Source organism: Clostridium sp. ZS2-4, from assembly GCF_026719745.1.
Lineage (GTDB): Bacteria > Bacillota > Clostridia > Clostridiales > Clostridiaceae > Clostridium_H.
Genome location: NZ_JAPPRQ010000015.1, coordinates 1 through 57,671 on the forward strand (window position 1 = coordinate 1; position 57,671 = coordinate 57,671).

Genomic DNA, 57,671 nt, shown 5'->3' on the forward strand with positions numbered 1-57,671 from the left:
TATGCCTATAGCTGGTATAACCATCTTAGACCTCATTCCTTCAATAAAGGATTAACTCCTTTTGAAGCTCGGTACAGCTCATAAAAATATTAGGCAAAAGTGTTACAATTTTACTTGACCAGAACAATTCCTAAATTAGATATAACTTATAATGGAAACAATATAGAAGTAGGTCAGGGACATTATAGATGGAAGTCTAGAGGTAAATTAAAAGAGTTTACAATTGATAGTTATGCAAGTGTAATAAGTAAATTGCTACCGGGAACGATAGTAGCACCTAATGGTCAGTTAAAATTAAATTTTGACTATGAGCCTGAAAGTATTACTTTAGGTGGTGGAGTTAAAACTTCTGAGCATGGAAAAGTGATAAAAGATAATATTATAAATATATCACAACATGGTACTGGATTATATTTTTTGGATTGTAAGTGGCAAGAAGGAACTGTAACTTATATTATTTTTGTTAATGTGCAGAAGTAAATAATTCAGTTTAATGTGGAAAAGTTGTTTTATAAAATGAAAGAATTTGCCTAATTTATGAGCTACAATTTTAATAAATAAGAGAGAGTAAAGAAAAATAGCAAACTTTATTTTTCAGATTGCTATTTTTCTAAATTAATTTATATAACTTAAATCAAATCATCTATGCCGTTAACTGTAGCCTGTTCATCTTCATCAATAGGAATAACTATGCATTTTTGACCATCAATCATTTGAGCTTTGATTTTATGTATTTTTTCAGGTTTTACTTGAAGTATAACATCATAGTTAGGATTATCATTCTCTGAATTAGTAGATGGAGCTTCCTCAAAATTATCTTCTATATTATCTTCTATATTATCTTCTAAAGGTATATTATCTTCATCATCAAGCTTTTTAGAATCTTCAGCTTCTTTATCCTCATCTACCTCTTTTGTTACTTGTTCAAGTTTATGTTGTAGAATTTCTACTTGTTTTTCAAGCCTTTCTTCCTTTTTTCTTTGATCACTAGCCTTAAGTATTTTCGAGTCAATTAGACTTTCTGCTAAAGGAAGATCCTCACCAAAGCTTTCTACATAAGATTCTTCGATTTTAGTAGTGACTTCTTCAGGAACTCCACTTTCTATTAAAAGTTCTTGTATATTTTTTTTTGTTAAAGTTATAGGTTCACTATCTGTATCATCATACATTTCATTGTACTCATCTATCATGGTATTTAGGTTTTCCTGTATTTCCATAAATACTTTATCGGCTTTTCTCTCATCAGTGCTAACAGAATCTTTGATTATTGCTTGGAAAGTTTCTTTTTGTATAGCAGCGGTTTGTCTTGAAGAACAGCCTAGAGCTTCTTCCATTAATTCAGGATGTGGGCTCTTTTTATTTTTAGTATAGTACATAACAGAATTAACATCTGAACTACGATCTATAAAAGCAGGGAATACAAAGCCATGAGTCGGAGCTTCCACTACCCAATCTCTAATGCGTGCCTTTATTTTCTTTTCTTCTTCAAAGTATCTAAGACCAGGATCTGAAAGTGAAACAGGACATATAGCACATAAAATATACTCATACACTTGTTCAGATTCATCTAATTTAGCATTGTCGGTTGTTTTAGTAATAACATCATAAGCATCATGAAAAACAAGTATTAAAAAATTACCGGCATAATCATAACTATCTATAATAGAGTCATAAAATTTTTCAAGCAAATCATCATCTTTTAATCCGCTTTTTTTTAGCTGCATAAGAAAAAGTTGTTTTTCATTTTCAAGATTTTCATTAAGTGGGAAATTCAGTTCTAAAATATTATTGCCAATACTTCCAGATAGGACTTTTTTAGCGATTTCTAAGTACTTAAAATACTCATCTTCATCTAAATTTAAAAAGGATTCTCTAAAATTTAAAAGTATATTTTTTTCACCATTAACATAGCAGCCGCACATTTTAGTGAAGCTACAATGATTTTTTTTAAAACGTTTTTTTAACTCAAGTATATCTTTTTTTCTCATATATAACCCCTCAATCTCGTCTTCATATATTTACATAGTATCATTATTAAGTATAGTATTTTTTTTTATATTAAATAAAGATTTATTGGGTAAACGGGAAGTAGATGATATGAAAACTATATGTAGAAAATCACATTTAATACTGCCGTGGAGAACCGTACCACAAGTAAATGAGGTCTGTTTAATATGATCAATATATAAACAGAATATATAAACAGAAGTTGGTATTCCTACTTCCGTTTATATATTTTTTTTAGGCAGCCATAGGACCATTATTTTTGATTAATTTAGTTATGGCATTCATGTTCATGGCATGAATCACCAGAATCAGAAATAGTGCCTTCAAGCCATTTGAGTGCAACAGTTTTAAGATCGCCTGAACACCCACGTATTACTTCAATTCCCGCGTTGTTTAACACACGTACGGCACCATCACCCATATTGCCTGCAAGCATAATTGATACACCCATATTTGATAAAGTTTGTGCTATGTTTGATTTACAACCACAGCCTTCTGGTGATGAAATGATTTCTTCAGAAATTATGTCCTTGTTATTGTTGTCAACTGTAAAAATAGTAAAGTATTCACAGTGACCAAAATGATTATCTATAAGATTTTGTCGAGATGGTAATGCAATTTTCATATAATTATTCCTCCTATAAAATAGTTAAAGTAGCATGTACACTTATGAAATTATTGGCATATGCTCTTTTATATAAAATAATATATAAGTATAATATACATGTCAAGAGTTAAACAAGTGGTTTGATTATTGTGAATCATGAACTTTGTGTATGCTTCAATTAGATTATATTACTCATACATAAGTAATTATATGGTATAATTAGAAATATATTACCGTTAAAAATAATTTAGTATGAGGTGACAAAATGAATAAAGTTGAATGGAGAAAACAATGTAAAGATTTATACTTACCCAAAAATAAACCTGCGAAGATTGATATTCCTGCTATGTGCTATTTTACAATAGAAGGCAGCGGAAATCCTAACAGCGAAAAGTTTAATGAAGCAATTGAGATATTGTATTCATTATCTTATGCAATAAGGATGATGCCTAAAAAAGGAATAACGCCAGAAGGGTATTATGAGTATACAGTATTTCCACTTGAGGGATTTTGGGATTTAGATGAAGAAGGTAGAACATTAGACTATCTTAGCAAGGATAATTTAGTTTATAAATTAATGATAAGACAACCTGAATTTGTAACAAATGAACTATTAGATTATGCAGTCAAAAGTGTAAAGTTAAAAAAGCCTAATCTATGCCTAGATAAGGTTAAATTTGAAATTATAGAGGAAGGATTATGTGTTCAAGCTATGCATTTAGGCAGTTATGATGATGAACCTCAAACATTTAATCTAATGCAGCAATTTTGTGTTGAAAATAATCTTGACAGGCTGGAAAAAACACACAAAGAAATATATATATCTGATGCAAGAAAAACTCCACCAGAGAAATTGAAGACAGTTTTGAGGTTCAAAGTTAGAGAAAAATCTAAAGAAAGTGCGTATTAACAAGCATATATGAAGAGAATTTTCCTTCATAATATTTTATAGATAAGATAAAAAATAACTCTAGGCATTAGGTGCTTGGGGTTATTTTATTGGTAAACATATATTTTTTTGTTATAATAAGGAGTATTATAACAAAATTTGATATAAAGTAATAGTACAACATATAAAGAAAGTTATGAAAATGCATGTTTAGAAGTTTGTATTATTTACGTTTACAGGGCGGAGGATTTAATTTTATGAAGGAAATTCTGATGAAAAAATTTAAACAAAGTAATTTAATAAAGGGAAGTTCAATATATTTTTTAGTAAATATGATACTGCAAGGAATATCCTTTATAACTTTAATAATATATCCTAGGTTATTAGGAACAACTGAAAATTATGGTGAAGTTTCTTTTATTGCCAGTATGTTATCAATAAGTACATGCATTATTAGCTTAGGATTATCAGCTACTGTTGTAAGAGCAAAATATGATTTTAAAAATAAATTTGATAGTTATTTATCATCTATTTTATTTTTAGCAACTATAAGTTTAATAGTAAGTTTAGTTATTGTTTTATTATTTAGAAATCAAATATCTAGATTAATAGGATTTGAATTAAATATAATACTAATATTAATATTACAAAGCTTCTTTTCTTTTGTAATAAATATTGCCATCATAAAATGTACAGTAACTTATGATTATAAAAAATTCATAGTTATATCACTTACTAATGCTGTTTTAAATATAGCTCTATGTTCATTACTTATTATAAGTTTAAAAGAAAATAAATACATGGGTAAAATTTATGGTGATTTTGTAATTACTAGTGTATATGGAACATTTATATTTATTTTTATTATGCTAAGAGGTAAAAAATTAGTTAATATTAAATATTGGAAATATGCACTAAGTATATCCCTTCCGCTTATTCCACATACATTATCAGCAATATTATTAGTTTCTTTGGATACTATTATGATGCATAAACTTATTGGGGCTAATGCTACAGGGATATATTCTTTTGCGTACAAAATAGGAATGATTATAACTATATTTTGGACAGCAATAAATAAAGCATGGGTTCCTGATTTTTTTGAGAATATGGACAAGAAAAATTATGATAGTATAAAAAGAAAATATAAATATTATATGGTTCTTTTTTCTATGGTAACATTTGTGTTAATTTTTATTTCGCCAGAGATATTTAAAATTATATCTATAAAAGCATATTCTGGAGGATTAAATTTAGTACCCATAATAATGTTTGCTTACTTTTTTGTATTTCTTTATAATTTTCCAGCTAATTTAGAATTTTATGAGAAAAAAACATATTTGATTTCCTGTGGAACTGTTTTAGCAGTTGTAATAAATGGTGTACTTAATTATTTCTTTATGCCTATATATGGTTATGTTACTGCTGCAATAACAACTTTAGTATCATACATTGTACTTTTTATATATCACTATATAGCAGCTAAACATATTTCAAAAGAAAAAATATTTGAAATTAAATATTTTATAATGAGTATAGTTTTTATGACAATCACTACATGTACATTTTATCTTTTAAAGGATAACTATTTTGCACGATATATAATTATTCTTTTGTTAGGAGTGATTCTCTATTATAAATTTAAAAGTAAGTTTAAGATATTATTATGTAATAATTCAAAATTTTAATTTTGATAATTGCAAATTTGGCGATATACTTTCTTTGGAGTTTCATCCAAAAAACTTTTGGTATATAATAGATATTTTCAAGGAACACATTATATAATGCAGCATCAAAGGAGGATCTAAATGAAGTTAATACAGGTGTTTTTGGGGTCAATGGTTCCCGTAGTAGAGCAAAAGGGAGCAATAATTCTTGGAATTAATACTTTTCATATTAGTCCCCACATAGTACTTTATGTAGTGTATTTTTTTATTATTAGGAATATAAAAGTATTATGAATAAAAAATTGAATTTTGGGTTTTGTATAAGATATTTGTAAGAAAGATATGTGGTTAGGTCAACTTTGTATAGTTTTACATAAATAAGTATAATTTTATTTTTACTTAAGACGTATCATAAAGAAACTGTGAAGTGCATATGAGAGGAAGGTAGTAGTTTATGAATGCTATGGTTTTGGTTTTATTGGGAGTGTTTTTTATTATAATAAGTTGTCTGTTAACACATTTTACTTCAAAAACAAGTAAATCAAAGATATTAAAATATATCCCTGTTTTAACTTCTTTACTGGGTGTTTTATATTTTGGGATTGGACCGCAAATTTTTAATTATGTTCATGGAGTTACTATTGGTATAACTTTTATGATTTTAGGAATATTTTGTGGAATTGCATTTGTTACTTCATTAATAACTCTTATATATCAATATAACAAAGAAAAACAAAAATGAAGATTAAAAATTAATACACAAGTTTCTTAAATGATGATATAGAAAGCTAATATTAAAGGAAATAATTAAGACGTAACAGCAAAATAAGGCGTAGGAATTATATTTAAGCCTATAGTAAGCAATTAGAAAAGAAGGTGAGTATAGTATGAACAAATTTTTCAAAATGTTTTTTAAATCATTATTATTAGGTATAGTTGTTAACTTTTTATTTGTATCTATTTTTTCTTTATATATAAATAGCGGTGACATTGTGGGTTTGATAAATGGTTTTTCCATAATATCTGTATTGTTTTTTTGTACTTTTTTAATAATAGATGAAATAAGAAAACTAAGAAATTAATATACTTAGGGAGAAAATAACATAAATTTTAAAAATAAAAACTCAATCAGAGAGGAATAAAAGCACTTGATATTTATATAGACAAAAATAGTAAAGGTAAAATTGATAAGTAATTATATTCTTTGTATATTACTCAATAGTAATATTGTATGAATCAAATCAGTTTAGTATAAACATGCTCTAAATAAATACATTCGTGTTTTAAAGATGTAATGTATTAAGATTAAATTGTAAAATAATACATATGCCAAGGAATACAATATATTTATCAAGAATAATGAAAGGATGGATTAACCATGTCATTAATTGAATTAATTAATAAATCAATTGACCCTTTTCTCATGCAGTTGGTAATTGTTCCATTTATAGTAATTGGATGTGGAATATTAGTATCAATATTTGTTAAAAAAATCTTTGTTGCACCAATAGTAACTTTAATTCTTAATATTTTATATGAAAGATGTTTTTTAGGAGTATATGATGTTAGTATTTCATCTTGGAATGTTATGTTTCCTATGGTTTCATTGATGATTTCTTCAATAGCAGTTCTAGTTTTTAAAACAAACAAAAAGCCTCCTATTACTTAATAGTATGGGATTTTATTTGTCTCAAACTCTTCTTAAAGAACGATATAAAAATCACATAATCAAGGAATTAGTTAAGTCATAATAGCAAAATTTTATGAAGCAACTAAAGGTTATTAATAATGGTCAATTATTCTATGAAAGTAGCAGTTTTGTCTGATATTCATGGTAATGGAATAGCATTAAATTATGCAATAGTTGAATGGAATTAAATGAGTAAATATGAGTTATTAAAAAAATGTAAAGCTTTATGAAATCTATCCATTGTTATATAATATTATTAAGATTGAAACTGTAAAGCAGCATATAAAATTGATAGGTGATTTAAGAGTAGGAGGGGAAATACTTGAGTAAAGGTTTGTTAGATCCAAAAGTAGATTTTGTATTTAAAAATATATTTGGTTCAGAAAAGAACCCTCAGATATTAATATCATTTTTAAATGCAACTTTAAAGCCGGATAAAAGTATAACAAAGGTAGAAATAAAAGGTAATGATATAGAAAAGCATTTTATAGAGGATAAATACTCAAGGTTAGATATCAAGGCAGTTACAAGTAATAATGAAATAATCAACATAGAAATACAACTTAAGAATGAACATAATATGATAAAAAGAAGTATGTATTATTTAAGTAAAATGTATGAAGAACAGTTAAGTGAAGGAGAAGATTACTCTAAGCTACAAAGAACCGTTTGTATAAATATATTAAACTTTAAATATTTAAAAACTAAAAAATTTCATACTGGTTATAGATTGAAAGAAATTCAAAGTAATGAAGAGTTGACGGATATTATTGAGATGCATTTTATTGAAATACCTAAATTAGAAGATGATAGTGATGAAAAAGATATGCTTGTAGCTTGGACGGAGTTTTTAAAAAATCCTGAAAGTGAAAAGGTTAGAAATCTTGAAATGAGTATATTAGAGATAAGAAAAGCAAAAGATGAACTTATAAAGATGAGTAATGATAGTAAACAAAGAGAAATTTATGAAATGAGAGCTAAGATACTTAAAGATAAGGTAAGTGCATTGAATAAAGCTAGAGAAGAAGGAATAAAAGAAGGAATAAAAGAAGGAATAAAAGAAGGAATAGTTAAAGCTGCAAAAAACTTATTAATTATGGGTATGGATGTAGAAATGGTATCGAAAGCTACAGGATTAAGTGTAGAAGAAGTTGAAAGTTTAAATTATTAGGAAATGTTTTTAAATAGCAGCGGAATAGATAGAATTCTTTTATAGATGAGATGTAAAATAACTCTAGGTATTAAGGCTTAGGGTTGTTTTTTATTGGTAAGCATGTATTATTTTGTTATAATAAGGGTTAATATAAGAGAAAGTGATATTACAGTATATAAAGAATATGCGTGGTATAGTACAAGCATTATAATAAAATTGTAGGGATTATAAATAAGTGAATAGAGGTGGAATAGTATTGAATAATTCGTTTGTATGTCAAATCAAAGTTTTAAAAATAGATGAATTAGAAAGAGCATTGGCACTTGTATACGATGTTTTTATGGAATTTGAAGCTCCTGACTATTCGGAACAAGGTATAAAAGCATTTGAAGATTTTATAGAGCTTAATTCAATTAAAAATATGATTGAGGATAATATTCTAAACTTTTGGGTGTGTTATGATAGAGAGGAAATTGTTGGCGTAATTTCCACGAAGGAAGTGAGTCATATTTGTATGCTATTTGTAGATAAAAACTATCATAGAAAAGGAATAGCTAGAAATTTATTTAAAACAATATTATCCAATATTGAAAATAATCATAAGATAAAAGAAATAACGGTTAATTCATCACCTTATGCAGTGGAATTTTATCACAAGTTAGGTTTTCAAGATACTAGTTCAGAACAGACTGTTGATGGCATAAGGTTTACTCCCATGAAATTGCAGATTAGAGAATGGGGTAAGTGTAACTTCTTGTATTAGAGTTATGTTACATTGTAAAGAAAGTGCATCACAAAGAAGATGAAATGAGTTATGACAAAATTGTATTATTTTACTAAGTCAAGAATGGTTATATTTCAAAAACTTAAAGGAGGTTGCTATGGAAAAAATTGCATTGATTTTCCAACAAAAGAATATGAGAGGCAAATCTTGGATTACAAAAATGAATTTGAAACAAATGGTGATAGTATGGATGGTACTGCTGGATTACAAAAAGCTAGCAGCTTTGAAGAGTGGTTTTCTATGCTTATAGATAATTCAAAGGAAGAAACTGCAAGAACTGGATTTGTTCCAGCATCCACATATTTAGCAATAAGGCTTTGTGATCAGAGGGTAATTGGTATGATAGACATCCGGCATAGGCTAAATGAGTATTTACTTCAATTCGGTGGACATATTGGATACAGTGTAAGAAAATCTGAACGTAGAAAAGGATATGCAAAAGAGATGCTTTGCTTGGCTTTGGAAAAATGCAAAGATATAAATATCGAAAAAGTCCTTGTTACTTGTGATAAGGAAAATATTGCATCAGCAAAAACAATTATCAACAACGGTGGTGTGTTGGAAAATGAAGTTTTAGAGGGGGAAGGAATTACGCAAAGATATTGGATCTCTTTGCACTAAAGATTATGCTCATAATCTTTAGTTAATTAGCACCCGATTTTCTTAAGTGACGATATAAAAAACTTAGAATTATCGAAGTAGTTAATACACAACATAAAGAAAGTGTGTCATAAAAGAAGTATAGTGATTATAACGAAATAGTAATTTATTGAGTACAAAATCAACTTTTTGCATAAGGTGGGAGTAATAAAATGAAAAAAACAACAAATATTTTAGTCTCGGTATTATTTTTTTGGTTTACACTTGATATTTTAGGTATGAAAATCGGAAATTTCTATCTTGTTGAATCGGCTATCAAGGATGAGCCAATAGATATTATATGGTGGGTAATTTTTGTAATCTGCTTTATTATATTTATCGTGAAAGATAAAGTAGGTAAATATGTACTATTATCTTTTGTTTCTTTTTGGTGCTTCATTCAATATTCAATGTATTTTAAATCTACAAAAAGAATAGAAAGTTACAATAGTTTTTTCAAAGAAACAAATCATATAATTTCGCCTTCAAATAATTTTTTAATAAAAGATACTTATCACATTTTTTTGGATTTATTTCTCTTTCTCGTGTTAATTAATTTAATTATTTTCATTATAAAATCAAAGAGAAGCCAAAACTAACATTAAACTTATATTACAATATTCTTAAATCAAGATGCAAAAGGTTAAAATTTAAGGGAGTAGTTAAGACATAACAGCAAAATATGATAAATATATTAAAAAGAAAGGGTGTTTTTGGTGTTAATAATATTTGGACTAATAGGGGTATCTCTTTTATTAAAAGGATTAAATCGAAATGAAAAAAATATTACTAATGAATATAATATGTTTTTTGCAAAATATGAAATTATAAATAAAAACAAAGTAGCATTGATACAAAAATATATTTATTCATTGTTAGGGATAATTTTTATTATAATAACTTTATTGAATACTCTTAATATTGTATCAGGCTATATGTACATAAATATAGCTATTGTAGTTTTAGAACTTATACATTTAGTGGTTGTAAGAAAATATTTGAAGAAAATTACTAAATAAATTAAAAAGAGGACATTCCAAGAGCGGACTGTCCTCTTTTTAATAGGGTGAATTTATTTCAAAGTTAAGAGGACAGGGATAACTTGGTTAAGAGTATTAAGGAACTATAAAGAAACATTTAAATATTATTGAAAAATATTAATAAATGTACTATAATAATTAAAAAAGGTATTTTAAAACTTATTATACAATAAAACACACTGCTTAATAAGAGAATATAAACAATATTGGGGGGAGACAAATGAAAAAAGGTAATAAAGGAATAGCATTGGTATTAGGTTCAGCAGCGTTATTATTTATTCTTAACTACTTTTTATTGTTGCCATTGAATTTAAAATTTTTAGGAACAACACTTATAGTAACAATATTTATAGTGATTAATTGTGTAGCTTTAAATATAGCTGCATTAATTTCTGAAAAAGACACAGGTGGTAAAAAAACAAAAATAGGTTTTATAATTTCAGGAATACTAGTAATAGCTATTATTGGATATGGAGTAATAAATTCATCTATGTTCAGAGCTGGTGAATATAGAAATTTAATTGGAAATGTTGAAGAAAAAGAATTTACAAAGGAAATACATGCAGTTGATTTAACACAACTTCCAATAGTTGATCAGGAGCTTGCACAAAATTTAGGAGATAAAAAGTTGGGAACCTATGTAGGGCTTGGAAGTCAAGTTACTCTTGGTGAGTTTACTAAGCAAAATGTGAATGGACAGCTTTACTGGGTGGCTCCTCTTCTTCACAGTGGATTCTTTAAATGGATGAATAATAAAGAAGGAACAACAGGATATATCATGGTAAGTGCTACTGATACAAAGGATGTAAAATTTGTTGATAAATTAAATGGTAAGCCCTTGAAAATAAAATATCAGCCAAATGCTTATTTTGGAACAGATTTAAAAAGACATGTATATATGAAGGCGGAAAGAACAGCAGGACTTACAGACTTTAGCTTTGAATTAGATGATAATGGAAAACCTTACTGGGTTATTACAAAGTACACAAATTCAATAGGATTTTCTGGCGAAAAGGTACTTGGAGTTATAGCGGTGGATGCTGAAAGCGGAGAAATTAAAGAATATGATATAAACAATATACCTTCATGGGTAGATAGAGTAGCACCAGATTTCTTTATAAGGGATAGAATTGACTGGTGGGGAGAACTTGTTCACGGATTCTTTAATTTCAGTAAAAAGGACATGCTTACTTCCACAGAAGGAATGAACATGGTGTACAATGAGGGTGAGTGTTATTACTACACTGGAATAACATCTGTTGGAGCAGACGAAGCTATAGTAGGATTCAATCTTACAAATACAAAAACAATGACTTCAACTTTCTATAAAGTTTCAGGTTCTACAGAAACAGCTGGAATGCAGTCAGCAGAAGGTAAAGTACAGAATCTTCAATATAAGGCTACCTTCCCTATATTGATAAATGTTGAAAACATTCCTACTTATTTTATGAGTTTAAAGGATAAGAAGGGATTAATAAAACAATATGCAATGGTAAGTGTAGAAGATTACAGTATAGTTGGAGTTGGAGAAACGATAAAAGATGCAAAATCAAATTATGTTAAAACCTTAAAAAATAAAGGTAATATAACATTAAAAGTTACGGGAGAAAAGAAAGAGCTTAAGGGAACAATAAGCAGAATAGGAGCATTTAATATAGAAGGCACAACCTATTACAACTTTATAATAAAAGAAAAACCTGATACTATATTTACGGCAGCAGCTGCTATTTCTTCACAACTTCCTTTGACCAGAGAAGGGGATGCTGTTACATTCTCTTATAACCAAACAGAGAGCAGCAGTAAAGATATACTTGAATTTACTAATATAAATATTAAGGGAACCAAATAGCTTGCAAATCAATTAAATATAACAGCAGCTTATTAATAATTGAAACTTTACAATAAAGATATAAAACCTTCTTAAGAATTTTTATTCCAAAATTCTTAAGAAGGTTTTTGATTTATTAGTACTCATTGTTTGCAATTATCAATTCTATATTTTTTTCTTTAAAGAAAGTTTCATAGGATTTAGGGGGAAGTTTATCTGTAATAAAAGTATCTATTTCTTCTAATTCGCAATATGTCATCAAGGATGAAACATCAAATTTAGAGTTATCAGCTAAAATGATTACTTTATCACTTTTCTCTACTACGGTTTTCTTTATTTGATATTCGATAGATGATGAATTAGTAACCCCTTTTGAAATAGAAACCCCAGTAGTAGCCATAAATGCTTTGCCAATATTGTAATTTGTTAAAAAGTTTACGGCTTCAATTCCTATGAGTGAATTGGTTTTCCTGAATAAAGATCCTCCAGGTGATAACACGTTAAGGTTAGGATACATAAGAGCAATTACTAACACGTTAAGATTATTAGTTATTATAGTTACATTTTTTTTATCTGCTAAAAAAGGTATCATATGCATAGTGGTTGTACCAGAATCAATGAAAATTATATCACCATCATCTATTAACTTACTGGCAGCTTCAGCAATAATCTGTTTTTCAGATTTATTTTTAATTTCTCTTTCTGTAAATGGAACAGTACTCTTTTTCTCTTTATTATTAATAGTAACTCCTCCATATACTTTTTTTATGATACCTTTCTCTTCAAGCTCGGAAATATCTCTTCTTATAGTATTTTTTGAAACATTAAAAACGGAACATAATGTATCTATTGAAACATTCTCATGTTTCACTATATAGTTTTCGATTTCTTGTATTCTATGAGTTTTCAATTTTTCTCCTCCCCCATTTTTAGTATATATATTACAATTATCAATACTCATTAACCTATGATCAATTTATGAAAAAACTTCAACGAAGTTTTAATATGCTGAATAGTACTTATTGCAACTTGTATATTAAATATTATATAAGAAAGTAGCTAAAAATACAAGGTAAACACAAAAGATATAACCAAAATATAACCATGACATAATCAAAATACAATCAAATGTTTACAAAAAATACAAAAAAGTAATTGACAAGCATTAATCAAAGGAGTAAAATTTAACCAAAGAGTGAAAGAAATACACAAAACTTGCTCAAAAAGTGATAATATTTTGATGAAGTTAATATATTATATGGGGGAGATGGCAAGTGGCATATAAATTTTTAGTTCCAAAGAATATAGTGTCTGGTAAAGGAGCTGTAGAAGAAGCTGGAACTTATATTAAAGAATTAGGTACAAAAGCTTTGATTGTAACTGATAAGGTTATGGTGGACATTGGTAATGTGTCAAAATTAACAAAGGTGCTAGAGAGTATTGGAATACAGTATGAAATTTATAGTGATGTTAATCGTGAACCAACAGACACAATAGTCGAGACGGGAATAAAATTATATAAAAGTAATGAATGTGATTTTTTAATTGCCATAGGTGGAGGAAGTCCAATTGATGCAATGAAAGCAATCGGTGCAATGATTACAAATACAGGTCAAATTACTGATTATATGGGTAAGATTATTAAGAATCCTACACCACCACTTGTTGCAATACCTACTACTGCAGGGACTGGTTCAGAAGCAACACAGTTTACAATAATATCAGATACAAAAAATAATGTGAAAATGTTATTAATAGGACCTAGCTTAATACCTACATTAGCAGTAGTTGATCCAGAGTTAACAATGACATCACCAGCAAATATAACTGCTGCAACAGGTATTGATGCATTAACTCATGCAGTTGAAGCGTATACTTCAAGAAAAGCTCAACCATTATCAGATACATTTGCACTATCAGCTATAAAACGTATTTTTGCAAATTTGAGACAAGCTTCTGCAGATGGTAAGAATTTTGAAGCTAGAAATCAAATGTCTCTTGGTGCATTAGAAGCTGGAATAGCTTTCAATAATTCATCAGTTACCATAGTTCATGGAATGAGCAGACCAATAGGAGCATTATTTCATGTGCCTCATGGAATGTCAAATGCAGTTCTTATAGGAGAATGTTTGGAGTTTGCAATAGAAGGAGCACCAGAACGATTTGCTGATATTGCAAAAGCAATTGGTATTTATAAAAATGGTATGACAGACATGGAAGCTTCAAAAGAACTAGTAGCAGAAATTAAAAAATTATGTAAGGATATTCATATTCCAACATTACAAGAGTATGGAATAGATGAAGAAGAATTTTTTAATAGTATAGATAAGATGGCAGAAGATGCGTTGGCTAGTGGTAGTCCAGCTAATACTATAAGACAACCTAACAAACAAGATGTTATTAATATTTATAAAAGAATATGGAGTTAAGAGCATTTAGTGGAGGGTGGTTTTAGGAAGGAGAAAAAATCATGGCACTAGTAAAAATGAAAGAGCTATTGGAAAAAGCGGATAAATCAGATTATGGTATAGGTGCATTTAGTGTTGCAAATATGGAAATGATCATGGGAGCAATTAGAGCTGGGGAGGAATTAAATTTCCCATTGATACTGCAAATTGCAGAGGTTCGTTTAAAACATTCTCCTCTTGATTTGATTGGACCTGTAATGATTGAAGCTGCTAAAAAATCAAAGGTACCAGTAGCTGTTCACTTGGATCATGGAATAAATATTGAGACTATTAAGCAAGCACTAGACTTAGGATTTACTTCAGTAATGTTTGATGGCTCTCATTTACCACTAGATGAAAATATAAAGAAAACAAAGGAAGTAATAGAATTAGCTAAAAAATATGATGCTACTGTAGAAGCTGAAATAGGTAGAGTTGGTGGAAGTGAAGATGGAGCAGAAGACATTAATATGTTGATTACAAGGGTAGAAGATGCTGTGCGTTTTTATGAAGAAACTAAAGTTGATGCTTTAGCAGTAGCAATTGGAAATGCACATGGAGTTTATAAAGAAGCACCAAATCTACAGTTTGAAAGGCTTAAAGAAATTAATGATGCAGTAGAAATTCCACTGGTACTTCATGGAGGTTCTGGTATAATAGTATATGAATTCAAGAAATGTATAAAATATGGAATTAAAAAGATAAATGTTGCTACAGCTACATTTAATAATGTAGTCAAAAGAGTGGATGAATTGTTTAAAAATTCCGAATCGGTAGATTATTTTACTTATCATAATAAGGTGATTGAGGCAGCTTATGAAAATGTGAAAAATCATATTAATATTTTTAAAAGCTGTGAGTAATTATAAATGACTAAGGAGGCAATTGGGATGAACAATATTAAGTTTGATAATACAAGAAAAATGGATATAATTCCTATTGGAAGAGCAGCTATAGATTTTAACCCAAATGAAATTCACAGACCATTGGAAGAAAGTAGAACATTTACAAAATATGTAGGAGGATCTCCTGCCAATATAGCTGTAGGAATGGCCAGATTAGGAAAAAAAGTAGGTTTTATCGGTAAAGTTTCTGATGATCAATTTGGAAATTTTGTGACACAATATTTTGAAAAAGAAGGTATAGATACTTCTAATATTGCTGTAGCTAAAAATGGAGAATCCTTAGGATTAACATTTACTGAAATTTTGAGCCCTACTGAAAGTAGCATATTGATGTATAGAAATTGTATAGCAGATTTACAGTTGTCTCCTGAAGAAATAAATGAAGATTACATAAAGAATGCAAAAGCAATAGTTGTATCAGGTACAGCATTATCTGCAAGTCCTTCAAGGGAAGCATGCTTTAAGGCAATAGAGTATGCTAGAAAGCATGGTACAGTAGTAATCTTTGATGTAGACTACAGAAGCTATACATGGAAATCAGAAGATGAAATTGCTATCTACTATTCATTGGCAGGCAGAATGAGTGACATAGTGATGGGATCAAGAGAAGAGTTTGACTTAATGGAAAAATTGATAAAACCAGAAGGAAGCAGTGACAGAGAAACAGCAGACAGATGGATAGAATATGGAAACAAGATAGTTGTTATAAAGCATGGTAAAGAAGGATCAACAGCATATACAGAGGATGGACAATCATACAGAATCAAACCATTCCCAGTAAAATTATTAAAATCCTTCGGCGGTGGAGATGCTTATGCATCAGCATTCATCTATGGCTTAATGGAAGGATGGGATGTAATGGATGCATTAGAATTTGGAAGTGCTTCAGCAGCTATGCTAGTTGCAAGTCACAGCTGTTCAGAGGATATGCCTTCAGCAGAGTCGGTAAAGGAATTTATTAAGCAGAAGAAAGAAGAATATGGTGAAATGATAGCTAGAGCATAAAAGATTGTTTATGGAAAGAAGGTAATTAAGGGTGATTGATAGATTAGAGCAACTTAAGGAAGGGTACAATACCTTAACAGAAATGAATGGCAAACACAGTGATATGTTAATGGATATTGGTATATATAAAATGAAAATATCACAGGAACAAGTTTGTATTGATAATGAAAAAGAAAGTGCTTTTCTATTGTTAGATGGTAAAGTGATAATTGAGTGGAATGGCAACAAGCAAGAGGTTGAAAGAAACTCAGTTTTTGATGAAGACCCTTGGTGTCTGCATGTTCCTAAGAATATGCAAGTAAAAATTACTGCACTTTCAGAAGCAGAAGTGCTTCTTCAAAAGACAGATAATGAAAAAGATTTTGATTGTAAATTATATTCACCACAGGAGTGCAGAAGCGATATATTTGGAGAAGGAGTATGGAAAGATGCTGCCAGAAGAGTAGTTCGTACAGTTTTTGATTATTCAAATGCACCTCATTCAAATATGGTAATGGGAGAAGTTATTACCTTCCCAGGAAGATGGTCAAGTTATATACCACATCACCATCCACAACCGGAAGTTTACTACTATAAATTTAATAAGCCACAAGGTTTTGGATGCTCAATAATAGGTGACGATGTTTACAAGATTTCAGATAACAGTATTTCTACAATTCCAGGAGGATTAGTTCACCCACAAGCTGCGGCTCCAGGTTATGCAATGTACTATTGCTGGATGATAAGACATTTAGACAATAATCCATGGATAGATAGAATTAATGCAGAAGAACATAAATGGTTATTAGATCCAGAAATAAAAATTTGGCCAGATAAATAGGAAAATGGAGGTATTTGGAGTTGAAAACTATTAGAATGACTACTGCTCAAGCTTTAGTTAAGTTTCTTAACCAACAATATGTTGAAGTTGATGGAAAACAAGAAAGATTTGTTAAAGGTATCTTCACTATATTCGGTCATGGTAATGTTCTAGGATTAGGACAGGCTTTAGAAGAAGAAGCAGGAGAATTAGAAGTTTACCAAGGACGTAATGAGCAGGGAATGGCTCAAGCTGCAATTGGTTTTGCAAAGCAAAAACATAGAAAACAAATTTGTGCATGTACTTCATCAGTTGGTCCAGGAGCTGCAAACATGGTAACGGCAGCTGCAACAGCTACTGCCAATAATATACCAGTTTTGCTATTGCCAGGAGATACATTTGCAACAAGACAACCTGACCCAGTATTGCAGCAAATAGAACAAATACAAGATTTATCAATAACGACTAATGATGCTTTCAGAGCAGTTAGCAAGTATTGGGATAGAGTTAACAGACCTGAGCAGCTTATGACGGCAATGATAAATGCTATGAGAGTATTAACTGATCAAGCTAATACTGGTGCTGTAACAATTGCGCTTCCTCAAGATGTACAAGGAGAAGCATATGATTTTCCAGAGTACTTCTTTAGAAAACGTATTCACAGAATAGAAAGAAGACCTGCAGCAGTAGAAGCTATAAGGGATGCAGTTGAATTAATAAAGAGTAAAAAGAAACCATTAATTATCTGTGGTGGGGGAGTAAGATACTCAGAAGCAGCAGAAGCATTAAAGAAATTTACTGAAAAATTCAACATACCATTTGGCGAAACACAGGCTGGAAAGAGTGCAGTAGAATGGGACTATCCATTAAATTTAGGGGGAGTAGGAGTTACGGGTAACTTAGCTGCAAACCTAATAGCTAAAGATGCAGATTTAGTAATTGGAGTAGGTACAAGATTCACTGACTTTACAACAGCTTCAAAAGGATTATTCCAAAATCCAGATGTAGATTTCTTAACAATAAATGTATCTGAATTCCATGCAGGTAAATTGGATGCTGTAAAGGTTGTAGCTGATGCTAAGGCTGCATTAGAAGCTATACAAGAAGAATTGGAAAAGGAAGAATATAAATCAGCGTACATCAATGAAATAAAAGAAGCTAAGGATAAATGGTTAGCTGAATTAGATAGATTATCAAAGATAGAATATAAAGAAGATGGCTTTACTCCTGAAATAGCAGGACATCTTGATGAAGTTTTAGGTGAATTCTATAAAGACACAGGCTCTTGCTTAACTCAAACAAAAGTACTTGGAGAATTGAATAAGCTTATAGATGAGGATTCAATAGTTGTAGGAGCTGCAGGAAGTTTACCAGGAGACCTTCAAAGAGTATGGTGTCCAAAGAAACCAAACACATATCACATGGAATATGGTTATTCTTGCATGGGATATGAAATTGGAGCAGCATTGGGTACTAAAATAGCTGAACCTGATAAAGAAGTATACACTATGCTAGGAGATGGAAGTTATTTAATGCTTCACTCTGAATTAGTAACAAGTATACAAGAAAGAAAAAAAATAAATGTAGTATTATTTGATAACTCTGGTTTCGGATGCATAAACAACCTTCAAATGGGCAACGGTATGGGCAGCTTCGGAACAGAATTCAGATATAGAAATCCAGAAACAGGAAAGTTAAATGGAGATTTGATGCACTTGGATTTTGCTATGAGTGCAGCAGGTTATGGAGTAAAAACTTATACAGTAAAAACAATGGAAGAATTAAGAGCAGCTGTAGAAGATGCTAAAAAACAAACTGTTTCAACTTTAATTGATATAAAAGTATTACCTAAAACAATGACAAATGGATATGAATCATGGTGGCATGTTGGAGTAGCAGAAGTTTCAAAAAGTGAAAAAATACAAGCTGCATATAAAGACAATCAGGAAAATTTAAACAAAGCTAGAAAATATTAATAAAGAATTGCCAAATCTGTTTAAAATTTACCATAAGGGTTAAGAAAAACAGAGTAAATATAAACTATATTTTAATAGTAAAGGAGTATAAGATTATGTTAAAAGTTGGTATTATTGGTGCAGGAAGAATAGGAAAGGTTCATACTGAAAGTATAACTAAATATGTTCCAAATGCTGAAGTTAAAGCTATTGCTGATCCATTTATGAATGATGCAACTACAGAATGGGCTAAATCAATGGGAGTTAAAGAAATATATAAGGACTATAAAGAAATATTAAAAGATGAAGAAATTGAAGCAGTACTAGTTTGTTCTTCAACAAATACTCACTCACAAATATCAATAGAAGCTCTTCAAGCTGGAAAACATGTTTTCTGTGAGAAACCAGTTGACCATAATCTTGAAAGAATCAAAAAAGTTTTGGATGAAGTTAAAGAATCAGGTAAGAAATTTCAAGTTGGATTTAATAGAAGATTTGACCACAACTTCAGAGCTATTAAAGAAGCTGTTCAAGCTGGAAAAATTGGAGAGCCACATATAATCAGAGTTACTTCAAGAGATCCAGAAGCTCCTCCAGCAGAATACGTAAAGGTTTCAGGAGGAATATTCTTAGATATGACAATTCATGATTTTGATATGGTTAGATATCTTTCAGGAAGCGAAGTAGAAGAAGTATATGCTGCAGGAACTGTTCTTGTTGACCCTGCAATAGGAGAAGCTGGAGATATAGATACTGCAATAATAACTTTAAAATTTGCCAATGGAGCTTTAGGAGTAATAGATAACAGTAGACGTGCAGCTTACGGATATGACCAAAGAGCAGAAGTATTTGGATCAAAAGGATCAGTAGCTACTGCTAACGATGCTTCTTCAACAGCTGTATTAAGCACTGAGGAAGGAATTGTTTCAGAAAAACCTTTATATTTCTTCTTAGAAAGATATATGCAATCATTTGCTGAAGAAGTAAGACAATTTGTTGATGCAATTGTAAATGATACTGAAGTTCCTGTAAATGCTAATGATGGTTTACAACCAGTATTGATCGGATTAGCTGCTAAGAAATCATTAGAAGAAGGAAGACCAGTAAAACTTTCTGAATTTAAATTCTAAATTAAATTTAAATCTTAATACAATCTTTCCATTAAGTTTGTATATGGAAAGATTGTAACAAGGTAGTAATAGCTTAAAAAATTTGTGAATGTAGAAGGGGAGATAAAATATGTTTAATAAAGATACTGTTAAATTAGGAATAGCACCTATCGCATGGACAAACGACGATATGCCTGAATTAGGAAGTGAAAATACTTTTGAGCAGTGTGTAAGTGAAATGGCTCTAGCAGGATTTACAGGTTCAGAAGTAGGTAATAAATATCCAAGAGACACTAAAGTTTTAAAGAAAGCTTTAGAACTTAGAGGAATGAAAATAGCTAGTGCTTGGTTCAGTGCTTTCTTAACAACTAAACCTCTTCAAGAAACAGTAGATGCTTTTATTCAGCACAGAGATTTCTTACATGAAATGGGAGCAAAAGTTGTAGTTATATCAGAACAAGGTCACAGTATTCAAGGAATGATGGATACTCCAATCTTTGATAAAAAACCAGTATTTACTGATGAAGAATGGAGCAAATTAGCTGAAGGATTAAATAAATTAGGTGAATTGGCACAAGAAAAAGATATGAAGGTTGTTTACCATCACCATATGGGAACAGGTGTACAAACTACTGCAGAAATAGATAAGCTTATGGAAATGACAAACCCTGATTTAGTATATTTACTATTTGATACAGGACATCTAGTGTTCTCTGGAGAAGATCACTTAGCAGTATTAAAGAAATATGTAAATAGAATTAAGCATGTACATTTAAAAGATATTAGATCAGAAATAGTTGAAGGGGTAAAAGAACAAAAAATGAGCTTCTTACAAGCTGTTAAAGCTGGTGCATTCACAGTTCCAGGAGATGGATGCATAGATTTTGAACCAGTGTTCAAAGTTTTAGCTGAAAACAACTATGAAGGATATCTTTTAGTTGAAGCTGAGCAGGACCCAGTAAAAGCTAATCCACTTGAATACGCTATAAAAGCAAGAAAATATATCAGAGAAAAAGCAGGTATTTAATTATATAAAAATGATAGCAGAATATTGAAAGATAAACGTCAAATCTTTTTAAAATAAGGATTTGACGTTTATTTTTTATGAAACTATAATAGAATTTGTTTTTTGGGAATTAAACAAACTAATTATGTTATAATACTATTAGGTCAATTGACCTAATAGTATTATAACATAATTAGCTATAAGCTAATAAACTGGAGGTTTATATGAAAAAGATACCTTATGGGATATCAAATTTTGAAAGGTTAATAGAAGAAAACTATCTTTATGTGGATAAAACTAAATACATAGAAATATTAGAAAATTATGCACCATATCAATTTTTCATACGTCCAAGAAGGTTTGGGAAAAGTCTTTTTATATCAATGATGGAAAATTATTATGATGTAAATAAAAAAGATAAATTTGAAAAGCTCTTTGGAAATGTTTACATAGGTGAAAATCCTACAGAGGAAAAAAATAAATATTTAGTTCTGTCATTAAGCTTCTCAGGTATTACTACAAATATAAATAAGGAAATTTTTGTAGAGGAATTTAATTATGAAGTTGTAAGTAAAGTAAGACATTTCATAAAAAAGTATAATCCTATATTAAACACTAATGAGATGCCTAAAGATATAGATACTGCTAACAAGGCTCTTAAATATATAATTCAATTAAGTGAAAGTGTAGGAGAAAAGATATTAGTTTTAATAGATGAATATGATAATTTTGCAAATGATTTAATCAATGCAAATAAGGATTTATATTATGAACTAATAGCAGGAGAAGGTTATGTAAGAACTTTTTATAAAACTATTAAAGAAGGAACTATGACTTCTATATCAAAAATTTTCATGACAGGAGTAAGTCCAATAATGCTTGATGACTTAACCAGTGGGTTCAATATAACAGAAAATTTAACTATGAACCCTAGTTTAAATGAAGTATTAGGGTTTACTGAAGAAGAAGTTATGTATATGCTAAGGGAATATAAAGTTCATGAATTTACAAATATAAATGAAGTGATTTCAGATATGAGAAGATATTATAATGGATATCTTTTTAGTAGAAAAGGTAAAAATAGAATTTATAATTCGGATATGACATTGTATTTTATAAAACACTTAATTAATAATTATGAATATCCTTATGAAATGATAGACAATAATGTAAAAACTGATTACGGAAGAGTAAATAAAATTGCACTGAATTTTGAAGATGAAAAAGCCATAGAAGATATAATAAAGGAAGAAACTCTAGTATCAAGAATAGTAGATAGATTTAACCTTGAAACTATGTTTAATAATAAAGAAAATTTCATATCTCTTCTCTATTATTTAGGAATGCTTACAATAAAGCAATCCTTAGGCTATGAAACAGAGCTTTGCATTCCAAACCACGTTATAAAGGAAATATTTTGGGATCAATTTTTAGAAAAATTGAGAGCTGATATAAAAATAGATAACAGGGAGATAATGGACAGTATATCTAAAATGCAAAAGCAGGGTGAGATAGAAGATTTTATAGAGTGTCTTAAAGATATACTTGAAAAACTATCCAACAGAGACCTTCAGAATTTTGATGAAAAATATATTAAGGTTATAATGCTGACCCTTTTAAATATGAATAAAATGTATGTTGCAGACAGTGAAAGAGAGGTACAAAAAGGATATATAGATATACTTCTTACAAAGGCTGTTCAGTATAGAGAATATGTAGATTATGAATGGATAATAGAACTTAAGTATTTAAAAGAAAGCGAAAGAAATAAACTTGATGAAGTAAAGCAGCAAGGATTAAAGCAGCTTAACGGTTATGAACAGAGCTATCAAATGGAACGGGGTTTTGATGGACAAAAGGTGAAGAAAGCTTTAGTTATTTGTATTGGCAAGAAAGATATATATGTAGAGAATTTGTAGAATAAACCTTCTTAAGAATTTTAAAATGAAAATTCTTAAGAAGGTTTTTGATTCTTCAATTCTAGTTATCAATCTTCATTTAGAATATCAATAAACTTGTCCACAAGTATTGGATCAAATTGTATTCCAGCACATCTTTTAAGCTCTGCTACAGCAGTTTCCTTTTTTAATGCTTTTCTGTAAGGGCGATCATTGGTCATTGCATCATAAGCATCTACAATAGAAAGTATTCTGCATTGAATAGGTATATCATCGCCTTTTAAACCAACGGGGTATCCTTCACCATTCCACCATTCGTGATGTTTGAAAATCCAATCAGAAATGTGCATAAGGTCTGGGGAAGATTTAGCAATACGATATCCTATTTCTGTATGTTTTTTCATTTCAGAAGCTTCTTCTTCATTAAGCTTGCCAGGTTTGAAAAGTATAGCATCTGAAATACCTACTTTCCCTATATCATGGAATTGTGCCAGCAAAGACATATCGTTAATTTCAGCATCAGACATGCCTACTGATTCAGCCAATTTACTTGCAAGCTCTTGTAAACGCTCACCGTGTCCTTCAGTAATAAAATCACGTGCTTCCAGCATTTTCATCAATACCTGAACAATTTCGCTTTTGGTACTCTGATGATTATGAAGCTTTTCACGATACATATAATTATCAGCTTCTTTAAACATTTCATTTAAATTTTTATAGTCTTTTTTGTATATTTCATAACCAAAAGAAATACTAAAAGGAACTAGGTTATTACTGCTATTTACATGTTCAATATTTTTATTTATATTTGTTTTTATTTTTTTTATTTCTTCTTGTGAAGTATTATTCATTAAAATACCAAATTCGTCTCCACCTATTCTTGCAATTACATCTTGTTTCCTAAAGCAAGAACGCAGTATATTCGCAACAGTACATAGATATTCATCTCCTACAGAATGACCAAGAGTGTCATTAACCAATTTAAGACCGTCAAGATCACATATAACCATTGCAAAATTGGATAAATCTTCTGTTTCATTTTCATATATTTTTAGTTTGTTTTCAAAATAATTTCTATTGTTAAGACCAGTTAAATTATCATGCATACTCATTTCGTATATACGATTGGCTGTGTTTTTACCTTCAGTTATATCTCTAACTATCACCATTATGCTATTTGCATCACATTGTACAAAACGTGCTTCAAAATGATGAATTTCATCATGTAAATTCAGTGAATATTCTTCAATTTGAGTTTCACCAGTTTTAAATAGATTAGCTATGCTTTTCATAAATTTACCAGTTAATTCCATTGCAAATATATCACTAAGAGATTTTCCAATAAATTCTTTAGGGGAAACATAAAACTCTTTAACATTTTCATGGTGATAATCAAGAAATATTCCATCAGGACTAATTACAAAAACCATATCAGGAAGTGCTTTAAATAATGCCTTAATTCTATTTTCACTATTCTTTAGTTGGTCAATAAGCTTTGTCAACTGAGAGGTTTTTTGTTTAACCTTTTTATTAAGCATTCTATTTAAAATAACAAGCAAAAGTATTACACTAATAATGATAATTGATACAATTATCATATAATTCATAAATTCAGCACTTATAGGAGGAGTGCCTAACCATTTTTCATCAATTTGCTTATATTCTGAAGATGAAATTAATGAAAAACCATTTTCAATAATATTTAATAGGTTAGTATTTCCTTTTCTGACTGCTCTATGAAACTCTCCATTATATAATGGGGCAGAGTAGTTGAAATTGTCTTTTATATTTGTTTTGTATATATAGTAAAGGGCAGAAGGTTTATCCATAATAAAAGTAACTATTTCATGGTTTTTAGCAGCATCAATTATAGCTTTATAACTGTCAAATTCTTTAAAATCAGTAATGCCTTTTTCTTTAAGAAAATGTACACTATAATCACCTTTTTTAACAGCCACAGAAAAACCTTTTAGGGTTTCAACACCATTTATTCCTGAAATATTTTTATTAAAGAAAACAGGTACTTGTGTTTCTGCATATGGTTTTGAAAAATCATATATTTGTGCTCGCTTTTCATTAGGAAAAATTCTATCTATTACATCAAATTGACCTCTTTCCATAAGCTTTTGAGCTTTATCCCAATTCATTGCATGAATTTCAACTTTTATGCCTGTTTTCATTTCAAAAAGTTTCCATTGATCTATTGTGATACCTTGCAGGTGTCCACTGCTGTCTTTAAATACATAAGGTGGGCAATCATCATCCATAACTACTTTTATTGTATTAATTTTTTTATAGGAATCTGATTCAAAATTGTAATTAAAGGAACAATTAATAAGTAATGAGAGTATCAATATACATAAAAATAAAGATTTTCTAATAAAAGCATTCATAACATTTCCTCATTTCATTGATATCATAAAAAGTATTTACCTTAATTTTACACTAAAAAAAGATAAATTTCTACAAAAAATGATTCTAAGTAGTTATAAATTTCTAAAATAGCAAGATAGTTGGTGGAATGTTGAGATTTGAAAAATAATAATATAGAAAGTATATTAGTGAAAAAAGTAGTAAAGTAATACATTAAAGTTAAAAAAAGATTAAATGGTTTTTATATGAAAAATATGTTTATTTTTAACTAAAAATGTGATAAAATCTCAGTGTCGGTATTCAGTATGAAACTGAACTTTTACCAAAAAATTTATATTAAAAGACTTACATCCATTAATTGGAGTAAGAACGGAGGGATTATCATGTCAGAAAAAGTTTTATCAGGATCAAAAATCAAAACAAGACAAATCACTGTAATAGGTATGCTGTTTGCAATAACTATTGTACTTGGTGCTACAGGGTTAGGATTCATTCCTATTGGACCACTAAAATTGACAATAATGCATATACCTATAATTATAGCGTCAATACTTGAAGGTCCTATAGTTGGTGCTATAAATGGACTGCTATTTGGTATTTTCAGTATGATACAAGCTATTAATACTCCAACACCAGTTTCATTTATATTTTTAAATCCTATAGTAGCAGTACTTCCAAGAATACTTATAGGAGTAACGCCATACTATACTTATAAACTAATGAAGACAAAACTGGAAAAAGTAAATTTAGGATTTTCTATTTTGGTTGGTTCTTTTACGAATACTATTGGAGTAATGGGATTAATATATATTTTATATATAGATGAATATGCTAAAGCACTGCATATGTCTCACAGCTTAGCAGTTAAAACTATAGTAGGCTATATTTTAAATGGTTTTGTATCTGGGTCGGCAGCAGTTTTAATATCAATGCCAATAATCTTGGCAGTAAGAAAAATTAGAAAATAATCCTACAGAAAGTAACAAGCTGAGAATATTATGGAAATTTAAGAATATAGGAATTTAGGAATAAACCTTCTTAAGAATTTTGAAATAAAAATTCTTGGGAAGGTTTTTTTATAAAAATATATAAAAGTAACTTTTTTTATCAAAGCCACCTCTGGCTTTTTTTACTATAATGTTCCACGACATACTGTTTTTTAGAGCATCCATTTTATATTATTTGATATCTATTTCCTACTGGATTAACCTCTATATTCTAAGTAACTGATTGAAAATAAAAGAATATTATATTATAAGGTTGAACTTTAGATAAATAAATTCAAAAGCGTGGGGGTCAACTGAAATGACAATTAAAATAAAAAAGAAAAATTATACAAAAGATGATAATTCAATAGGAAAAATATCTGAAGAAAAGAAGAATCAGGTTTATGAGATACTAAAAAGTATTCCAAGTACTTTTATTTATAATGAAGGTCAGGTAGATTCAAAAGTTAAGTACTATATAAAGGGCAGCAGCTGTGGAATTTACTTTACTCAAGAAGAAGTAGTATTAACCTTCCTTCATGGAAAATCACAAAAAGACAAAATGAATTCTGAAGAAATGATTTGTACGGCATTTCATTTGCAGTTTGCAGGAGCTAACTCTGATGTGAGAATTGAAGGAGAGAATAAGTGCAAAGGAACAGTTAATTACTTTAAAGGAAATGACTCTTCAAAATGGCATACACAAATAGCTACTTATGAAAAGATAATATACAAAGAATTATGGTCAGGTGTAGACTTAGTGTTTTACGGCATGAATGGGGAACTAAAATATGATTTCATTTTACAACCAGGAGCATCTGTAGAAGATATTGGATTTATTTATAAAGGTTGTGATGAAATAGATATAGATGAAAAAGGAAATCTTATAATTGGAAATAAATTTGGCGTGATAATAGATGAGAAACCTATAAGTTATCAGCAGATTGATAATAAAAAAATAATGGTGGAGAGTAACTTTGTCTTAAAGAAAAAAGAAAATAACAAAAGTGTTTATGGATTTAAAATAAGTGATAATTATAATCCAGATTATTCTGTTATTATAGATCCGCAAATACTTTATTCCAGCTATCTAGGAGGAAGTGGTGATGATTATGGTTATGGTATAGCAGTAGATAATGCAGGAAATGTGTATGTAACGGGAAGAACTTATTCATCAGATTTTCCAACAGACAATGGCTTTGATACAATGTTAAAAGGAAGTACAGATGCATTTGTAACAAAGATAGATGGAATACCATCTATAGTATACTCCAGTTATCTAGGAGGAAGTGGTAGTGATTATGGTTATAGGATAGCTGTAGATAATGGAGGAAACGTGTATGTAACGGGAGCAACTTATTCATTAGATTTTCCTACAGATAACGGCTTTGATACACATTACAATGGAAATGGAGATGTATTTGTAACAAAGATAGATTCAGTACCATCTATAGTATACTCCAGTTATTTAGGCGGAAGTGGTGTTGATTGGGGGAATAGTATAGTAGTAGATAATGTAGGAAATGTGTATGTAACTGGATATACTAGTTCAGTAGATTTTCCAACAGATAACGGTTTTGATACAAATTTAAGCGGAAATGGAGATGTATTTGTAACAAAGATAGATGTAACACCATCTATAGTATACTCCAGCTATTTAGGCGGAAGTAGTTGGGATTATGGATGGGGTATAGCAGTAGATAATGAAGGAAATGTGTATGTAACGGGACATACTTATTCAACAGATTTTCCAACAGATAATGGTTTTGATACAACATTAAAAGGAAGTAGAGATGTATTTGTAACAAAGATAGATTCAACACCATCTATAGTATATTCCAGCTATCTGGGAGGAAGTAGTAGTGATTATGGTTATGGTATAGCAGTAGATAATGAAGGAAATGTGTATGTAACGGGATTCACTTATTCATCAGATTTTCCAACAAATAATGGCTTTGATACAAATTTAAGTGGAAGTGTAGATGCATTTGTAACAAAGATAGATGGAACACCATCTATAGTATACTCCAGCTATCTAGGAGGAAGTGATAGGGATTATGGAAGGGGTATAGCAGTAGATAATGGAGGGAATGTGTATGTAACGGGATATACTGAGTCATCAGATTTCCCAATAGATAATGGTTTTGGTACAACCTTAAAAGGAAGTGTAGATGCATTTGTAACAAAGATAGATTCAACACCATCTATAGTATATTCCAGTTATCTGGGAGGAAGCAGTAGTGATGAAGGCTGGGGTATAGCAGTAGATGATGCAGGAAATGTGTATGTAACGGGAGAGACTTCATCTAAAGATTTTACTATTTATAATGCCTTTGATACTGATTCAAGTAGAGATGAGGTATTTGTTACTAAGATAGGAGAAGGAATAATTGAAATAAATAATGTAACCATTACTGGTATGGTAGTTAATGGAACTTTAATTAAGTAAAATTTTGGGGGGTTAACTGAAATGACAATTAAAATAAAAAAGAAAAATTATACAAAAGATGATAATTCCCTAGGTAAAATATCTGAAGAAAAGAAGAATCAGGTTTATGAGATACTAAAAAGTATTCCAAGTACTTTTATTTATAATGAAGGTCAGGTAGATTCAAAAGTTAAGTACTATATAAAGGGTGGCAGCTGTGCAATTTACTTTACTCAAGAAGAAGTAGTGTTAACTTTCCTTCATGAAAAATTACCCAAAGACAAAATGAACTCTGAAGAAATGATTTGTACGGTCTTTCATTTACAGTTTGCAGGAGCTAACTCTGATGTGAGAATTGAAGGAGAGAATAAGTGTAAAGGAACAGTAAATTACTTTAAAGGAAATGACTCTTCAAAATGGCATACACAAATAGCTACTTATGAAAAGATAGTATACCAAGAATTATGGTCAGGTGTAGACTTAGTATTTTACGGTATGAATGGGGAACTAAAATATGATTTTATTTTACAACCAGGAGCATCTGTAGAAGATATTGGATTTATTTATAAAGGTTGTGATGAAATATCTATAGATGAAAAAGGAAATCTTATAATTGAAAATGAATTTGGTGTGATAATAGATGAGAAACCTATAAGTTATCAGCAGATTGATAATAAAAAAATAATGGTGGAGAGTAACTTTGTCTTAAAGAAAAAAGAAAATAACAAAAGTGTTTATGGATTTAAAATAAGTGATAATTATAATCCAGATTATTCTGTTATTATAGATCCGCAAATACTTTATTCCAGCTATCTAGGAGGAAGTGGTGATGATTATGGTTATGGTATAGCAGTAGATAATGCAGGAAATGTGTATGTAACGGGAAGAACTTATTCATCAGATTTTCCAACAGACAATGGCTTTGATACAATGTTAAAAGGAAGTACAGATGCATTTGTAACAAAGATAGATGGAATACCATCTATAGTATATTCTAGCTATCTGGGAGGAAATGGTAGTGATTATGGTTATAGTATAGCTGTAGATAATGGAGGAAACGTGTATGTAACGGGAACAACTTATTCATCAGATTTTCCAACAGATAATGGGTTTGATACAACCTTAAAAGGAAGTGTAGATGCATTTGTAACAAAGATAGATGGAGCACCATCTATAGTATACTCCAGCTATTTAGGCGGAAGTGGTGATGATTGGGGAAATAGTATAGCCGTAGATAATCTAGGCCATGTGTATGTAACGGGATATACTAGTTCAGTAGATTTTCCTACAGATAATGGCTTTGATACACATTACAATGGAAATGGAGATGTATTTGTAACAAAGATAGATGGAGTACCGTCTATAGTATATTCCAGCTATTTAGGAGGAAGTAGTTGGGATTATGGAATGGGTATAGCAGTAGATAATGTAGGCAATGTGTATGTAACGGGAATAACTAGTTCATCAGATTTTCCAACAGATAATGGTTTTGATACAACCCTAAAAGGAAGTAGAGATGCATTTGTAACAAAGATAGATGGAGCACCATCTATAGTGTATTCCAGCTATTTAGGAGGAAGTAGTATTGATTATGCTTATGGTATAGCAGTAGATAATGCAGGAAATGTGTATGTAACAGGAGAAACTGATTCAGCAGATTTTCCAATAGATAACGGCTTTGATACAACATTAAAAGGAGGTGTAGATGCATTTGTAACAAAGATAGATGGAACACCATCTATAGTATATTCCAGCTATCTAGGAGGAAGTGATAGGGATTATGGAATTGGTATAGCAGTAGATAATGGAGGAAATGTGTATGTAACGGGATATACCCAGTCAACAGATTTTCCAACAGATAATGGCTTTGATACAACCTTAAAAGGAAGTAGAGATGCATTTGTAACAAAGATAGATTCAATACCATCTATAGTATATTCCAGCTATTTAGGAGGAAGTGATATTGATTCTGGTAATAGTATAGCAGTAGATAATGGAGGAAATGTGTATGTAACGGGAGATACTGCGTCATCAGATTTCATAATATATGATGCTTTTGATACAGAATTAAGTGGATATTATGGTGCATTTGTAACAAAGATAGGAGAAGGAATAATTAAAATAAATAATGTAACCATTACTGGTATGGTAGTTAAGTAAAATTTTATTGAAATAAGTTATAAAGAGCAGATGCGGATGGTGTATCTGCTCTTTATGCATTAATCGCTGTATTCTAAGTAACTGATTGAAAATAAAAGAATATTATATTATAAGGTTGAGCTTTAGATAAATAAATTCAAAAGTGTGGGGGTTAACTGAAATGACAATTAGAATAAAAAAGAAGTATTATACAAAAGATGATAATTCCCTAGGTAAAATATCTGAAGAAAAGAAGAATCAGGTTTATGAGATACTAAAAAGTATTCCAAGTACTTTTATTTATAATGAAGGTCAGGTAGATTCAAAAGTTAAGTACTATATAAAGGGCAGCAGCTGTGCAATTTACTTTACTCAAGAAGAAGTAGTGTTAACTTTCCTTCATGAAAAATTACCAAAAGACAAAATGAACTCTGAAGAAATGATTTGTACGGTCTTTCATTTACAGTTTGCAGGAGCTAACTCTGATGTGAGAATTGAAGGAGAGAATAAGTGCAAAGGAACAGTTAATTACTTTAAAGGAAATGACTCTTCAAAATGGCATACACAAATAGCTACTTATGAAAAGATAATATACAAAGAATTATGGTCAGGTGTAGACTTAGTGTTTTACGGCATGAATGGGGAACTAAAATATGATTTCATTTTACAACCAGGAGCATCTGTAGAAGATATTGGATTTATTTATAAAGGTTGTGATGAAATATCTATAGATGAAAAAGGAAATCTTATAATTGAAAATGAATTTGGTGTGATAATAGATGAAAAGCCTATAAGTTATCAGCAGATTGATGATAAAAAAATAATGGTGGAGAGTAACTTTGTTTTAAAGAAAAAAGAAAATAACAAAAGTGTTTATGGATTTAAAATAAGTGATAATTATAATCCAAATTATCCTGTTATTATAGATCCGCAAATACTTTATTCCAGCTATCTAGGAGGAAGTGGTGATGATTATGGTTATGGTATAGCAGTAGATAATGCAGGAAACGTGTATGTAACGGGATTCACTTATTCATCAGATTTTCCAACAGATAATGGCTTTGATACAAATTTAAGTGGAAGTGTAGATGTATTTGTAACAAAGATAGATGGAGCAGCATCTATAGTATATTCTAGTTATCTAGGAGGAAGTGGTAGTGATAGAGGTTATGGTATAGCAGTAGATAATGCAGGGAATGTGTATGTAACGGGAGACACTAGTTCAACAGATTTTCCAACAGATAATGGTTTTGATACAACCTTAAGTGGAGGTTTGGATGCATTTGTAACAAAGATAGATGGAGCACCATCTATAGTATACTCCAGTTATCTAGGAGGAAGTAGTTATGATTCTGGTTATGGTATAGCAGTAGATAATGCAGGAAATGTGTATGTAACGGGAGACACTAGTTCAACAGATTTTCCAACAGATAATGGTTTTGATACAGCATTAAAAGGAAGTAGCGATGTATTTGTAACAAAGATAGATGGAGCACCATCTATAGTATACTCCAGTTATCTAGGAGGAAGTGATTATGACTATGGTTATGGTATAGCAGTAGATAATGTAGGAAATGTGTATGTAACGGGAGACACTAGTTCAACAGATTTTCCAACAGATAACGGCTTTGATACAACCTTAAAAGGAAGTGTAGATGCATTTGTAACAAAGATAGATGGAACACCATCTATAGTATACTCCAGCTATTTGGGAGGAAGTAGTAATGATCATGGAATGGGTATAGCAGTAGATAATGTAGGAAATGTGTATGTAACGGGATATACTGGATCAACAGATTTTCCAACAGATAATGGTTTTGATACAACCTTAAAAGGAAGTAGCGATGCATTTGTAACAAAGATAGATGGAACACCATCTATAGTATACTCCAGCTATTTGGGTGGAAGTAGTACTGATTATGGAATGGGTATAGCAGTAGATAATGCAGAAAATGTGTATGTAACGGGATATACTGGGTCAATAGATTTTCCAACAGATAATGGTTTTGATACAACATTAAAAGGATATAGAGATGTATTTGTAACAAAAATAGATGGAGCACCATCTATAGTATACTCCAGCTATCTAGGAGGAAGTAATACTGACTATGGTAGGAGTATAGCAGTAGATAATGCAGGAAATGTGTATGTAACGGGAGAGACTGTATCTAAAGATTTTACTATTTATAATGCCTTTGATACTGATTTAAGTAGAGAGGATGCATTTGTTACTAAGATAGGAGAAGGCATGCTTGAAATAAATAATGTAACGATTACTGGTATGGTAGTTAAGGGAAAATTAATTAAGTAAAATTTTATTTAAATAATTATAAAGAGCAGATACCTAGCTGTATCTGCTCCTTATAATTAACAGGAAACAATCTATATTTTAGTGTTAACTTATTTCCCCTTCAATAGTGAGAATATATTTAACCTGTTTTGTGATTTCACAATGAGTACAAGTAGGTATATCTCCTAGAGAAAAACTAGTGATTTGTTCAGTAGCAGTATGTGGCGAAATTGGCATAGAAGTTACTGCAGAATATATTCGATTATTAGGGGCAATATTATCACGGTATATACTGAATCTTAAAGATAATGAATAAAAATAACAATTAACTTTCCATCCTACTGATACATTCAAAGAAACCAAATTACGAATATCACTAACTGTTAATGGAATTTCAGCTATTTGTACTGAGGAATGAAAGGGAATATCTAAATTGGGCTGTAAAGCTACTACTTTAAAGTCTTTAATTGTTTCTTCTGTTAAAAAAGTTAATGGCTTAGCCATTTTAAATTCCTTCTTTCAGTAAATAGGATATTTGTTTTTGTCTACATATTATTTTATGAATAGAAATATGTTTTGTTACTGAGGTCAGGAATGTAGTTATGATATAATACAAACAGATTAAAATTTTGCAGTTATGTATAATAAAATCAGTGACAAATTAATAAATTTTTTATAAATTGGTTTTTAAACAATGAATATTGATAATTGCAATATATATTAAAAAGGAAGGGTATGGTGTAATTGAAAAAATACTATCCTATAATGTTAGATATAGAAAATAAAAATTGTTTAGTTATAGGAGGCGGAAGAATTGCCTATAGAAAAACTTTATCTCTTTTAGAATGTGGCGGGAAGGTTAAAGTATTAAGCAAAAATATATCAGATGAATTTAAAATTTTAATAAATAAAGGTGAAATAGAGTATATAGAAGATAACTACAGCATAAAGTACATAGATAATGTATATATTGTATATGCAGCAACGGATAATAGAAGTATGAACAAAACAATATATGAGGACTGCAACAGAAATAATATTTTGGTAAATGTTGTAGATGAGCCCGATATATGTAACTTTATAGTTCCAGCTAAAGTTCAAAGAGGAGATTTAACAGTAGCTGTATCTACTAATGGCAAAAGTCCTATGCTGTCTAGAAGGATAAGAGAGGAACTAGAAAAAGTTTTTAATTCAAATTATGAAGATTTTTTAGATATTATGGGTGATATGAGAAGTAATGTTTTACGGGAGATAAAAGATGGAAAAAAAAGAAGAGAATTTTTTAAGGAAGTAGTATATTCTGATTTTATCGAAAGACTAACTTATGAAAACAAAGAAGAGGTTCAACAAGAGATATATGGAATTTTTGAAAAATATAAAAATCAAGATTAGGATATATAATTAAATTGTTTTTGTAAAAATGATTTACAACTATTATTATGTTTTATGGAGGTAATAATTTTGAATTTAAAGATAGCTACTAGAAAAAGCAATCTGGCTCAAGGTCAGACAGAGCTTGTCATGAATATTATAAAAGAAAAGTTTGATATAGAAAGTGAGAAGCTTCTTATTGAAACTGAAGGGGATAAAAAACTTGATGTTACATTAGATAAAATAGGAGGAAAGGGGCTTTTTGTAAAGGATATAGAAATTGCTTTAGCTGAAGGAAGAGCAGATGCGGCAGTTCACAGTATGAAAGATGTTCCTTATGAGATAAATGATATTTTTGAAATAGCGGCTATATTAAGTAGAGAGGATGTAAGAGATACCTTTGTTTCAAGTGAGGGAATGAGTTTTTTTGAACTTCCTAAGGGTGCTAAAGTAGGGACAAGCAGTAATAGAAGGGCTGCTCAAATAAAACTTATAAGACCGGATATTGAAACTGTTCCTATTAGGGGAAATGTAGAAACAAGGATAGCTAAGATGAAAACAGAAAGACTTGATGGAATTGTACTTGCGGCGGCGGGACTTAAAAGATTGAAATTGGAACATGTTATAACAAATTATTTTGATCCTGCTGAATTTCTACCAGCAGTTGGACAAGGAGCTCTTGGCATTGAGATAGTATCAAACAGTATTAATGGAGAAATATTCAGGAAATTAGATGACTTGGATGTGAGAATTTGTGTGGAAGCTGAGAGAAGCTTTATGAAAAAAATGAATGGAGGATGCCATACAGCTATTGGAGCTTATAGTTTTGTAGAAGGAGAAACAATGTATATGATAGGAACTTATCAATTAGGTGATAGACTAGTTAAAAAAGAAGTTCATGGAAATAAATCTGATTATATTAGATTAGGAGAAGAATTAGGGGCAAAAATAATTAAGGGGTAAATTGGTATAGGTTATTAATTGGAATAACCATAAAAAGGAGGAGAAAATGGCAAAAGTATATCTTATAGGAGCAGGTCCTGGAGATGAAGAACTTATGACAATAAAGGCAGTAACAGCACTTGAAGAGTGTACTGCAGTTTTATATGACAGACTTGCTGGTAATAATATTTTAAAGTATATAAATGAGAAATGTAAGGTTTTTTATTGTGGGAAAGAGCCTGGATGTCATTACAAAACTCAGGAAGAAATAAATGATATGCTTGTTTCTCTTGCAAAAGAAGGACATATAGTTGGAAGAATTAAAGGTGGAGACCCTTATGTTTTTGGAAGAGGAGGAGAAGAAGCCTTAAGGCTGTGCGAAGAGAAGATAGAATTTGAAGTTATACCTGGAATCACATCTGCTATATCCGTATTAAATTATGCAGGTATACCAGCTACACATAGAGGAATTTCTCAAAGTTTTCATGTTTTTACTGGGAAAAGTGCAGAAAAGTTGAATATAAATTGGGAGGCAGTATCAAAGCTTGAAGGTACTCTAATCTTTTTAATGGGGCTTAAAAACCTGGAAAGTATTACAAATAATTTAATCTTGATGGGAAAAGATAAGAATACCCCTTGTGCAGTTATTAGGAAAGGAACAACCTCAAAGCAAAAAAAAGTAATTGGTTCTTTAGAAGATATTACTTTTAAAGTAAAAGAAGCAGGTTTTACCTCACCGTGCATAATAGTTGTAGGAAAGGTTGTAACTTTAAGCGATAGTTTAGGTTGGTATGAGAAAAAGCCTCTATTTGGATGGAACATATGTGTTACTCGTTCAAAGGAGCAGTCAAAAGTATTAAGCAAAAGACTGCTTAAACTTGGGGCAGAGGTTACGGAAATAAATTCTATAAAGATTGAAGAGACCAGCAGTAATCTGGACAACTATATACATAAATTGCAGAGCTATGATTTTATTGTGTTTACTAGTGTGAACAGTGTGAATATATTTTTTAGTTATCTTCAGCAAAAAGAGTTTGATGTGAGAAAGATAAAAGCTAAGTTGGCAGCCATAGGACCAGCTACAGCAAGAAGTATAAAAGATAGAGGAGTAATACCGGAAATTATTGCTGAAGAGTTTGTATCAGAGGATTTGTTTGAAAAACTAAAGTGCCATGTTAAAACAGGAGATGAAATTCTTATTCCTTGTTCTAAGGATTCCAGAAAATATCTAATCAAAAACATGATTAATTTGGGATGTACTGTTGATGAAGCACATATATATTATCCTGATGCAGGTGACATAGTAAATGCTAATTCTTTTGAGAATGTAGATATTGTATTATTCACAAGTCCATCGACTGTAAGAAATATGATTAAAATGGTTGGACTTGAAAAGATAAAAGAAAAAATCTGTATTGCAATAGGACCTGTTACAGAGAAAGAACTCACAAAAAATGATATAAAGAGCTTTGTTTGTGATGATCATTCTAATGAAGGTCTTGTAAATAAGGTGATTGATATAAGTGCTGAAAGGTAGGAATAAAAGTATGTTTAGTAGAAATAGAAGATTAAGAGAAAGTAAAGCAATAAGAGATTTAGTAAGGGAGACTGTACTCACTCCAAAGGATTTTATCTATCCTGTTTTTGTAGTGGAAGGTGAAAATATAAAAGAAGAAATTCAATCTTTACCACAAAATTATCATTATTCCATAGATAGATTAACAGAGGTTATAAATGAAGTTAAAGCTGCTGGAATAAGAGGAGTTTTGGTTTTTGGTGTACCAAGTCATAAGGATGAAATAGGTTCCAGTGCATTTGATGCAAATGGGATAGTTCAGCAAGCTGTAAGGAAGATAAAGGAGATTGCTCCTGAGTTATGGGTAGTTACAGATGTATGCATGTGTCAGTATACAAGTCATGGTCACTGCGGAATAATAGAAGGAAGAAAAGTAGATAATGACAAAAGTATAGAATATTTGGCAAAGATTGCTTTATCTCATGCTGAAGCAGGAGCAGACATGGTAGCACCTTCTGATATGATGGATGGAAGAGTAATGGCTATAAGAGAAATTCTGGATAGAGAAGGATATACTCAAGTTTCCATAATGTCCTATAGTGCAAAATATTGTTCAGCTTTTTATGGACCTTTCAGAGAAGCTGCCAATTCTGCACCGCAATTTGGTGATAGAAAGACTTATCAAATGGATGTGGCAAATATAAGAGAAGCTATGAGAGAAATAGAAGATGATTTGGCAGAAGGTGCAGATATTGTAATGGTTAAACCTGCTCTTTCTTATCTTGATGTTGTAAGATGGGCAAGAGATAGATATGATGTACCAATAGCTGCTTATAGTGTTAGTGGTGAATATTCAATGGTAAAAGCAGCAGCTAAAATGGGGCTTATAGATGAAAAGGCAGTAGCCATGGAAATGCTTTTGTCAATGAAGAGAGCAGGTGCGGATATAATAATTACTTATTATGCATTAGATGCTGCTGGGTGGCTTAAATAGGAATAACCAAAAGAAGTTACCTTAAAATCGAGAACGTAGATAGATTTGTGTAAATTCAAATCTATCTACGTTCTTATATCTTAGTATTATCTTGTAAGAATAGGGTTAACCCAATCAGCATGATCAGAACTGATATTATCTCCACCATTTTCCACAACCAGCTTAAGCTGCTTTACATCATTTAAATTAACATTAATTTCTTTGCCTTCGTCACTGCCTTTAACAATTCCACTGTCATATAGAAGATTATCATCTCCATAAATCTTAAATACAACTGAGCCCGCATTTTCTGTTTCGTCATCAATACCAGCTAAACATTCAAAAGTTTTGTATTTACCATTTAAATCATAAACTATTTCGCTGTTTGCATGAGTTCCTATTCCCTTATCATATGTTTTACCATTAATTTTTATAGGGTTATTATCTATGCTTTTATTTTTATTGATTGTTCCCCAGTCAGCAGCAGCACTTATCCAGTTTAAGTCCAAAAGACTTGTTTTCTCATTGTTACCTTGTGAGTATGATATTAGTTTTGTATCCACCCAGTCAGCGTGGTCACAACTTATACCATCACCAGCATCGTCAACAATAAGCTTAAGTTCATTAATTCCTTTTATACTCACATCAACCGTATCTGCATTATCTTTTCCGGTAAGTTTTGAGGACTCATATAGAAGCTTTCCATCCCCTAATACTTTAAAGATTACTGAACCGTTCGACCCAATTTCACTATCAATACCTGCAAGTGAAGTGAATCTGTCATAATTTCCTTTTAGTTCATAAATAATTTCACTATTTGCATGAGTTCCTATACCTTTTTCATATTTCTTACCATTAATCTTTAAAGGATTGTTATCGATGCTTTTGTTTAGTTTTACATCGCCCCAACCTGATTTAGCTGATTTCCATGGAAGATTAGCAATATCAACTTCTTTAGTTGTTTTGTCATGGTCGGAGGTTTCTGAATTAAGATAAAGCTTTGCATCTGCCCAGTCAGCGTGGTCTGAACCTACACCATCTCCACCGTCTGTTACCACAAGTTTAAGTTCAGTTACATCCTTAACATCAATATCTATTTTCTCTGTTCTTTGTGAGTTATCTTTAGAAGCTTTTAAGACACCTGTTTCGTAAATCAATTTTCCATCACCGTATATGTGAAATTGAACTGAACCACAGTCTGCCTGTGCATCATCTACTCCAACAACTGCACTAAAAATAGAATATTTCTTATCTATGTTATAGATTATTTCACTTTTAGCGTGTGTTCCAAGACCTTTTTTATATTCTGTTCCAGAAAGCTTTAAAGTGTTACCCATAACACTCTTGTCTTTTCTTACACCGTCAAAGCCTGAAGTTGCAGATTGCCATTTCATATTACTTAAATAAGAATATTTGTTAGATGGAACCTCAACTTTTAAAGGTGCAGTTTTAGCAGTTGAGCCATCGGATAGTTTTTTAACTTCAAACTCTAATGTAACTGTTTCATAATCATCTGGAGGAATAATTGAACCATCCAACTTTATAACAGAAGTATTAGATGAATTTACAATATTTATTTCAAATCCTTCAGGGACGTCAGGCAATACTAATTTATTTTGTCCTATTTCAGGAGCTTTAATGGATTTTATATTTTTAGCAGCTAAAACTGCTGTATTAGCTGTCTTTGATGGTACTGTCGTTGTTATGTATTTTGTTATTGCTTTGGAACCATCTGATAGTTTTGTTATTTCAAATACTAATCCAATTAGTTCTTCTTCATCAGGAGAAGTAATGCTTCCATTTAAGCTTACTAAAGCTGGGTTGCTTGTATCATAAATTTTTATAGTAAAGCCGTCTGGAACTTCAGGCAATACTAAATTCTCCGAGTTTTTAATTAACTCTGGCAGAGAGTTTATTGCAGAAGCAACAGATTCTACAGTTTCATCTTGTGGACTTCTTCCTTTGTGAAGCATTGCATTTCCCCATACTGCATAGTCATTTCCAGAGCCATCTCCTGCATCCGTAACTACTAGTTCAAGTTGATTTTTACCAGTAACATCTATATCTATTGATTTAGAAGGGATATTATTGCCGCTTATAATTCCACTATTATAGACTTCCTTTCCATCTGCCAGTACTTTAAATTCTACTGAACCAAGGCCTTTTGAAGCATCATCCAGACCAATATCTGCTGTAAATCTTGAAAATTGATTATTTAAATCGTATATAATTGTATTGCCAGAGCTTTCAGCACGTACACCAATTCCTTTGCTATATGCAATTCTATTTATCATAAGCATACCATTACTATTATTGGAAGCACTTATATCTTTTTGGGCTTGACCATTCACAGATTTCCAGTTGATATCACTTAGGTACTCATAGCCTAACCCATTTGCTGAACTGTTTGAAGTTTCAATTGTGGCAGTATCACCAGCATTAAGAGTAACTGTAACATAGCTTATAATTTGCCCGTTAAGTTTCTTAGTTTGTGCAGTTTTAAGCTCTCCATTTACATTAAGTTTTTCATATAATCCATAGAATTGAGCTTCCCATGTTATTTGATCACCTGAATTATTTGTCATAGTTGACTTCCTTGTTCCATCATGTCTTAACTTTAAGCTATTGTTTCCAACAGGAATATTGTCTATTTGTACCCAAGGAACTTCACTTGTAAGTCGTGGTATTGTAGCTACTCTATGGTTTGGAGAATCAGCCTGTAATCCCATCATTCCACATACTGTATTTGATATACATGTAAATGCAACTTCAGGATAGATATTTCTAGATTTCATGCTTTGTTTAAGATAGTGCCAGCCAGCAGCATTTCTACCATATTTATAAAATACTTCAGGCAGATATGTTTTTGCCTCAGTACCTAGCTGCTTATCATATTCTGATTTTAAAATAAAATCAAGATACTTTTCATTTCTAGGACCCATATCTGTAATTTCCTTCATAGGCATAAAGAAACTTCCTTCATGTCCCCAGTTATCCCTATAAGTTCCGTCTTTTCTAAATCCTCTTATATATCTCTGAGTATCTTTTGAATACCACTCTTTATTAAACTTATCTCTTAAATTATTAGCCTTTTGAAGATATTTAGAAGCATTTGCCGTATCTCCTCTAGCCTCAAGAACCTTTGAGTAAGCTAATAAAGCTTGGTATTGGCAGCCTGCAGAGTCACCTGCTTCTATAAATTTGTCTGAATTATCTTCCCAGAGAGTAGCTAACTGTTTTGTCTCATCAGCTATTCCATTATTATTTATATCTTGATTTTCCATAAATTTCGTATGAAGGTTTGTGTGATATTGGAATATATCAGGGTCATCAACCCATTTTCTATCACCAGTCCATAGGTACTGTTCATACAGCTTTTCTCCTAATTCAAGAGGAGCGGGCAGTTCGCGCCAATCAGCATCCATATAATATGGGTCACCAAAAAAGTCGTATGACCATTTTGGCCAGTAGGGATTTGAAGTATTTTCATTGGCACCTTTTGCAAAAAGTTTTAGCATTGACCAGTTAGCATTGTCGAGACCCAGCAGATGCCCGGCTAAAGCTTGATGGCAAATATCTCTTGTGCAGAAACATTCTCTTCCATCATTCCACTCCCATTGAGGCTTATTTAAAGACTCAGGATTATGAGCATATGTACCCCAGTAGCTTTCAACTGTTGGCTTTGGATTACTACCAACAACAGATGGATCATATGTTTTTAACAGTTGGTCTGTTTTCCATATTGAACCAGGATTTGTTTCTTTGAAAGGATAATGTTCTGTTACTCTTGGGTCTTTATCGTGAAATACCCAAGGATTATCTGCTTGCGATGCATTTGCAGGAACTACTAAACTTAGAGTTCTATCCTTAGCCCATTGAAATGAGTCTTGCAGGAATTGGTTACCAGAAGTTAGTTCTATTTTTCTTTGGGCTGTATACTTTTCAATTGTACTATCTGCGGCATGCTTTTCTATTTTATTTTCATAAGCATAAGTTTGTAGCGGCAAAGCTGTAATAGAACTAGCTAGTACGAGAATAAGTAAAATTTTAGACTTTTTTAACATATTATTGCCTCCTATTCAAATAAAGTTTAAATAATATTTTAAATTTTTTAACAAACAAAAAACAGCACAGTTATATCAGCCTCTATAAATAAAATTTATAAGACAGATATAATTGTGCTGGTCTATTGTAAGCTAAGTTTAATAAACTCTCTATTAATCTGACCAAGTATTTTTGTTTTTTTATTATTTTTTAATGGTAAAAATTAAAAAATAACATCAACATTATATCATAATAATTAAAATAATAAATAATTTTTTAAAAAAAATATTTAAAATAATTCAAAAACAGGTTAAAATACACATAAGACAAAATATGTAACAAATCACCATATACAACCATATTTTAATACAAATACACAAATACACAAATATATTCAAAATAGTACTATAATTGACAAAAAATATTAATCGCTGTATAATTTAAACACAATATACCCCAAAAGTGGAAATGAAATATAACTTAAGCAATATATACAAAAATAATTAAAGCAGCTGATAAAGTAATAAAAACTATAAACAACAAAACAGTATAGAAACTACAGGGGGAAAAGGTAGCATGGATGTTAATAATACAATGAAAAACTTAAAAGTATTATTTGTGGAAGACGAAGAAATAACTAAAGTTATGATTAAGAAAATGCTTAAGGAGAAATTTGGAGAAGTGTTTGTAGCTAAAAATGGAGAACAAGGGTTAGAACTTTTTCAAATTTATAGACCTCAGATAGTAATAACTGATTTGAAAATGCCTGTTTTAGATGGCATTACTATGATTAAAAAAATAAGAGAAATTGATAAGGAATGTGGAATTATTATTAATACTGAGGTTGGAGATGTGAATTATATATTGGAGAGTATAGATATCGGAATTGATAAATACTTAATAAAGCCTATTAGTAAAGAAGAATTGTTCAGAGGTATAGAAATAGTTATTGAAAAAATCTCTTCCAGAAAAGGCATTGAAAATCAGCTTAAAATTAAGCTGGAGTTTAGCAAAGAAGAAAAAGTTCAAATTGAGAATAAGATTAAGGCTAAAATTTCAGGTTTTTTCAAAACTAATATAGGCAAAGGCCCTCAGGATACTAAAATTTTCATAAAAGAAAATGTGATTATAATTAAAATATATGATATATTAACCAACATGGAAAAATCTTTACTTCAGGTTGAGAAAAATCATACTCTAGTTGAATATAATAGAAGGATTTTTTATAAGAGTAAGTATAAAGAATTAGAAAATATAGTTGAAACAATATTGAATAGGAAAGTAAAGCTTTCTAAAATTAAGGCGAATATTTTAAATAATATTGATGAGATAACCTATAAAATTTATTAAAAGAGGTAAAAAAGTACTAATATTACTAAAGTATTAGTTTCAACTATGAGTTTAGAATTGAAGTTTTAAGGAGTAAGGAGTATGGATATAGGTTTTTACATAACCAATATAACTTATGCTTTGTTGGGAATCTTGAATTTAATGTTAATTTGGAGAATTGCAGAATTTTTTACAATTTACTTGAAAAATATTACAATTTGTGATTTGAAAAAAAGAACTAATATTTTATTTTTGCTGCATATATTTTTTGCATTGTATTTAAGTATATTTGCAGAATATTATATATTTAAAAAATATAATGAAATTACTGCAAGTATGATAAATACAAAACATATGATTCTACATATAATTGGAATAATTTTATATACAAGTATTTTTCAAAAGATAAATAAATATATGTGTTATAAAATGAAAAATTCTATGCAAGTTAAGAAAACAACACTAATGAAAGATGAGTATTATATAGATGAAAAAACCCTTAGAAATATAGTGCTTTTGAGCAATGAGGGAGATAAGTGTACGTTTTCTTATGACATAGATAAAGAAGAAATTTCCGCTAATAGTAAAGTAGAGTCAATTATAGGATATAGTAAAGATGAATTAAAAGATATAAAACTAACTAATATAGTTAGTAAAATTCAAATAGGTAGGTTAAAAAAATTTTGCAGTCAGAAAAAGCATTCTTACAGTATCAATACAATAATTGATGTAAGAAGAAAAGATGGACAAATTATCATTGTATCAATTATAGGTGCAATAATAATAAATAAAGAGAAAAGGATATTAAAGGCTGCTGTTAGAAATGTAACGGAAAAAATAGGTGTAGAAATAGATGTATTAAAAATAAATATTTTATTAAAAGAAATAGTTCAAAATTTAGAAGGATATAGCTTGTTTGTAGTAGATAAGACATATAGATATTTATTAATAAATGAATCCTATAAAAATTTAGGGAAAGAAATACTTGGTATAGATATAAGTTTAGGAATGAACCATTTAGATATATTAGATATGAATAAAGAAAAAATTCTACTATATGGATTAAAAGATTTGAGTATAAAAAATTTAGAAAAGGCTCTTTCAGGAAATTCATCTAAAGATATTATAGAGATATCAAAAATAACAGGTAAAAAAGAATACTGGGATGTACATTATATTTGTTTAAGGGAGAATGACGAAATAATAGGAGCAGGAGTACTTATTGTTGATATAACAGAAAAACAAAATAGAAGAAAAGAAATAATTGAAGCAAATAAAAAAGCAACTGCAGCCAACAGAGCTAAGTCACAGTTTTTAGCAAATATGAGTCATGAAATAAGAACTCCCATGAATGGAATAATTGGTTTAATAGATCTTATGTTAAAGACAGAATTAAATGAAGAGCAAGTAAAAATGATGAATACAGCTAAAGATGCAGCCAGTATTTTACTTGATATTATAAATGATATATTAGATTTTTCAAAAATTGAGTCAGGAAAGTTTAAAATTATATATAAGCCTTTTAATTTTTATCAATTAATTAATGAGATTAAGAATGTTTTTTTTGTAAAAAAGAATCAAAAAAATATTCATATAGAATATGATATTGATAAAGGTATTAATACATATTTAATAGGGGACAAATTAAGGTTAAAGCAAATCCTAATAAACTTAATAGGAAATGCATTTAAATTTACTGAGAAAGGCAAAATTATAGTTAGAGTTCAAAGAGAATATATGGAATTTAACCTGAGTGATGAAATTTTATTAAAATTTGAAGTAATCGATACAGGTATAGGAATTCCAGAAGAACAAATTGATAATATTTTTGAAAGTTTTACTCAAGTAGAAGAAACACACGAAAAGAAGTACTCAGGAACAGGATTAGGTCTTGCAATTACTAAGCAATTAGTAGAAGCAATGGGAGGAAAAATAACTGTAAATACTAAATTGAATGTAGGAAGTACTTTTAGTTTTTTTATATTATTTAAAGAGATAAAGAATTATATGTCCCAGGAAATTATGGAAAAACAAAATGATGAATATATTCTTGAAGACTATTATAAATATACTAAAGATAAAAATATAAAAATTTTAGTTGCAGAAGATAATCAAATAAACCAAATATTAATGGAAAAATTAATCAATATTAATAGATGGTCATGTAAAATTGTACAAAATGGAAAAGAAGCAATTGAAATATTAGAAAAAGAAGATTTTGATATAATATTAATGGACATCTCCATGCCAGTTATGAATGGAATTGAAGCTGCGAAAATAATAAAAAACAATAAGAAGTGGAAAAATATACCTATAATAGCTTTAACAGCACATGCCTTAATAGAGGATAAAGAAAAATTTCTAGGTCTAGGCATGAGTGATTATTTATCAAAACCTGTTGATAGTAAAAAGTTATATTTTTCAATACTAAAAAATTTAAATTTACTAAATGATTTAAAGAATTTCAAAGCTGTAGATATAGAAAAAAAACAAGACTATAGCAAAATTGATAAACTTCAAAAGCTTCAAAGATTTGAAAATATTTTAGATGGAGATAAAAAACTGGTTTTAGAATTATCAGAGAAATTAATACATATGTTTTCAGAAGAGCAAATGAAAGAGCTTGCTGATATGGCTAACTTAAATAGTTTTAAGGAATTAAAAGAAAGGACTCATAAGTTAAAAGGAGCTGTTTTAAATTTTGAATTAACTAGTATATATAAACGTTTAAATGAAATAGATGTATGTATAGAGTCAGCAAAACCAGAAAAAGTTAATGAGTTTACAAGAAAAATATTATATGAAATAAAAGAATTTGAAGAAATGCTTATGTTGTACAAATGTGATAAGTAGAATAAATGCAATATATTTTGAAGCTTAACTTACCTGGTAGTTATAAAGTTTATATGGTATTAGTATAAAATGATACTCTGGAATAGGAATTAATATCTAAAATTATAGTATAGTAAAGGAATAGGGTTACATGAATATTGAAATTGTATTTATAGCATTGATGGGATTAGTTATAGGTTCATTTTTAAACGTATGTATATATCGTATACCTCGAAATGAGTATATTATTTTTCCAGAACCTCGCTGTACTAATTGCAGCACAAAATTAAAGCCTTGGGATCTTATACCTGTCTTAAGTTATTTATTATTGAAAGGCCGTTGTCGTTATTGCGGAAATAAAATTAGCTTTATGTATCCAATAGTAGAGATATTGACAACAATAGTGTTTGAAATTTTGTATTTTAAATATGATATAGGTATTATATTTTTTATTTATGCGTTTATGACTTCTATTTTAATAGTAATGGCTTTTATAGAGAGTGAACATATGATAATTCCCAATAGTATAGTTGTCATAGGTGTATTAGCAGGTGGTTGTGTAGTTATATATAATGCTTTTTATCCACTAGGTATTTATTTGGATGAGTATTGGTGGGATCCACTGCTTGGAGCCGCCATTGGATCAGGATTTTTATTTATAGCATCTTTTTTTGGTGCATTAATAAGCAAAACAAATGAAGCAATAGGAATGGGTGATGTTAGAATTATGGCACCTGTTGGATTATTCTTAGGGTGGACAAAAACCATTGTTATATTATATTTATCAATCATATCTGCAGTAGTTATAAGTATAATTTTAATTTTAATAGGGGTTAATACCAGAAAAGATAAGATAGTATTTGGGCCATTTATATCAATAAGTACATATATTACTATTTTATATGGACAAGAAATAATAAGTTGGTGGTTTAGAATTACTGCAAACTAGATAAATGCTTATACAAAATATTAACATATGATCCGATATATAATTTTAAAAATAAAAAATAACATTTACATAAAAAATAAGATAAAATGTATATAATATTTATTATTAGGAAATAAATTAATTTAAAATTTAATATATTATGTGGTGTGATTAATAGATAATAATAGTTTAGCTAGAGATAGACCAGCATATTAACACTGGAGGTACTTGAAATACAGGTACTTTTACAGAGTTTTTGTGCTGGTCTTTTATTTAAATATAATTCAAAAATATTTTATTTACTTAAGGAGGAAAAAATGAAAAAAAACAAACAACCGTATGCTGTTTACAGCTGCAAGAAAAAAGATTCATTAAATAAGTTAGTGGCGTCTGTATGTCTTACAACTTTATTAACAGTTAACTCTGCTACCGTATCTTTAGGTATGCAAGTTCCTAAAAAAAATTCACCTGTAGATGTGAAAAGTTATGCATTAAATTCAATTTCAACAAAAGCATCTAATGGAACTTCCAAAACAACACAAGACTTGAAAAATGTTGTACATGTAAAAGATTTGAAGAATTTGAATGCTAATCCTGAACCGCCTATACAACCAGAAGAATTTAATGCTTTAACATCTACTCAAGTAGCATCACTAGGAAATATGGATGATGAAAAAGAAATTGATAAGCTTGTTCATTATTCTATAAGTGAGCTTAGTAGGTTAAATTATGATGATCTTATTAATTATTTAGTAAAGCTTGATAAATATAAGTTTAATGCTAATTGGAGAATTAGAAATAAGTATATTGGTAAAGTGGCTGAGTTTGGCGAATATAAACAAGAGGTTTTTGATTTTTATAAGGATGAAAAACGTGTTCAAGCTCTTAGAGATGCCATTTGTGAAAGAGGAGCACAATATACTGATACAGATACAAAAGGTTTACCAACTATTATTGAAGTATTAAGAACAGGATACTATGTTGGATTCTATAATAAAGAAGTTGATTATTTTAATAAGCAGGAAGTAAAAGATAGATGTTTACCTGCAATAACAGCTGTTCAGAACAATCAGTATTTTACATTAAAAAGTAATGAACAAGCTTCTGTAATTAAGGCAATTGGAAGATTAATAGATTCAACATCTTGTAATGCAGATGTAGTTAATAAATGTGTACCTATTTTAAAAGAATATTATGATAATAGAGATGTCTATATAGGTAATAATGAACACAAAGAAAAAGAGTTTGCTGTTTATAACCTTATGGCTGGGGTAAACCATTCTATTGGTTTAGCTTTATTTAACAAAAATCAAAATCGTACTGATTCAAAAGAAATTCAACCTAAAGACACTGAATGGTATGGAAAAATTGATGAATTTATTGATTATTTAGGTAAGTTTGGTCTCATGGGAGATTTTAGTGAGCAAAGTGCAAGTTTAATAAATAATGGAATATGGATTACAGGAAAATTATCACCATATCACTCTGATCCTTCAAAGTGTAATTATGTATTAACTGAAGCTTTAAAAATGTATCCTAATACAACTGAAGCATATTTACAAGCTATATCTAGTATAGATGAACAGTTTGGCGGAGTAGATTATTATGGCAATAAAATAGATATGAAAGAGATTAAAGATAAGCTAAAAAGTAAATTGCTTCCTAAAAAATACTCTTTTGATAACGGAAAATTTGTTGTTATTGCTGGAGATAGAGTTACAGAAGAAAAAATAAAAAGGCTTTACTGGGCATCCAAAGAAGTACAATCTCAATTCTTTAGATCTTATGGAAGAGATGGAGCACTTGACCAAGGGCACCCGGATGATGTACTGACAGCTATTATTTATAATTCTCCGAAAGAATATAAAATGAATTTATTTTTAAATGGAATTCCTACGGATAATGGTGGCATGTATATAGAAAATGAAGGTACTTTCTATACTTGGGAAAGAACACCTAATGAAAGTATATATACTTTGGAAGAGCTTTTCCGTCATGAATTTACTCACTATTTACAGAGCAGATATGCAGTACCAGGTTTTTGGGGGCAAGGCATTTATCAAGGTGGAAGAATGACATGGTTTGAAGAAGGTGGTGCAGAATTAACAGCCGGTTCCACTCGTACTTCAAGTATTGTAGATAGAAAAACTATGGTAGGTAAGTTGCCGGAAGACCCTTCAAAAAGATTTAAAATATCACAGATTGTTCATGCAACATCTGTTACTAATGATTTATATACCTATGGATATGTATTTAGAAGCTATCTATACCATAATCGTTTAGATATATTTAACAAACTGGCTGAGTATATAAAAAATAATGATTCAAAAGGTTTTGACAAGTATGTTGATACATTAGCTAATGATGCAAATCTTAATAGAGAATATGAAAAATATATGCAGAAGCTATATGAAAACTATCATAGTTATACATTACCTTTAGTATCTGATGATTATTTAGTTAAACATCCATACAAAAATCCACAGGAAGTATATTCAGATATCACTTCTGTTGCAGCGCTTTCAAATGTTAAAGTGGAAGAAAATAGATCTGAGTTCTTCAATACTTTCACTCTAAGAGGAACTTATACAGGTAATTACTATCAAGGTAAAGAGCTTGATTGGAAGAACATGAACGAAAAAGCCAATGGTTTCCTAAAAACATTAGAAAAGTATCCATGGAGCGGTTATAAAACTTTAACATGTTATTTTACTAATTATAGACTAGATTCCAACTATCATTTCCAATATGATGTTGTTTTCAATGGAGTGTTGATTAAGGACCTTAATAACAAAGTACCTACAGCAAAAATATCTGGAGAATGTAAAGGTATTACAGGAAAAGTAGTGAAATTCAGTAGTAAGGATTCTGTTGATGAAGATGGTTCAATAGTATCTTATTTATGGGATTTTGGTGATGGAACAACAAGTACGGAAGCTAATCCAGAACATGTATATTCTAAAGGTGGCAACTATACTGTGAAGCTTACAGTAAAAGATAGTGACGCAGCAACTAGTTCAACAAGTACTACTGCGGTGTTAACTGACTATCTTCTTACAGAAAGTGAACCTAATGATCGTGACGATGATTATAAAGATGCAAATGGACCAATATTTAATGATATTGATGTTACAGCTAAGCTTGATGAACAAGATTCTACAGATCATTTCTATTTTGATGTTTTATCAGATGGAGAGGTGAATATAACAATTAATAACAAAGGTGATGACAATATTCATTGGTATGTAAATAAAGAATCTGATTTGAAAAAACCTTATGCTGATGCAAAAACTCATGGTTCACAATTAAAAGGTTCTTTTACAGTGCAACCAGGCAGATACTATTTAACTGTATATCACTATCCAGATAAAAAAGAAAATTATTCAGAACATGAATATACAATTAATGTTAATGGACCTATTCAAACTGCTGAGAAAATTAATACTATAGTAAGTTTAGAACAATTACAAGATTTGGAATTGAAGGTTGGGGAACAATATACTCTTCCAGCAACTATAAAGGCAACCATGAATGATGGAAGTGTACAAGATATGGCTGTTACATGGAATGACACAGTAGACGCAAGTAAAGTTGGTGAATATAGCTTAGAAGGAACCATTGAAGGAACAGATTTAAAAGCGGTTCTAAAAGTAATTGTGAATAAACTAAATAATGGAAATGCGACTAAAGATTATATAAATGCAGAGAGTGAACCAAATAACTCCTTTGATAAGGCAAATGGAGCAATAGTTTCTGATGTAAGTGTGTCAGGTAATTTAAATAAAGATGATAATATAGATATGTTCTATTTTGATGTTAAATCAGAAGGGGATATAGATATTACAGTAAAAAACAATGGTAATTCAAAAATGAACTGGCTTCTTTACAGGGAATCAGATCATGATAATCATGTTGCATATGCTCAAGAGGGTACTGATGAATTAAAAGGAAAATATCATGCAAAACCAGGCAGATACTACTTGAAAGCATATATGTATGAGGGCGATACAGCTTCATATACTGTTGATGTAAGTGGAGATATTGGAACTGCTGATACTAGCTCAAATGAAAACTTTATAAAAGTAGAGAGTGAACCAAACAACTCTTTTGAAAAGGCAAATGGAGCTATAGTTTCTGATGTAAGAGTGTCAGGTAATTTAAATAAAGATGATAATAAGGATATATTCTATTTTGATGTTAAATCAGAAGGAGATATAGATATTACAGTAAAAAACAATAGCAATTCAAAAATGAACTGGCTTCTTTACAGTGAATCAGATCATGATAATCATGTTGCATATGCTCAAGAGGGTACTGATGAATTAAAAGGAAAATATCATGCAAAACCAGGCAGATACTACTTGAAAGCATATATGTATGAGGGTGATGCAGCTTCATATACTGTTGATGTAAAGGGAGACTTAAATAAAAATTAAATAGTATGAGGAGGAGAAAATGAATAAGCTATTTTTAACAAAAGGCATATCAGTAGTATTGTTTATTATTGCTATTTTTTTCTACAGTGGACAAGTTGCTGTGGCAGCTCCACAAAGTTTTATGCCCGTAAAACTAACTCAACCCAATGGGGATGTAATAGAATGCTTTGTAAGTGGAGATGAAATTTTTAATTATTACCATGATGGTGAGGGAAAATTAATAATTAAAAATCCAGACACAGGATATTACACATATGCAAAATTTGAGAAAGATGATTTTAAACCTACAGATAATATCGTTACATCACAAGAAGTGAAAAAAATAAATAGTAAATATGTACCGGGAAATAATCCGGAGAGTATATTGCCTGTAAAACAAATTAATATTGCAAAAGAAAAACATCTACATGACAAATTAAGAAATGAAATCACCGAATTAGTCATGACAAAATGCAGTGATAAGGATTTAGAAGAACTTAAACAGGTAGTAGAGTCTTTTTTAGAAGAAAAAGATACTGATATACATGTAAAAATGAAAAAAGTGTACAAGCTAAAATTGAACAAGTAGGAGGAAGAAAATGAATAAATCAAAAATTAAGAAAATCATAGTAGGAACATTAGTTAATTTAAGTATTTTTTTAGGTACAGGAATAGGAGCACAGGCAGCACCTTTAAGTTATGCTCCTGTAAAATTAGTTCAACCTAATGGAGATGTAATTAATTGTTATGCCAGTGGAGATGAATTTTTTAATTACTATCACGATGCAGAGGGTAAAATAATAATAAAAGACCCAAAAACAGGTTACTATACCTATGCAAAATATGTAGATGATAAAATAGAACCAACTAAATACAATGTTACTTCATATGATATGAAAAGAGTAAATAGTAAAGCTTTAAATGAGAATGAGTTAAAAAAACCAGATATTAAGATACCAACAGAAGAAATAGAGAAGGCTAAAGAAGAAATGTTTCCACAGCAATTACAGCCTAAGCTTAAAAACTTATCTCAGAGAAGTGGAAAGATAAATAACATTGTTATATTTATAAAATTTAGTGACCAAGAGGATTTTCAAAACTTTAATTCATATGATGAAAAATTCAACAGCACTAGACGAGGGGTATATTCATTAAGAAACTACTATAGAGAAGCGTCATATAACAAGCTTGATATAGAGACTACTTTTTACCCAAGACCACAAGGAAATACAGTATTAACATATACTGATACTCATCCAAGATCATATTATGCTAATCCTGGATTTGAAAAAACGCAAAGAGAACAAACTTTAGTTAAAAATGCTATTGATTATGTTAAGGATCAAATACCAAAAGATTTAGATTTGGATTTTGATAATGATGGTAAGGTAGATAATATATGCTTTGTAGTAAAAGGACAGAACGAAGGATGGTCCTCACTGCTATGGCCGCATATGTGGTGCTTATACACACAACACGAAGAGATTAATGGAAAAAGAGTGTGGAATTATAATTTCCAATTGGAGAGTATGATGGATGTTTCAACCTTATGTCATGAAATGTTTCATACTTTAGGAGCACCAGATTTATATAGTTATACTAATAGAAATATCGCTCCAGTAGGTGCATGGGATATAATGGCATCAACTGGACGTACTCCTCAGCAGATGGATGCACATATGAAATATAAATATGGTAAGTGGATTAATGATATACCTGAAATCAAAAAAAGTGGAAGGTATACACTAAAACCTGTTACTTCCTCAGATAATAATAGCTATATGATAAAACTTCCTGGAAAATCAGATGAGTATTTTATGGTTGAATTTAGAAATAAAGGAGATTTTTATGATGCATCAATACCAGATACAGGTTTGATTATATATAGAGTAAATACTAGATATAATGGAGTTAATAATGGAGGAGATGAAGTATATGTTTATAGAAAAGATGGATGGTTATGGAATGCAAATTTAAGTGACAAAGCAGGAAGAGATAGTTTGGGAGGAACAGAAAATCCAATATTCTATTCAGATGGTACAGATAGTGGCTTAAAAATTGAAAATGTTGTAGTATCAGGGGATGATGTTTCTTTTGATGTTAGACTTCCAGGTGAACAGATTAAGGAACTTCCATTTAAAGGAGATATTGAGACAATAAGAGATGGACAAGCTATGAAAGATGCTCAAGAAATTAAGGGTTGGTATGTATATGGAAAAGATATATCAAGAGTAGAAATATTTGTAGATGATATCTTTGTAGGAGCAGCTAAGCAAAGTTCAAGAGAAGATTTAACTGAACAATTAAAAGACTATTCTCTTGATAATGCAAATTATTCATATATGTTAGATACAAAAAGATTTGCAAATGGAAATCATACTCTAACAGTAAGAGCAGTAGGCGTAGATGAAAAGGTAGATGAAGTAAGAAGAAGTATCATAATAGATAATAAAACAACTGGAGATGACGAAATAACTGCAGATGATAATCAAGTATATCTTTCTGACTTAAACTGGCAATCAGCAAATGCAGGTTGGGGACAAATTGGAAAAGATATAAGTATTAATAAAAATGCAATAACACTTGATGGTAAGAAATATGAGAAAGGAATAGGAACTCATGCTGATAGTGAAATTATTTACACATTAGATGGTAAATACTCAAGATTCATATCAGATGTAGGAATAGATGATGAAGTTGGTTTAAATGGTTCAGTAGTATTTAAGGTATTTGGTGATGGAAATCTTCTTTATGAAAGTCCAAAGGTAACAGGAAATGATAAGGCTCAGCACGTAGATATTGATGTAAAAGATATTAATGAACTTAAGCTTATCGTTTCTGGAGAAAGTGATGGTATAGACTATGACCATGCAGATTGGGCTGAAGCTAGAGTATTGAAACCTTCTAAAACAAACGGTACTTTGACTGCTGAAAAAGAATCAAATGATACTTTTGAAAATGCAAATCATATATCTATGAATAATAAATTATCAGCTAGTTTTAGCAAAACTGATGATAGAGATGTCTATTACTTTGATGTAACATCACCTGGCAAGATAGATATTAAAGTTAATAATGATGGAAAATCAGGACTAAACTGGCTTTTATACCATGAATCAAATCTTGATAAGTATGTTACTTATGCACAAGACAATAAAGGAGAATTAACAGGTTCATATCAAGCGGAACCAGGAAGATATTATTTATATGTTTACAAGTATTCTGGAGATAATTCTTCATATACTGTTAATGTAAGTAATGACGCTGAATAAATTATAGTTATAAAAAGGATTATTAGTGAAAATATAAAAACTTAATGAAACAAGACAACAGGCACTAGAGTGTTTGTAGACTAAAACTTCTTAAGAATTTTAGAATAAAAATTCTTAAGAAGTTTTTTTAGTAGGTGAGAAGCGGTATCTTTTTTAGTTTTTTAAATTGTGTGAAAAATAATCATTATTTGTAATTTTATGCTAATATAAGATATAAACTTTCAATATAAATGGGGTAACTTATTATGAGCAATGAAAAAATTCTTATAGTAGATGATGATAAAGAAATCATTAATTTAATTGATTTCAACTTAAAAAATGAAGGGTACGATATTTTAAAAGCATATGATGGAAATGAAGCCCTTCATTTAGTAGAAAATAATGATATTCAGTTAATACTTCTTGATGTAATGATGCCTGAAATTGACGGCATGGAAGTTTGCAGAAGAGTACGAATGACAAAAAACATTCCAATCATAATATTGAGTGCTAAATCTTCTGAAATAGATAAAGTTATAGGGCTAACTGCTGGTGCAGATGATTATGTAATAAAACCTTTTAGTACTGTGGAGCTTATTGCAAGAGTAAAAGCACAGCTGCGAAGATATATTTATCTAAACAATAGTGATAAAGAAAACTCAGAGGAATATTTAATAAACATTAGTGGACTACAAATCAATAAAGAAACTCTTAAAGTCAAAGTATATGGAAAAGAAGTTAACTTAACAAAAACTGAATACGAAATTGTATTACTTATGGCTGAAAATCCAAGCAGAGTTTTTCCTATGGAAGAAATATTTGAAAGGGTATGGAAGGAAAAATATTTTCAAGGAAATAATACAATAATGGTTCATATTGCTAGAATTAGAGAAAAAATAGAAGAAAACCCTAGAGAACCTAAAATTATAAAAACTGTTTGGGGAGTTGGATATAAAATTGAAAATTAGTTTATTTAAAGGAATTCAATTTAAAATATTAAAATCTTTTGTACTTAGTATTTTAGTATCAGTTATTTTAACTATTTTTTTATTATTTGAATTTTTAAAAGTAGAGTATAACGTTGATTATTCTAATTGGGGTGAATGGTCTAATAAACATGTGAATCAAAATGCATATATTCTAATTGCATTCTTTCTTATTTTTGTTTTAATAACAACTGTATTTTTTTATATATTCACAAGAAAAATGATTTATCAGATGAATGATATAAATAAAAATATTACGTTAATTTCAGAAGGAAATTTTAATATTACTATTCCAGTAACTACAAATGATGAAATTGGTCAAATAGCAAACAATATCAATATTATGTCTCGTAAATTAGAGGATTTAATTAAAAAACAGCGAGAAAATGAAAAAGTTAAAAATGATATGATAAGCAATATTTCTCACGACCTAAGAACTCCTTTAACATCAGTAATAGGTTATGTGGAACTTATGAAAAAATTAGAATATAAAGATAGCGAAGTATACAATAATTGTATAGATATTATATTAAAAAAATGTGATGAATTGAGAAACTTAATAGAAGATTTACTTGAATATACAAGTATTAATTTTAAAGGAATTAACCTAAAAAAAGAATCTATAAGTATAAAAGATGTAGTAGAACAGGTGATAGTTGGTTTTATACCAACTCTTGAAAAGGCTGAAATGTCTTTTAACATTAAGTCACCTGATGAAAAAATATTTATTAATGGAGATATAAGCTTAATAGTAAGACTCTTTGAAAATATAATAAATAACAGTATTTTTTATGGAAAGAAAGGGAAAAAGATTAATATTAAAATTATGCTGATAGATAACATGGTTTCTGTAAAAATAATAAATTATGGAAATAAAATACCAATAGAAGATCAATCTTATATTTTTGAAAGGTTTTATAGAAGTGAAAAGTCAAGAAATACTAATACTGGAGGCAAAGGTATGGGACTTGCCATAGCTAAAAGTATTGTTGAAGTCCATAAAGGAAATATTAAGGTAACTAGTAATGATGCTGAGACAAGCTTTGAAGTATTATTACCAGCTTGTATATAAAATTGTAAGGTTTTCGTAAGAATTTATTAAATGTTTTGTAAGATGTTTTTTCTAAACTTATCTTAAAGTTAAGTTTAGGAGGGTTATCCATGAAACATATTAATAAATTCTTATTTTTTTTAATTTCTGTTTTTGTATTTATAAATTTTTTAAAATCTTGTACTGTATCTGCTAAGGAAGTGAATAGTTCAGAGTTAAAAGTATTCTTAAAAAAAACAATAAAAGAAAACTTTGAAAAATATAAGCTTCCAAGTTTAAGTATAGTAGTTGTTAAAGATGGACAAGTGATTTATGAAAATGCCTTAGGATATGCGGACATTGAAAATAAAATCAAAGCTGATGCACATATTACTGTTTACAGAATAGGC

General features: G+C 29.9%; 42 protein-coding genes (1 of these 42 running past the window's edge). 36 read left to right on the forward strand and 6 right to left on the reverse strand.

Features of this window, described 5'->3' with window-relative positions; translation table 11 throughout:
• Positions 1-114 precede the first annotated feature (114 nt).
• A complete protein-coding gene (locus OIO11_RS02650) occupies positions 115-480 on the forward strand; it encodes a hypothetical protein (protein WP_268069799.1) in 366 nt (121 codons plus the stop codon).
• A 149-nt stretch (positions 481-629) separates the two neighbouring features.
• Here OIO11_RS02650 and OIO11_RS02655 read toward each other — a convergent pair whose 3' ends face one another.
• Positions 630-1,988, reverse strand: a complete 1,359-nt coding sequence (locus tag OIO11_RS02655) for a DUF4317 domain-containing protein (RefSeq protein ID WP_268069801.1) — start codon at positions 1,986-1,988, stop codon at positions 630-632.
• A 287-nt stretch (positions 1,989-2,275) separates the two neighbouring features.
• The gene (locus OIO11_RS02660; protein ID WP_268069802.1) at positions 2,276-2,632 is read right to left on the reverse strand and encodes a NifB/NifX family molybdenum-iron cluster-binding protein; all 357 of its coding nucleotides are present in this window, start codon (positions 2,630-2,632) and stop codon (positions 2,276-2,278) included.
• 247 nt (positions 2,633-2,879) lie between these two features.
• On the opposite strand from OIO11_RS02660, the gene OIO11_RS02665 reads away from it, so the two are divergent.
• The 10 genes from OIO11_RS02665 (at position 2,880) to OIO11_RS02710 (ending at position 12,325) form a co-directional block, all read left to right on the forward strand.
• Positions 2,880-3,524, forward strand: coding sequence for a GyrI-like domain-containing protein (locus tag OIO11_RS02665; RefSeq protein ID WP_268069803.1), 645 nt, complete (start codon positions 2,880-2,882; stop codon positions 3,522-3,524).
• Between the two features lie 251 nt (positions 3,525-3,775).
• Complete coding sequence (locus tag OIO11_RS02670) at positions 3,776-5,191, forward strand: lipopolysaccharide biosynthesis protein (RefSeq protein WP_268069805.1); 1,416 nt, start codon at positions 3,776-3,778, stop codon at positions 5,189-5,191.
• 433 nt (positions 5,192-5,624) lie between these two features.
• A complete protein-coding gene (locus OIO11_RS02675) occupies positions 5,625-5,912 on the forward strand; it encodes a hypothetical protein (protein ID WP_268069806.1) in 288 nt (95 codons plus the stop codon).
• Positions 5,913-6,593: 681 nt separating this feature from the next.
• Complete coding sequence (locus OIO11_RS17195) at positions 6,594-6,839, forward strand: DUF2651 family protein (RefSeq protein WP_442781208.1); 246 nt, start codon at positions 6,594-6,596, stop codon at positions 6,837-6,839.
• A 343-nt stretch (positions 6,840-7,182) separates the two neighbouring features.
• Positions 7,183-8,031 carry an Rpn family recombination-promoting nuclease/putative transposase gene (locus OIO11_RS02685; RefSeq protein ID WP_268069808.1) on the forward strand — a complete coding sequence of 283 codons (849 nt, stop codon included), beginning with the start codon at positions 7,183-7,185 and terminating at the stop codon, positions 8,029-8,031.
• Between the two features lie 238 nt (positions 8,032-8,269).
• The gene (locus tag OIO11_RS02690) at positions 8,270-8,776 is read left to right on the forward strand and encodes a GNAT family N-acetyltransferase (protein ID WP_268069809.1); all 507 of its coding nucleotides are present in this window, start codon (positions 8,270-8,272) and stop codon (positions 8,774-8,776) included.
• An 84-nt stretch (positions 8,777-8,860) separates the two neighbouring features.
• Complete coding sequence (locus OIO11_RS02695; protein WP_268069977.1) at positions 8,861-9,418, forward strand: GNAT family N-acetyltransferase; 558 nt, start codon at positions 8,861-8,863, stop codon at positions 9,416-9,418.
• A gap of 191 nt (positions 9,419-9,609) precedes the next feature.
• Positions 9,610-10,035: a hypothetical protein gene (locus OIO11_RS02700; RefSeq protein ID WP_268069810.1), complete on the forward strand. Its 426-nt coding sequence runs from the start codon at positions 9,610-9,612 to the stop codon at positions 10,033-10,035.
• A 117-nt stretch (positions 10,036-10,152) separates the two neighbouring features.
• Complete coding sequence (locus OIO11_RS02705) at positions 10,153-10,455, forward strand: hypothetical protein (RefSeq protein WP_268069811.1); 303 nt, start codon at positions 10,153-10,155, stop codon at positions 10,453-10,455.
• Between the two features lie 241 nt (positions 10,456-10,696).
• On the forward strand, positions 10,697-12,325 hold the full coding sequence (locus tag OIO11_RS02710) for a cell shape-determining protein (protein ID WP_268069812.1): 1,629 nt from the start codon (positions 10,697-10,699) through the stop codon (positions 12,323-12,325).
• A gap of 115 nt (positions 12,326-12,440) precedes the next feature.
• Here OIO11_RS02710 and OIO11_RS02715 read toward each other — a convergent pair whose 3' ends face one another.
• Complete coding sequence (locus OIO11_RS02715) at positions 12,441-13,214, reverse strand: DeoR/GlpR family DNA-binding transcription regulator (RefSeq protein ID WP_268069813.1); 774 nt, start codon at positions 13,212-13,214, stop codon at positions 12,441-12,443.
• Between the two features lie 364 nt (positions 13,215-13,578).
• Here OIO11_RS02715 and OIO11_RS02720 point away from each other — a divergent pair, with 364 nt between their 5' ends.
• The 8 genes from OIO11_RS02720 (at position 13,579) to OIO11_RS02755 (ending at position 23,449) form a co-directional block, all read left to right on the forward strand.
• Positions 13,579-14,733 carry an iron-containing alcohol dehydrogenase gene (locus OIO11_RS02720; RefSeq protein WP_268069814.1) on the forward strand — a complete coding sequence of 385 codons (1,155 nt, stop codon included), beginning with the start codon at positions 13,579-13,581 and terminating at the stop codon, positions 14,731-14,733.
• A gap of 41 nt (positions 14,734-14,774) precedes the next feature.
• Positions 14,775-15,614 carry a class II fructose-bisphosphate aldolase gene (locus OIO11_RS02725; RefSeq protein WP_268069815.1) on the forward strand — a complete coding sequence of 280 codons (840 nt, stop codon included), beginning with the start codon at positions 14,775-14,777 and terminating at the stop codon, positions 15,612-15,614.
• Positions 15,615-15,641: 27 nt separating this feature from the next.
• Positions 15,642-16,661 carry a 5-dehydro-2-deoxygluconokinase gene (iolC, locus tag OIO11_RS02730; RefSeq protein WP_268069816.1) on the forward strand — a complete coding sequence of 340 codons (1,020 nt, stop codon included), beginning with the start codon at positions 15,642-15,644 and terminating at the stop codon, positions 16,659-16,661.
• A 31-nt stretch (positions 16,662-16,692) separates the two neighbouring features.
• Complete coding sequence (locus tag OIO11_RS02735; protein WP_268069818.1) at positions 16,693-17,481, forward strand: 5-deoxy-glucuronate isomerase; 789 nt, start codon at positions 16,693-16,695, stop codon at positions 17,479-17,481.
• Between the two features lie 20 nt (positions 17,482-17,501).
• The gene (gene iolD / locus OIO11_RS02740; RefSeq protein ID WP_268069820.1) at positions 17,502-19,436 is read left to right on the forward strand and encodes a 3D-(3,5/4)-trihydroxycyclohexane-1,2-dione acylhydrolase (decyclizing); all 1,935 of its coding nucleotides are present in this window, start codon (positions 17,502-17,504) and stop codon (positions 19,434-19,436) included.
• A 95-nt stretch (positions 19,437-19,531) separates the two neighbouring features.
• Entirely contained in the window at positions 19,532-20,545 is a 1,014-nt protein-coding gene (gene iolG / locus OIO11_RS02745; RefSeq protein ID WP_268069821.1) for an inositol 2-dehydrogenase, read from the forward strand.
• 109 nt (positions 20,546-20,654) lie between these two features.
• Positions 20,655-21,551 carry a myo-inosose-2 dehydratase gene (gene iolE, locus OIO11_RS02750; RefSeq protein ID WP_268069822.1) on the forward strand — a complete coding sequence of 299 codons (897 nt, stop codon included), beginning with the start codon at positions 20,655-20,657 and terminating at the stop codon, positions 21,549-21,551.
• 203 nt (positions 21,552-21,754) lie between these two features.
• Complete coding sequence (locus OIO11_RS02755; protein ID WP_268069823.1) at positions 21,755-23,449, forward strand: ATP-binding protein; 1,695 nt, start codon at positions 21,755-21,757, stop codon at positions 23,447-23,449.
• A 68-nt stretch (positions 23,450-23,517) separates the two neighbouring features.
• Here the strand turns inward: OIO11_RS02755 and OIO11_RS02760 are convergent, their stop codons facing one another.
• Positions 23,518-25,821, reverse strand: a complete 2,304-nt coding sequence (locus OIO11_RS02760) for a diguanylate cyclase domain-containing protein (RefSeq protein WP_268069825.1) — start codon at positions 25,819-25,821, stop codon at positions 23,518-23,520.
• A 363-nt stretch (positions 25,822-26,184) separates the two neighbouring features.
• Here OIO11_RS02760 and OIO11_RS02765 point away from each other — a divergent pair, with 363 nt between their 5' ends.
• The 4 genes from OIO11_RS02765 to OIO11_RS02780 all read left to right on the forward strand — a co-directional run bounded on the left by OIO11_RS02765 (position 26,185) and on the right by OIO11_RS02780 (position 33,665).
• Positions 26,185-26,769, forward strand: coding sequence for an ECF transporter S component (locus OIO11_RS02765; protein WP_268069826.1), 585 nt, complete (start codon positions 26,185-26,187; stop codon positions 26,767-26,769).
• Positions 26,770-27,106: 337 nt separating this feature from the next.
• Entirely contained in the window at positions 27,107-29,236 is a 2,130-nt protein-coding gene (locus OIO11_RS02770) for an SBBP repeat-containing protein (RefSeq protein ID WP_268069827.1), read from the forward strand.
• Positions 29,237-29,257: 21 nt separating this feature from the next.
• Positions 29,258-31,375, forward strand: coding sequence for an SBBP repeat-containing protein (locus OIO11_RS02775; protein WP_268069828.1), 2,118 nt, complete (start codon positions 29,258-29,260; stop codon positions 31,373-31,375).
• 160 nt (positions 31,376-31,535) lie between these two features.
• The gene (locus OIO11_RS02780; protein ID WP_268069829.1) at positions 31,536-33,665 is read left to right on the forward strand and encodes an SBBP repeat-containing protein; all 2,130 of its coding nucleotides are present in this window, start codon (positions 31,536-31,538) and stop codon (positions 33,663-33,665) included.
• A gap of 84 nt (positions 33,666-33,749) precedes the next feature.
• On the opposite strand, the gene OIO11_RS02785 is transcribed toward OIO11_RS02780, so the two are convergent.
• Positions 33,750-34,148, reverse strand: a complete 399-nt coding sequence (locus OIO11_RS02785) for a hypothetical protein (RefSeq protein WP_268069830.1) — start codon at positions 34,146-34,148, stop codon at positions 33,750-33,752.
• A gap of 240 nt (positions 34,149-34,388) precedes the next feature.
• Between OIO11_RS02785 and OIO11_RS02790 the strand changes: the two genes are divergently transcribed.
• The 4 genes from OIO11_RS02790 to hemB all read left to right on the forward strand — a co-directional run bounded on the left by OIO11_RS02790 (position 34,389) and on the right by hemB (position 38,467).
• Positions 34,389-35,036 carry a precorrin-2 dehydrogenase/sirohydrochlorin ferrochelatase family protein gene (locus OIO11_RS02790; RefSeq protein WP_268069832.1) on the forward strand — a complete coding sequence of 216 codons (648 nt, stop codon included), beginning with the start codon at positions 34,389-34,391 and terminating at the stop codon, positions 35,034-35,036.
• Positions 35,037-35,102: 66 nt separating this feature from the next.
• Positions 35,103-35,978, forward strand: a complete 876-nt coding sequence (gene hemC / locus OIO11_RS02795) for a hydroxymethylbilane synthase (protein ID WP_442781209.1) — start codon at positions 35,103-35,105, stop codon at positions 35,976-35,978.
• A gap of 46 nt (positions 35,979-36,024) precedes the next feature.
• On the forward strand, positions 36,025-37,494 hold the full coding sequence (gene cobA, locus OIO11_RS02800; protein ID WP_268069835.1) for a uroporphyrinogen-III C-methyltransferase: 1,470 nt from the start codon (positions 36,025-36,027) through the stop codon (positions 37,492-37,494).
• Between the two features lie 10 nt (positions 37,495-37,504).
• The gene (gene hemB, locus OIO11_RS02805; RefSeq protein WP_268069836.1) at positions 37,505-38,467 is read left to right on the forward strand and encodes a porphobilinogen synthase; all 963 of its coding nucleotides are present in this window, start codon (positions 37,505-37,507) and stop codon (positions 38,465-38,467) included.
• A gap of 86 nt (positions 38,468-38,553) precedes the next feature.
• Here the strand turns inward: hemB and OIO11_RS02810 are convergent, their stop codons facing one another.
• Positions 38,554-42,510, reverse strand: coding sequence for an NPCBM/NEW2 domain-containing protein (locus OIO11_RS02810; protein ID WP_268069838.1), 3,957 nt, complete (start codon positions 42,508-42,510; stop codon positions 38,554-38,556).
• A 556-nt stretch (positions 42,511-43,066) separates the two neighbouring features.
• On the opposite strand from OIO11_RS02810, the gene OIO11_RS02815 reads away from it, so the two are divergent.
• From OIO11_RS02815 to OIO11_RS02865, 9 genes are all read left to right on the forward strand, one after another.
• Positions 43,067-43,840, forward strand: a complete 774-nt coding sequence (locus tag OIO11_RS02815) for a Na-translocating system protein MpsC family protein (RefSeq protein ID WP_268069839.1) — start codon at positions 43,067-43,069, stop codon at positions 43,838-43,840.
• A gap of 81 nt (positions 43,841-43,921) precedes the next feature.
• Positions 43,922-46,672 carry an ATP-binding protein gene (locus OIO11_RS02820; RefSeq protein WP_268069840.1) on the forward strand — a complete coding sequence of 917 codons (2,751 nt, stop codon included), beginning with the start codon at positions 43,922-43,924 and terminating at the stop codon, positions 46,670-46,672.
• Positions 46,673-46,802: 130 nt separating this feature from the next.
• Complete coding sequence (locus OIO11_RS02825) at positions 46,803-47,600, forward strand: prepilin peptidase (protein WP_268069841.1); 798 nt, start codon at positions 46,803-46,805, stop codon at positions 47,598-47,600.
• Between the two features lie 296 nt (positions 47,601-47,896).
• Complete coding sequence (locus OIO11_RS17105) at positions 47,897-52,015, forward strand: collagenase (RefSeq protein WP_326497910.1); 4,119 nt, start codon at positions 47,897-47,899, stop codon at positions 52,013-52,015.
• A 19-nt stretch (positions 52,016-52,034) separates the two neighbouring features.
• Positions 52,035-52,583, forward strand: coding sequence for a hypothetical protein (locus tag OIO11_RS02845; protein WP_268069842.1), 549 nt, complete (start codon positions 52,035-52,037; stop codon positions 52,581-52,583).
• A gap of 10 nt (positions 52,584-52,593) precedes the next feature.
• Positions 52,594-55,266, forward strand: coding sequence for an NPCBM/NEW2 domain-containing protein (locus OIO11_RS02850; protein ID WP_268069843.1), 2,673 nt, complete (start codon positions 52,594-52,596; stop codon positions 55,264-55,266).
• Between the two features lie 245 nt (positions 55,267-55,511).
• Positions 55,512-56,213, forward strand: coding sequence for a response regulator transcription factor (locus OIO11_RS02855; protein WP_268069844.1), 702 nt, complete (start codon positions 55,512-55,514; stop codon positions 56,211-56,213).
• The gene (locus OIO11_RS02860) at positions 56,203-57,303 is read left to right on the forward strand and encodes a sensor histidine kinase (protein WP_268069845.1); all 1,101 of its coding nucleotides are present in this window, start codon (positions 56,203-56,205) and stop codon (positions 57,301-57,303) included. The genes OIO11_RS02855 and OIO11_RS02860 overlap by 11 nt, the downstream gene beginning before the upstream one ends.
• 89 nt (positions 57,304-57,392) lie before the next feature.
• Positions 57,393-57,671: the start of a serine hydrolase domain-containing protein gene (locus tag OIO11_RS02865; protein WP_268069847.1), read on the forward strand. The gene runs 1,662 nt beyond the window's last position; the window shows 279 of its 1,941 coding nt (coding positions 1-279); its start codon is at positions 57,393-57,395; its stop codon lies beyond the right edge, outside the window.

What these genes read in the sequence shown, in the direction of transcription:
- OIO11_RS02655 (WP_268069801.1), bottom strand. Translation starts at nt 1,988, where the DNA reads ATGAGAAAAAAAGATATACTTGAGTTAAAAAAACGTTTTAAAAAAAAT.
- OIO11_RS02660 (WP_268069802.1), bottom strand. Translation starts at nt 2,632, where the DNA reads ATGAAAATTGCATTACCATCTCGACAAAATCTTATAGATAATCATTTT.
- OIO11_RS02665 (WP_268069803.1), top strand. Translation starts at nt 2,880, where the DNA reads ATGAATAAAGTTGAATGGAGAAAACAATGTAAAGATTTATACTTACCC.
- OIO11_RS02670 (WP_268069805.1), top strand. Translation starts at nt 3,776, where the DNA reads ATGAAAAAATTTAAACAAAGTAATTTAATAAAGGGAAGTTCAATATAT.
- OIO11_RS02675 (WP_268069806.1), top strand. Translation starts at nt 5,625, where the DNA reads ATGAATGCTATGGTTTTGGTTTTATTGGGAGTGTTTTTTATTATAATA.
- OIO11_RS17195 (WP_442781208.1), top strand. Translation starts at nt 6,594, where the DNA reads ATGCAGTTGGTAATTGTTCCATTTATAGTAATTGGATGTGGAATATTA.
- OIO11_RS02695 (WP_268069977.1), top strand. Translation starts at nt 8,861, where the DNA reads ATGGTTATATTTCAAAAACTTAAAGGAGGTTGCTATGGAAAAAATTGC.
- OIO11_RS02700 (WP_268069810.1), top strand. Translation starts at nt 9,610, where the DNA reads ATGAAAAAAACAACAAATATTTTAGTCTCGGTATTATTTTTTTGGTTT.
- OIO11_RS02710 (WP_268069812.1), top strand. Translation starts at nt 10,697, where the DNA reads ATGAAAAAAGGTAATAAAGGAATAGCATTGGTATTAGGTTCAGCAGCG.
- OIO11_RS02725 (WP_268069815.1), top strand. Translation starts at nt 14,775, where the DNA reads ATGGCACTAGTAAAAATGAAAGAGCTATTGGAAAAAGCGGATAAATCA.
- iolC (WP_268069816.1), top strand. Translation starts at nt 15,642, where the DNA reads ATGAACAATATTAAGTTTGATAATACAAGAAAAATGGATATAATTCCT.
- iolG (WP_268069821.1), top strand. Translation starts at nt 19,532, where the DNA reads ATGTTAAAAGTTGGTATTATTGGTGCAGGAAGAATAGGAAAGGTTCAT.
- iolE (WP_268069822.1), top strand. Translation starts at nt 20,655, where the DNA reads ATGTTTAATAAAGATACTGTTAAATTAGGAATAGCACCTATCGCATGG.
- OIO11_RS02755 (WP_268069823.1), top strand. Translation starts at nt 21,755, where the DNA reads ATGAAAAAGATACCTTATGGGATATCAAATTTTGAAAGGTTAATAGAA.
- OIO11_RS02760 (WP_268069825.1), bottom strand. Translation starts at nt 25,821, where the DNA reads ATGAATGCTTTTATTAGAAAATCTTTATTTTTATGTATATTGATACTC.
- OIO11_RS02765 (WP_268069826.1), top strand. Translation starts at nt 26,185, where the DNA reads ATGTCAGAAAAAGTTTTATCAGGATCAAAAATCAAAACAAGACAAATC.
- OIO11_RS02770 (WP_268069827.1), top strand. Translation starts at nt 27,107, where the DNA reads ATGACAATTAAAATAAAAAAGAAAAATTATACAAAAGATGATAATTCA.
- OIO11_RS02775 (WP_268069828.1), top strand. Translation starts at nt 29,258, where the DNA reads ATGACAATTAAAATAAAAAAGAAAAATTATACAAAAGATGATAATTCC.
- OIO11_RS02780 (WP_268069829.1), top strand. Translation starts at nt 31,536, where the DNA reads ATGACAATTAGAATAAAAAAGAAGTATTATACAAAAGATGATAATTCC.
- OIO11_RS02785 (WP_268069830.1), bottom strand. Translation starts at nt 34,148, where the DNA reads ATGGCTAAGCCATTAACTTTTTTAACAGAAGAAACAATTAAAGACTTT.
- cobA (WP_268069835.1), top strand. Translation starts at nt 36,025, where the DNA reads ATGGCAAAAGTATATCTTATAGGAGCAGGTCCTGGAGATGAAGAACTT.
- hemB (WP_268069836.1), top strand. Translation starts at nt 37,505, where the DNA reads ATGTTTAGTAGAAATAGAAGATTAAGAGAAAGTAAAGCAATAAGAGAT.
- OIO11_RS02810 (WP_268069838.1), bottom strand. Translation starts at nt 42,510, where the DNA reads ATGTTAAAAAAGTCTAAAATTTTACTTATTCTCGTACTAGCTAGTTCT.
- OIO11_RS02815 (WP_268069839.1), top strand. Translation starts at nt 43,067, where the DNA reads ATGGATGTTAATAATACAATGAAAAACTTAAAAGTATTATTTGTGGAA.
- OIO11_RS02820 (WP_268069840.1), top strand. Translation starts at nt 43,922, where the DNA reads ATGGATATAGGTTTTTACATAACCAATATAACTTATGCTTTGTTGGGA.
- OIO11_RS02825 (WP_268069841.1), top strand. Translation starts at nt 46,803, where the DNA reads ATGAATATTGAAATTGTATTTATAGCATTGATGGGATTAGTTATAGGT.
- OIO11_RS17105 (WP_326497910.1), top strand. Translation starts at nt 47,897, where the DNA reads ATGAAAAAAAACAAACAACCGTATGCTGTTTACAGCTGCAAGAAAAAA.
- OIO11_RS02845 (WP_268069842.1), top strand. Translation starts at nt 52,035, where the DNA reads ATGAATAAGCTATTTTTAACAAAAGGCATATCAGTAGTATTGTTTATT.
- OIO11_RS02850 (WP_268069843.1), top strand. Translation starts at nt 52,594, where the DNA reads ATGAATAAATCAAAAATTAAGAAAATCATAGTAGGAACATTAGTTAAT.
- OIO11_RS02855 (WP_268069844.1), top strand. Translation starts at nt 55,512, where the DNA reads ATGAGCAATGAAAAAATTCTTATAGTAGATGATGATAAAGAAATCATT.